Annotated in this window: 51 protein-coding genes and 2 tRNA genes (1 of these 53 running past the window's edge); 34 read left to right on the top strand and 19 right to left on the bottom strand. The window is 41.5% G+C overall.

Going from position 1 to position 57,671, the window contains the following annotated elements; genetic code table 11:
• The 5 genes from K2W90_05765 to K2W90_05745 form a co-directional block, all read left to right on the top strand.
• A protein-coding gene (locus tag K2W90_05765) for a hypothetical protein (GenBank protein MBY0353843.1) crosses the window boundary here: on the top strand, nt 1-425 show its 3' portion. The gene continues 232 nt to the left of window position 1, outside the view; 425 of the gene's 657 nt are visible here — the last part of the coding sequence; the start codon falls outside the window, past its left edge; it ends in the stop codon at nt 423-425.
• Nucleotides 422-1,066 (top strand): hypothetical protein, encoded by a 645-nt coding sequence (locus K2W90_05760; protein ID MBY0353842.1) that lies wholly within the window; start codon nt 422-424, stop codon nt 1,064-1,066. The genes K2W90_05765 and K2W90_05760 overlap by 4 nt, the downstream gene beginning before the upstream one ends.
• The gene (locus K2W90_05755; protein ID MBY0353841.1) at nt 1,011-1,709 is read left to right on the top strand and encodes a hypothetical protein; all 699 of its coding nucleotides are present in this window, start codon (nt 1,011-1,013) and stop codon (nt 1,707-1,709) included. The genes K2W90_05760 and K2W90_05755 overlap by 56 nt, the downstream gene beginning before the upstream one ends.
• 118 nt (nt 1,710-1,827) lie before the next feature.
• A complete protein-coding gene (locus tag K2W90_05750) occupies nt 1,828-3,129 on the top strand; it encodes a hypothetical protein (GenBank protein ID MBY0353840.1) in 1,302 nt (433 codons plus the stop codon).
• Nucleotides 3,130-3,212: 83 nt separating this feature from the next.
• Entirely contained in the window at nt 3,213-4,013 is an 801-nt protein-coding gene (locus K2W90_05745) for a hypothetical protein (GenBank protein MBY0353839.1), read from the top strand.
• Nucleotides 4,014-4,070: 57 nt separating this feature from the next.
• On the opposite strand, the gene K2W90_05740 is transcribed toward K2W90_05745, so the two are convergent.
• A complete protein-coding gene (locus K2W90_05740; GenBank protein MBY0353838.1) occupies nt 4,071-6,032 on the bottom strand; it encodes a hypothetical protein in 1,962 nt (653 codons plus the stop codon).
• 208 nt (nt 6,033-6,240) lie between these two features.
• Here K2W90_05740 and K2W90_05735 point away from each other — a divergent pair, with 208 nt between their 5' ends.
• The 7 genes from K2W90_05735 (at nt 6,241) to K2W90_05705 (ending at nt 14,209) form a co-directional block, all read left to right on the top strand.
• Nucleotides 6,241-6,954: a VIT1/CCC1 transporter family protein gene (locus K2W90_05735; GenBank protein ID MBY0353837.1), complete on the top strand. Its 714-nt coding sequence runs from the start codon at nt 6,241-6,243 to the stop codon at nt 6,952-6,954.
• Nucleotides 6,955-7,275: 321 nt separating this feature from the next.
• The gene (locus K2W90_05730) at nt 7,276-7,809 is read left to right on the top strand and encodes a hypothetical protein (GenBank protein MBY0353836.1); all 534 of its coding nucleotides are present in this window, start codon (nt 7,276-7,278) and stop codon (nt 7,807-7,809) included.
• A gap of 84 nt (nt 7,810-7,893) precedes the next feature.
• On the top strand, nt 7,894-8,244 hold the full coding sequence (locus tag K2W90_05725; GenBank protein ID MBY0353835.1) for a hypothetical protein: 351 nt from the start codon (nt 7,894-7,896) through the stop codon (nt 8,242-8,244).
• Nucleotides 8,245-8,632: 388 nt separating this feature from the next.
• Nucleotides 8,633-11,104 carry an AMP-binding protein gene (locus tag K2W90_05720; GenBank protein MBY0353834.1) on the top strand — a complete coding sequence of 824 codons (2,472 nt, stop codon included), beginning with the start codon at nt 8,633-8,635 and terminating at the stop codon, nt 11,102-11,104.
• 26 nt (nt 11,105-11,130) lie between these two features.
• Nucleotides 11,131-11,991 carry a hypothetical protein gene (locus K2W90_05715; protein MBY0353833.1) on the top strand — a complete coding sequence of 287 codons (861 nt, stop codon included), beginning with the start codon at nt 11,131-11,133 and terminating at the stop codon, nt 11,989-11,991.
• 20 nt (nt 11,992-12,011) lie between these two features.
• Nucleotides 12,012-12,878 carry a hypothetical protein gene (locus tag K2W90_05710; GenBank protein ID MBY0353832.1) on the top strand — a complete coding sequence of 289 codons (867 nt, stop codon included), beginning with the start codon at nt 12,012-12,014 and terminating at the stop codon, nt 12,876-12,878.
• A 47-nt stretch (nt 12,879-12,925) separates the two neighbouring features.
• The gene (locus K2W90_05705; GenBank protein MBY0353831.1) at nt 12,926-14,209 is read left to right on the top strand and encodes a hypothetical protein; all 1,284 of its coding nucleotides are present in this window, start codon (nt 12,926-12,928) and stop codon (nt 14,207-14,209) included.
• A gap of 73 nt (nt 14,210-14,282) precedes the next feature.
• Here K2W90_05705 and K2W90_05700 read toward each other — a convergent pair whose 3' ends face one another.
• Nucleotides 14,283-15,923 carry a hypothetical protein gene (locus tag K2W90_05700; GenBank protein ID MBY0353830.1) on the bottom strand — a complete coding sequence of 547 codons (1,641 nt, stop codon included), beginning with the start codon at nt 15,921-15,923 and terminating at the stop codon, nt 14,283-14,285.
• A 113-nt stretch (nt 15,924-16,036) separates the two neighbouring features.
• Entirely contained in the window at nt 16,037-16,819 is a 783-nt protein-coding gene (locus tag K2W90_05695) for a methyltransferase domain-containing protein (GenBank protein MBY0353829.1), read from the bottom strand.
• A 164-nt stretch (nt 16,820-16,983) separates the two neighbouring features.
• On the opposite strand from K2W90_05695, the gene K2W90_05690 reads away from it, so the two are divergent.
• Nucleotides 16,984-17,235, top strand: coding sequence for a DUF1653 domain-containing protein (locus K2W90_05690; protein MBY0353828.1), 252 nt, complete (start codon nt 16,984-16,986; stop codon nt 17,233-17,235).
• Between the two features lie 66 nt (nt 17,236-17,301).
• Here the strand turns inward: K2W90_05690 and asnS are convergent, their stop codons facing one another.
• Nucleotides 17,302-18,687, bottom strand: a complete 1,386-nt coding sequence (gene asnS, locus K2W90_05685) for an asparagine--tRNA ligase (GenBank protein ID MBY0353827.1) — start codon at nt 18,685-18,687, stop codon at nt 17,302-17,304.
• 179 nt (nt 18,688-18,866) lie between these two features.
• On the opposite strand from asnS, the gene K2W90_05680 reads away from it, so the two are divergent.
• From K2W90_05680 to K2W90_05645, 8 genes are all read left to right on the top strand, one after another.
• Nucleotides 18,867-19,640, top strand: coding sequence for an ankyrin repeat domain-containing protein (locus K2W90_05680; protein MBY0353826.1), 774 nt, complete (start codon nt 18,867-18,869; stop codon nt 19,638-19,640).
• A gap of 47 nt (nt 19,641-19,687) precedes the next feature.
• Complete coding sequence (locus tag K2W90_05675; GenBank protein MBY0353825.1) at nt 19,688-20,140, top strand: NUDIX domain-containing protein; 453 nt, start codon at nt 19,688-19,690, stop codon at nt 20,138-20,140.
• A gap of 193 nt (nt 20,141-20,333) precedes the next feature.
• Nucleotides 20,334-21,299: a hypothetical protein gene (locus K2W90_05670; protein ID MBY0353824.1), complete on the top strand. Its 966-nt coding sequence runs from the start codon at nt 20,334-20,336 to the stop codon at nt 21,297-21,299.
• Nucleotides 21,300-21,624: 325 nt separating this feature from the next.
• Complete coding sequence (locus K2W90_05665) at nt 21,625-25,083, top strand: hypothetical protein (GenBank protein ID MBY0353823.1); 3,459 nt, start codon at nt 21,625-21,627, stop codon at nt 25,081-25,083.
• Nucleotides 25,084-25,126: 43 nt separating this feature from the next.
• On the top strand, nt 25,127-26,638 hold the full coding sequence (locus tag K2W90_05660; protein ID MBY0353822.1) for a hypothetical protein: 1,512 nt from the start codon (nt 25,127-25,129) through the stop codon (nt 26,636-26,638).
• Between the two features lie 124 nt (nt 26,639-26,762).
• Nucleotides 26,763-27,347 carry a nitroreductase family protein gene (locus tag K2W90_05655; GenBank protein ID MBY0353821.1) on the top strand — a complete coding sequence of 195 codons (585 nt, stop codon included), beginning with the start codon at nt 26,763-26,765 and terminating at the stop codon, nt 27,345-27,347.
• A complete protein-coding gene (locus K2W90_05650) occupies nt 27,340-27,921 on the top strand; it encodes a nitroreductase family protein (protein MBY0353820.1) in 582 nt (193 codons plus the stop codon). The genes K2W90_05655 and K2W90_05650 overlap by 8 nt, the downstream gene beginning before the upstream one ends.
• Nucleotides 27,918-29,297, top strand: coding sequence for a DNA photolyase family protein (locus tag K2W90_05645; protein MBY0353819.1), 1,380 nt, complete (start codon nt 27,918-27,920; stop codon nt 29,295-29,297). Before K2W90_05650 ends, K2W90_05645 begins: the two co-directional genes overlap by 4 nt.
• On the opposite strand, the gene K2W90_05640 is transcribed toward K2W90_05645, so the two are convergent.
• The 3 genes from K2W90_05640 to K2W90_05630 all read right to left on the bottom strand — a co-directional run bounded on the left by K2W90_05640 (nt 29,278) and on the right by K2W90_05630 (nt 31,567).
• The gene (locus K2W90_05640; protein MBY0353818.1) at nt 29,278-29,940 is read right to left on the bottom strand and encodes a hypothetical protein; all 663 of its coding nucleotides are present in this window, start codon (nt 29,938-29,940) and stop codon (nt 29,278-29,280) included. The genes K2W90_05645 and K2W90_05640 overlap by 20 nt on opposite strands.
• Nucleotides 29,941-30,178: 238 nt before the next feature.
• Nucleotides 30,179-30,856 carry a hypothetical protein gene (locus tag K2W90_05635; GenBank protein ID MBY0353817.1) on the bottom strand — a complete coding sequence of 226 codons (678 nt, stop codon included), beginning with the start codon at nt 30,854-30,856 and terminating at the stop codon, nt 30,179-30,181.
• Between the two features lie 27 nt (nt 30,857-30,883).
• Nucleotides 30,884-31,567, bottom strand: coding sequence for a hypothetical protein (locus tag K2W90_05630; protein ID MBY0353816.1), 684 nt, complete (start codon nt 31,565-31,567; stop codon nt 30,884-30,886).
• Nucleotides 31,568-31,735: 168 nt separating this feature from the next.
• On the opposite strand from K2W90_05630, the gene thyX reads away from it, so the two are divergent.
• On the top strand, nt 31,736-32,446 hold the full coding sequence (thyX, locus tag K2W90_05625; protein MBY0353815.1) for an FAD-dependent thymidylate synthase: 711 nt from the start codon (nt 31,736-31,738) through the stop codon (nt 32,444-32,446).
• Between the two features lie 13 nt (nt 32,447-32,459).
• Complete coding sequence (gene dcd / locus K2W90_05620; GenBank protein ID MBY0353814.1) at nt 32,460-33,026, top strand: dCTP deaminase; 567 nt, start codon at nt 32,460-32,462, stop codon at nt 33,024-33,026.
• Nucleotides 33,027-33,028: 2 nt separating this feature from the next.
• Here dcd and K2W90_05615 read toward each other — a convergent pair whose 3' ends face one another.
• From K2W90_05615 to K2W90_05605, 3 genes are all read right to left on the bottom strand, one after another.
• Complete coding sequence (locus K2W90_05615) at nt 33,029-33,976, bottom strand: DMT family transporter (GenBank protein ID MBY0353813.1); 948 nt, start codon at nt 33,974-33,976, stop codon at nt 33,029-33,031.
• 117 nt (nt 33,977-34,093) lie between these two features.
• On the bottom strand, nt 34,094-35,413 hold the full coding sequence (locus K2W90_05610; GenBank protein ID MBY0353812.1) for a TolC family protein: 1,320 nt from the start codon (nt 35,411-35,413) through the stop codon (nt 34,094-34,096).
• 31 nt (nt 35,414-35,444) lie between these two features.
• Entirely contained in the window at nt 35,445-36,518 is a 1,074-nt protein-coding gene (locus K2W90_05605) for a glycosyltransferase family 9 protein (protein ID MBY0353811.1), read from the bottom strand.
• Nucleotides 36,519-36,650: 132 nt separating this feature from the next.
• Between K2W90_05605 and K2W90_05600 the strand changes: the two genes are divergently transcribed.
• A complete protein-coding gene (locus K2W90_05600) occupies nt 36,651-39,422 on the top strand; it encodes an insulinase family protein (protein ID MBY0353810.1) in 2,772 nt (923 codons plus the stop codon).
• A gap of 24 nt (nt 39,423-39,446) precedes the next feature.
• Here the strand turns inward: K2W90_05600 and K2W90_05595 are convergent, their stop codons facing one another.
• The 8 genes from K2W90_05595 to K2W90_05560 form a co-directional block, all read right to left on the bottom strand.
• Nucleotides 39,447-41,831 (bottom strand): hypothetical protein, encoded by a 2,385-nt coding sequence (locus K2W90_05595; protein MBY0353809.1) that lies wholly within the window; start codon nt 41,829-41,831, stop codon nt 39,447-39,449.
• A 223-nt stretch (nt 41,832-42,054) separates the two neighbouring features.
• Nucleotides 42,055-42,279 (bottom strand): membrane protein insertion efficiency factor YidD, encoded by a 225-nt coding sequence (yidD, locus tag K2W90_05590; protein ID MBY0353808.1) that lies wholly within the window; start codon nt 42,277-42,279, stop codon nt 42,055-42,057.
• The gene (locus tag K2W90_05585; GenBank protein MBY0353807.1) at nt 42,276-42,623 is read right to left on the bottom strand and encodes a ribonuclease P protein component; all 348 of its coding nucleotides are present in this window, start codon (nt 42,621-42,623) and stop codon (nt 42,276-42,278) included. The genes yidD and K2W90_05585 overlap by 4 nt, the downstream gene beginning before the upstream one ends.
• A gap of 30 nt (nt 42,624-42,653) precedes the next feature.
• Nucleotides 42,654-42,788, bottom strand: coding sequence for a 50S ribosomal protein L34 (gene rpmH, locus K2W90_05580; protein ID MBY0353806.1), 135 nt, complete (start codon nt 42,786-42,788; stop codon nt 42,654-42,656).
• 142 nt (nt 42,789-42,930) lie between these two features.
• Nucleotides 42,931-44,289, bottom strand: coding sequence for a hypothetical protein (locus K2W90_05575; GenBank protein MBY0353805.1), 1,359 nt, complete (start codon nt 44,287-44,289; stop codon nt 42,931-42,933).
• Nucleotides 44,290-44,538: 249 nt separating this feature from the next.
• A tRNA-Leu gene (locus K2W90_05570) sits at nt 44,539-44,622 on the bottom strand.
• An 84-nt stretch (nt 44,623-44,706) separates the two neighbouring features.
• A tRNA-Lys gene (locus K2W90_05565) sits at nt 44,707-44,778 on the bottom strand.
• Nucleotides 44,779-44,825: 47 nt separating this feature from the next.
• Nucleotides 44,826-47,036 (bottom strand): dipeptidyl peptidase 3, encoded by a 2,211-nt coding sequence (locus tag K2W90_05560; GenBank protein MBY0353804.1) that lies wholly within the window; start codon nt 47,034-47,036, stop codon nt 44,826-44,828.
• Between the two features lie 129 nt (nt 47,037-47,165).
• Here K2W90_05560 and ruvB point away from each other — a divergent pair, with 129 nt between their 5' ends.
• The 9 genes from ruvB to K2W90_05515 all read left to right on the top strand — a co-directional run bounded on the left by ruvB (nt 47,166) and on the right by K2W90_05515 (nt 55,722).
• A complete protein-coding gene (ruvB, locus tag K2W90_05555) occupies nt 47,166-48,203 on the top strand; it encodes a Holliday junction branch migration DNA helicase RuvB (protein MBY0353803.1) in 1,038 nt (345 codons plus the stop codon).
• A 148-nt stretch (nt 48,204-48,351) separates the two neighbouring features.
• Nucleotides 48,352-48,912 (top strand): hypothetical protein, encoded by a 561-nt coding sequence (locus K2W90_05550; protein MBY0353802.1) that lies wholly within the window; start codon nt 48,352-48,354, stop codon nt 48,910-48,912.
• 114 nt (nt 48,913-49,026) lie between these two features.
• Nucleotides 49,027-49,716, top strand: a complete 690-nt coding sequence (locus K2W90_05545) for a hypothetical protein (protein ID MBY0353801.1) — start codon at nt 49,027-49,029, stop codon at nt 49,714-49,716.
• A gap of 75 nt (nt 49,717-49,791) precedes the next feature.
• Nucleotides 49,792-50,823, top strand: coding sequence for a hypothetical protein (locus tag K2W90_05540; GenBank protein ID MBY0353800.1), 1,032 nt, complete (start codon nt 49,792-49,794; stop codon nt 50,821-50,823).
• Between the two features lie 36 nt (nt 50,824-50,859).
• Nucleotides 50,860-51,837, top strand: coding sequence for a hypothetical protein (locus K2W90_05535; protein ID MBY0353799.1), 978 nt, complete (start codon nt 50,860-50,862; stop codon nt 51,835-51,837).
• Nucleotides 51,837-52,508, top strand: a complete 672-nt coding sequence (locus tag K2W90_05530; protein ID MBY0353798.1) for a hypothetical protein — start codon at nt 51,837-51,839, stop codon at nt 52,506-52,508. Before K2W90_05535 ends, K2W90_05530 begins: the two co-directional genes overlap by 1 nt.
• Before the next feature lie 243 nt (nt 52,509-52,751).
• Complete coding sequence (locus tag K2W90_05525; GenBank protein MBY0353797.1) at nt 52,752-54,059, top strand: hypothetical protein; 1,308 nt, start codon at nt 52,752-52,754, stop codon at nt 54,057-54,059.
• Nucleotides 54,060-54,268: 209 nt separating this feature from the next.
• Complete coding sequence (locus K2W90_05520) at nt 54,269-54,466, top strand: hypothetical protein (GenBank protein MBY0353796.1); 198 nt, start codon at nt 54,269-54,271, stop codon at nt 54,464-54,466.
• A 74-nt stretch (nt 54,467-54,540) separates the two neighbouring features.
• Nucleotides 54,541-55,722, top strand: coding sequence for a branched-chain amino acid transport system II carrier protein (locus K2W90_05515; protein ID MBY0353795.1), 1,182 nt, complete (start codon nt 54,541-54,543; stop codon nt 55,720-55,722).
• A 71-nt stretch (nt 55,723-55,793) separates the two neighbouring features.
• On the opposite strand, the gene K2W90_05510 is transcribed toward K2W90_05515, so the two are convergent.
• Nucleotides 55,794-56,414 (bottom strand): aquaporin, encoded by a 621-nt coding sequence (locus tag K2W90_05510; protein ID MBY0353794.1) that lies wholly within the window; start codon nt 56,412-56,414, stop codon nt 55,794-55,796.
• 191 nt (nt 56,415-56,605) lie between these two features.
• Between K2W90_05510 and K2W90_05505 the strand changes: the two genes are divergently transcribed.
• A complete protein-coding gene (locus K2W90_05505; GenBank protein ID MBY0353793.1) occupies nt 56,606-57,502 on the top strand; it encodes an Rpn family recombination-promoting nuclease/putative transposase in 897 nt (298 codons plus the stop codon).
• Nucleotides 57,503-57,671: the final 169 nt, after the last annotated feature.

The raw sequence follows: 57,671 nt of genomic DNA, 5'->3' as shown, positions 1-57,671 counted from the left end.
GAGAAGAAGCAGGATTCCAGCAAGAAGTACTTGGTTATTCTCATGAAGAACTCTTGGCAGAGCGGCGTAAGATTGCTGAAGAATTTCAAGAAGAGCATACACCCGTTAAACTTGAGCATTTTTATCGATTGTACCAAAATTTCAAAAATATTATCAAAACTGATCATTTTAGAGGTTTTGCTCCTGAAGCAAAAATTGCGATATGTAATAATATGCTTGATTTGCTTGATGCGATGCATCAAAAATATGCTATTGAACGCAAGGCAAAAGAACCAATGAATGTTGATATTATTGACAATGAACAAGAAGAGAGTCTTTGCCAAGCGGTACAAGGATATCTTGAAGAAGAAGGTTGTGTTGATATTGCTCGTTGTTTTAAAGCAATGCGTAATCGTTCTTATGTAAGACTGGAGCACGTGGTATGAAGATTTTGTGGATTGTTTGTGTCCTTGTTTTTTATGCGCAGTGTTCAGGTGCCGTGGTTGATTACCAGTTACTTAAGAAACAAGTTGATCAATGCGGGAGTGTTGTTGGTTTGCTTAAGAGTAATGCTTACTATACGTATCTTGATGTTGATCGTATGACGCACGGGTTGAGTAGTCTTGATAAGATTGTATTTTTTGTAGAGATTGCTGATACTTTGCTTCCTTCTGAGCAAAAAGCGAGTTTGTGCAATGCTTGTTGTGCTGCAATTTTTTCTATTTTTTCTTACTTAACAAATAGTGATAAATTGATTGTCCAAAATTTTGTTGAAGCAAAAAAAGTATTTGAACGTGCGCTTAGAATTTTTGCAACAGCTCATGTAAATCTTTTAGAAAATCAAAAAATTCTTCCTGTCGAATCGCCCAAGCGCAAACGTTCTAACAGCGATATGGGTTGGGCTGCGCCTGATGTTATGGCAACTATGCAAAAGGTTATAACGGACCTGCTTGCTGGGCATACGTTTGAAGTCAAAATTTTTTTTGATGAGGTTGTAGCGTTGGTTCAAAAAAAGTATGAAGGAGAAGATGATGAAGAAGATTATAAAATTGATGGTTCTGTTGGGCTTTGGCTTGACAGCGACTGACGTTTTTAGTGCTGGCAGTAGAGAAGGTTTGCACACTAATATCGAACAAAGTGTGGCGGCATTGCATGCTCAGTACCATTTTTTGCAAACACTGCACAGCGATCTTGAAGCACTCAAGAATCAACAACAAACACCGAGGGTTAGAGCGCGTATTGAAAGCCTGAATAACATATGTAGAGATTTTGAACAAGTAGTATTTAAGGACTTGCAGTCCTGGCACGCTGATGCTGATGGATACATACAAAAATTATTACAAGAAGAAGTTGATGAATCTGACACTGAATTGACGGGTCATTTGAGTGAGTTGGATGAAAATTATCGTCAGTTTACTGCCATTATTCAAGGAACAAGTCGTTCAACAGCGCTGGATGTTGCCAAAGTTTTGGGTGAAGTTTTTCAGGTTTTAATGATTGTTAAAACAAAAATGGAACAAAATATTGATACCATGAATCAAGCAGCGCCGGGTGTTATTGTTGACTACGTGCGTTTACAAATGTACAAGCGCATTTTGATGTGGTCTCTTGGTGGTCTTGGGGCAGCGCTAAGTGTTATGCTGCTTGGTAATTATATGGAATGGTGGGTTATGGTGATACCAGGGGTGAGTGTGTCCGGCGTTCTTCATTCGTTGCTTAATATTATTTAAACAATTTTTTCAACATCTTAAACTATGATAACCTTGATTATTTTATTGAATATTGGTAATCATTACGTCTAGTGAGCGTTGTCGTGAAAATAGTCAAGGTAGTTTTAAGAGGATAAGAATGAAAAAATTATTAGGCATTACTTTTGTCTTTATGCTGTTGAGTTGCTCGGTACAAGCAGCAGCCTCTCAAGAAAAGACTGAAGAGTTTGATTTTAATTTTGTTGAAGTAACAAGAACTGAGCGAGGGCGTGTTTATACTGGCATGGTTTCGCGTGAAGATTTTGAGAGGTATCAAAAAGCTGGTGCAAAAAAACGTTCAATAGAGCGTTCGTGGATTGGCAAGGAATTGCAGTATGTTGCTAATGTTGCTCCATCAACAAAAAAACGTACAAAAAAAACCTCAGTACCAGCTTTTGTTGGCATTCCGGTTGAAACGCCGCTAGAAGTGCAACCAGTAAGTGAGCCAGTAGTCTTGCCAAGAACACGTAATAGTTTTGATACGGGTGAAGTTTTTGCTGATGCGAATGATTCTGATATTTTTGGTAAAAGCCCTGAAAGAAGGACGCCGCCAGCTTCGCCAAAAAGAACTGATGTGGTGATATTGAGCACTCCTGAAAGCAGCCCTGAACGAGTTACTGGTTCTCCTGCTTGGCATGAAGATACCAATAGTGTTTCTAGTTCAAGTTATCAAGATCAAGATTTTTCAGCTGGTAACAGCGTTACCCATGAAGCATTACCATCGCTTGAGCTGCAAGATACTGATTTCAATTCTCGCGATAACGTAGCTGGGCAAGGTACTCTTGTGCAAGGTTCTAGTAGTGATGACGAAGAGCCGGTTGGTGGTCATGATGATGTTGATGGTGATGAAGATGAAAATCAGGAAGAGGTTGCTCTAGAAATTCGTCAGTTGTTGGCGCGAGCATTTATTTTGAGTCGTAATTTGGAAGCAAATGTTTTTGTTGAAAACAAAGATATTTATCAATTGGCTGATGGCTTAGAAAATGCTGCACGTCGGGAGTTGCAAACATTGGGGCACATGGCGGAAGATCAAGCTGAACCATTGGTTGTAGAAGAAGTAACCAACTTGCTGGAAGCGGTACAGAAAAGTATAGAATCTCGTCTTGATCCAGCGCAAACTGCCAACATGCTTAAAAAAATGTTGAGCATTGCTGTGGCATTGCGTGCAGCTGCGGTGCAACTGCAAAAGGCGCAAGAAGAGCCAGAACAAGCAACTGGTTGGGCAAAAACTGCTTCTCGTTTTGTTCCAGCTTCAAAGCTTGGCAAAGCAACAGCAGGGTTGTCTGTTTTGGTTGTGCTTGCTGCAGGTTCCTTGATAACGGTTTATGGCGGTTGCCAGATGGGATTGTGGGATTTGTGCCAAGGTTTTAGCATAACGGATTTAAGTTCATATTTTTCCTAGGTGCTGATTTATAAGAATATTATGGTCCTTCAATTGTCACGTGACAGTTGAAGGACTTTTTTTTAAAACGAGAAGGAGTTGGTATGAAGTTTACGCATGTGCGTGCCTTTGCATTAGCATTGAGCCTTGTAGTAGTAAGTCCTTCTTTTTTATATGGGGCTTCAGGAATTTTTTATTATCCAAATCCAGGACCGTGGGATGCCAAGGCTATGCAATTGATTAGTGCGTGGATTGCGGGCCAAAACTATGAAAATGTGATGCCGTATCTTTATTACTATACAGAAACTGATCCAAAAGAAGCAGTTGTCCAGCTTATTTTAAAGAACGCACGTGAGTGGCAACAAGTGCCTATGATGTATATGATGGTGCGCCACTACGTGCGCAGACTTGATCGAGGGAGCATGCTTTCGCAAGAAGAATTTTTAGAAATGTTTGTATATTTATTGCTTTCGTTGGTGCGGACACAAGAAGACTATTTGGGTTGTGTTACTGTTGAAAAACCACATGAAGGAGCGCCTAAAGTCTATGCGTTATTGAAGTGGAAGTATTGGTATTGGTTAAGCAGTTATTTGGACAAAACAAGCATAACGTATCAACAAGCATTTCAAAGAATGAGAGAGATTTTGCAACGAACTGATTATGATCGTATTCCAAATCTTGCTTGGATATTGCATTGCTATGGCAAGTTTAAGAGTACCATTATTTTCGGGTCTCCAACTGAGCTTGAGCAAAGAAAATTTCAAGATAATGCAGAATCGGTTAAAGCTGCGCGTTTAGCAAAGCAAGGAATGGTGCTTCAAGATTTTGCTATATATTCTGAATGGAAGAATTTTTTTGCTGATGTAAGAACGTTGTCATGGTCTGAATGGTTTTTTAGTAGCTAGGTTGTATGAAAAAAGAGGTGGATTTTCCACCTCTTTTTTCATGAAAAGATTTGACGTTTATTCTTCAGGGCAAATAGTTAAAATACTTTGTCCGCGTGTAAACTGCCCATCAGGGTTGGTAACGGTAACTGTTTTTGAACCAACAGGTGCATTGATGGTGGAAATGTTAAGCAGAAGGGTATTTTTATCAATAACTTCTACGCTGTTCACTTGAACACCGCCAGAAATTTCTACTTGAAGCCTGCAATCAAAGCCTTCGCCAGAATCAAAAAATCCGGAACCTCGTTGATCAAGGCCTTGAATTCTCACGCTAACTGATTCTTGATTCGTTGGGATTCTGACTGGCGATGTTTCTACTGGTCGTGCTGGAGGGAGTGCGCCAAGTTTTTGTACAATAACGCCCCATGAATTTTGGTCATTGCAATATTCTTGAATAGTCCACAAGGTCATGTCGTCACACGGATCAACTGATGTGTAAGAATAAGCTCCCCATGCGCGGCCATAATAACTACCTGGGTCAGCTGGTGGGTTGTAGGCAAATTCTGTTTGAGTGATGCGGCGGAGTTCTTGTGTGGTGCTCAGGGGATCAGTTGCAAGACGGCCAACGGTGGTGGCATCGGCATGGCGGTAGCGCCCGGCAACGTTGCAACCAATTGCCATGTGTCCTTGTCCTGACGTCATGATCGAAGGCGTCCAATATGATTTGTCGGTAGTTTCATTGAGTGCTGTTGCATCAAAAAGAGTTCCCGCTTGTATAAGTTCTGGTGTGCCAAAGCCACTAACATCAAATTCATACCATCTGCTTGCAGTGCGGGTTAGGTCTACAGAATAAGAGCTAACGCCCTCGTTGTTTGTTGCGATATTGTGAATTGTCCACAATCTATTATTTCTAATGTGTGCGCAGGTTAAGCGATCGTCCAGACTGTCGAGTCTGCCAAAATAGCCGTTATCATTGCCAAGATGGCGTACCAGAAGAGGGTAGGTTGTTGATGGAACACTGATAAGAATATTTCCTGAAATTGTTGGTGTGCCGCCTGGGTTTGAAACACGGCGCATTGCCAGCATACCAAAGCTTGCGTTATCAACGCCAATAAAATATCCGTATTCTGAGTTGGCATCAAAGTTGTCAACGCCTTGTGGTACGAATGGTCCATGAAAGGTTTCAAGATCAATTAAGTTATTAAAGCGTGTATAAACGATTGAGCCTCCGCTCAGCACAGAACTCTTGCGTACAACAAAAGCAATCCCGCTGTTAGTGCCGCTGTAAGTATGTCCGCCAATGTAGAGAGCATGCGCGTCAACGCCAAGTGTTGGGAAAGCAAAGAAGATTCCTGGGCCAACGTTAATTGAATAAAAATACCAGTACGTGTAGGGCGTTATGGTGCTTTCGTTGCTGACTGCTAGTAAAATTTTATTGTTGTCGTAGGAATTGTCATAATCTATCGCTAGTAAAATCCATCGTCCGGTTACGCGGTCGTAGCGAATACGTGGGCCGCTAATTGGGTTTGACGTAAGATCGCCAAAAAATGCGCTTGGGTTGGTGTCAATGCCGCCATCGGCTTGGCCAGTTGATTTGTTAAAACTTTTAATAATGTTGTTGCCAAAAATAACAAATTGATCAAGCCCTGCAACGCCGGTACAATCTGGTGGAAAGGTGTTCACTTCATCAAGTGAATTAACGTCAAAATGTAAGCCAAAAACTTGTGGGCTGCGAAATAACATATCTTCTTCATTTTCTGTCACGTGAGTCATGTCTAATGTTTTTAGTTCAGGATAACGGGCAATTGCGGGCGAGTTTGTGTTTGCTGTCCGCGTGGTGCGTCCAAGTGAACGGCGTGGTATGTTGTTTGATAAGCGTTGCGAAGGTAGGCTTTTATTTTTTGTTAATTCTAGAGTAGTTTTTGCCGTTACCATGTTTGTTTTTTGTGTGATTCCTTTGAATTCTTCTGCTGCAGTTGCGAGTAATGATGACGTCTGCATAAGTAGGATAGCGAAGGCTAGTTGCCTAAAAAAAACCATAAAAACTCCTCAAAATTGGTGAATGAGTTACGAAATTGTGTTGTACTATCAATTGTTAGTCACTACCATAAAATGGATAATTTTCTTAACACAAGATTTTTCTTATTTTGATTGAGAAATGAATTTTTCTTGCAGCATTCTTGCAAACATTTTATAGTTGGTGCGTTAATGGGGCGGTAAAAAAAAATAAAAACAACAGAGGATAGTCATGAGTACTTTTAAGCATGTGGTAACATCATTTCATGGTAAGTACATTAAAAGTATCGTTTATGGTGGCCTTGATGGTATTGTAACAACATTTGCCGTTGTTGCTGGTGCTTCAGGTGCATCATTAAATCCAGGGGTGATTCTTATTTTGGGCTTTGCCAATTTGATTGGTGATGGCATTTCTATGGCGTTTGGTGATTATGTGAGTTCTCGGTCAGAAAATGAATATAAAGAGCGAGAAAAAGCACATGCCGAAAGTATTTTTGATAATGATTTGGGCCAAGAGAAACAATGCCTTATTAATTCATATGTAGCAAAAGGCTTTGTTGAGCAAGATGCCCAAGTTATGGTTACTCTTCTTGCTGGTAATAAAGATTCGTTTATTGCTATGACGTTGCTTGAACGAGGGATTGGAACGGTAAATAGATCGCCCTTTGCTAAGGCTTTGTATACATTTTTCTCCTTCATTATTTTTGGTTTTGTGCCATTATTGGTTTATCTGGTTGCCTTTGCGTTTCCATGTGTTATGCAGTATGCATTTGTTTTGGCGTGCGCTTTGACTGGTTTTACTTTATTTTTTTTGGGGGCCATGAAAGTAAAAGTTACCGGTAAAGATTGGTTTAGATCGGGGTTGGAGATGCTTGGCATTGGTAGTTTTGCTTCTTTGGCAGCGTATGCTGTTGGTCATTTGCTCGCAGGTTTTGCTGGCCAATAACATGGATAATCATAACTTTTGATTTCTTCTGGTATATTTTTAATTAAGATTGACTAATTTTAGTACATTTTTTTAAAAATAATAATTAGCTTCATGGCACTTTTTGTGTAAAAAAATAACGCTAAAATCAGCACTATATTATTTTGTTTAGATAAAATTGCGTATTCGTAGTTGAGTCATTATGCTGAGAAAAGTTGAGGGCAAAAATGGTTTACTAAAATTGCCCAAAAAAGGAGAGCATGAGTGATGGTTTGTTTAGACAAAATATTTCTTAATTCTACGTTAAGTTTGGTATTTTTTTCTTTATTAGGTCTCTGGTTTATGCTGGGGTCATTTGGTTTTCCAACCATGGGAAGCATATGGGTTTGGCTTATGATTCTTGCTGGCATTCATATTATGGTTTATAGCCGATCCAAGTCTCATGAAGAGTTAGTTCAAGCAATGTTTTGGGTGGGTCTTGTTTTAACGGTTGTTGGCAGTTGGTTTTTGTTCGGCAATATTGTTATGTACTTGATGCCGATTTCTTTTTTAAAACATTTTGGAACATCTGGCAGTTGGCTGTTGGCTTTTTTTGGGTTGACTTGCTTAATGTATAAAAAAATGAGTTATTATTCTGCTATTTTTGATTCTATTTTTAATTACCCACTATGGTTTAGTAGCATTTTGAGTGTTGTTGGCGCATGGTTTGTTGTTGGCGATGCTGGTTGGTTACCAACGTTTGACATGAGCCTTGCTCATGTGGTAATTTTTTTAATACCAATTGGTTTACTAATTCGAGACCGCGCTGTTCCAAAAAACGGGACTGAGCATTTTTCTTCAGCAACACAAAGTCATTTTTCTGATGATATCAATTGAAATAAAAATTATATGATGAAGAGATACATTGTTGTATAAGTGTGTGTTTTTTTTGTATGTCGTACAAAAGAAGGAGAGTATGTCATGGAACATCGTAATTGGCCTACGTTAGGCCTTGCACTTTTCGCTGCCCTTGGTCTTTGGTTCATGTTAGACAATCTTGGTATGGCTTCTGCTAAAGGCATGTTCTGGAGCTGGTTTGTGTTGTTTTTGGGTATTAGCAAACTTAGTTGTCACATGGAATGTTCGAAGAAAGAAAAATGCGGACCATGGAATCCTAAAATTTTGTGTGGTGCTGTGTTGACCGTTGTTGGTGCATGGTTCCTTCTTGGTGACCTTGGCCACGTTCCTACCTATGGCTTGAATCTTCTTTTTGTTCTTACCTTTGCTGTTCCTGCAGCAGCATTGGCAGAAAGATTTTTGTGGACCAAATAAGCTAATAGTATTCTCCACAATTATTGGCTTGAGCGTGTTGCCAGATGAAAAATTTTTAGTCGTAGAGGTTAGCTGGCAACGCGCTCAGTGCATTTTGGGGAGAATGCCCGGGGGTTTTAGGGGAGGATTTCTTTATGCATGTTTTGCAAGTGCTCGCTTTGTTGCGAGCTATTTTTTTTCCTGCAAAATTTTTTCGTAAAAAAGTTGCTACAAAAAAATTAAAACAAGACAACTACGACTTCTGATCAGAGATCCAGACGTTAGCGTATGGGTTTTGTTCGTAGTACGCAGTATTTTTGAGCTAGTTTTTTGATCGTTGACTCTTGGTTTGTCGCTGTGATAGCGTTCAGCTTAATAAAGATTTTAACATCGAAACTGGTGCCCACTCATGGTTTTAACCTCTATTCTTAAGCATAATGCTCAAAAATTTCCTCATCAGACAGCACTGACAATGCGCATGGGGTATCGCACGGTATCGCTTACCTTTCTACAAGTGTATGAGCTTTCGCGTAAAGTTGCGGTTTTTTTGGCGCAACTTGGTATTAAACCGGGCGATCGTGTTGTTATTGTTGCACCAAACTCGCCGTATTGGATTTGTTTGATGTGGGGATGTTTGTTGCGTGGCGTGGTTATCGTGCCGCTTACTATTCAAAGTTTGGGCAAAATGGTCCAAAAGATTATTCAACAAACTGATGCGCAATTACTTTTTAAATATACTTTTTTTCGTCAAGATTGCGGGCCAATTAAAACCTTTGATATTGAACTTTTGCCAGAACTTGTTGGTTTTTTAGATCCTGCCGCTATGCAAGAATATCAAGCAACCGAAGATGATCTCATGCAAATACTGTACACATCTGGCACCACTGGTGACCCAAAAGGGGTTATGCTAACGCATAATAATATTTATTCAAATATGATTGCGGTGGCAAAAATTTTTCCCTTTCATGGCAAGGAGCGAGTTCTTTCTTTATTGCCGCTGAGTCATATTTTAGAACAGACTATCGGATTCTTTTTGCCGTTTTATTTGCATGCGCAGATTATCTATGCCCACTCGCACACGGCCATACGTTCGTTGTTGCAAGAATATCGCATTACCAAATTAATAACCGTCCCCGAATTTTTAAAAGTTTTTATGGCAAAAATTGAAGATGATGTTGAGGTGCGTGGCAAGAAAAAACTTTTCGAATCTATGCAAAAAATTTCAAAAGCGGTTGCAAGCAAGTGGCTTTCTCGTTTAATGTTTCGGCCTATTTTAAAGTCAATGGGAGGAAAGCTAGACATTATTGCTTGTGGAGGGGCGGCTTTAGATCCACTTTTGGAAGAGAAATGGCAAGCTTTAGGAATTAAAATATTACAAGGTTACGGTTTAACAGAAACGTCTCCCGTGTTGACGTATAACTCACTTAAAGCTCATCGCGTTGGCTCAGTGGGTAAGGTTTTGCCGGGGGTGCAACTTTCCATCGCGGACGATGGAGAAATTTTAGTTAAGGGTCCCAATATATTTAAAGGATATTATAACAATGAAGAAAAAACGCGTGCAGCATTCTCAAGCGAGGGTTGGTTTAGAACAGGGGATATAGGGAGTCTTGATAGTGATGGATTTTTGTATCTGAAGGGTAGACAAAAATACATGATCCTTGGCCCCGGCGGGCAAAACGTTTTTCCCGAAGACATTGAAGGGGAGTTAAATGAGCTGCCTGGGGTTAAGGATAGTTGTGTTCTTGGGCTTGAGCAACCGGGGGGGCAGATACAGATCCATGCAGTTTTGTTACTTGACGATGGTGCAGGGCCGCCTGACCAGATTGTTGCGCATGCCAACAATCAACTTACTTCGTACCAACAAATTGGCGGGTGGTCGGTGTGGCAAGATATCGATTTTCCACGAACGGCTACGCGGAAGATAAAAAAAGAAGAAGTGAAGAAATTTATTGCCTCAGCTGGTAAGCAGACAGTTGATCAGTCTGCTACGTTTAAATCTCCACTCATGCGTATCATTGCGCAAATGAGTGGGCGAGATCTTGAAACTATTAATGCGCATACTACGTTGGGTCAGTTGCAATTTGATTCACTACTCACCGTTGAGCTGATTATGCGCATTGAGCAAAATTTTGCAGCGGCAATTGACGAGACGTTAATAACACCAAAAACGAGCGTTGCCGATCTTGAAGAAATGATTGCAAAAAAAGAACCGGTCAAGCTGAGTGCTCCGCTAAAAAAATGGCCTGCATGGTTTTTAGTGCGAGGCATGCGCATATTTTTTCAAAGTTTTTTCTTGTTGTTTGCACGCTTATTTATGAAGGTGCGTGTGCATGGCAAAAATCACTTAAAAAATTTCAAGGGCCCAGTAATTTTTATGCCCAATCACACAAGCTATATCGATCCGTTGGCGCTCATTGCAGCCCTGCCATGGCGTATTCGTTGGCGTTTGGCTTTTGCAGCAGCAAACGATATGTTGTACGGAACGTTTTCGTGGGCAGCAATTCCGGGTGAGTTTTTGATGCATGCCTTTCCGTTTCCTCGTCACGAAAGTGAAAATATTCAGCAGGGGTTAGACACGGTTGGCCGCTTGCTTGATAAAAAAATATCAGTTGTTTTGTTTCCTGAAGGCATGATTAGTGAAACTGGTGACTTATTGCCGCTCAAGGGTGGAGCGGGGCTGTTGGCAATAGAAATGGGTGTGCCAATAATTCCGGTGAGCATAATTGGTTCGCAAACTATTTGTCCTTATGATACGATGATGCCACGTTCGCGTGGAGCAGTTGACATAGTTTTTGGTGAACCTTTATTGTTTAGTCGCAAAGAATCCTACGTTCAAGCAACTGAGCGAATTGCTGATGCCTTAAAAAATTGTAAACCTTGAACTGCAGGAAGATAGGATGATGCACCATGATCTTCTTTCTTGTATTCTTTCTTGCGCTGTTTGTATGCCAGATGCCGTGTTCTGCTGCATCAACCTACCAATCTTTTTCTGACGATATTTTTTTTGATGAATTCAAAGCTGAGCAGTTGCTTAAGAGCCAAAATTATGGCGAGCTTATGGTTCATCTTTCTGGCTGCCATGCCGATAAAGATGCTCAAGAGTTTATAGAAAAGCATGCTGACCAAGGTAATGTTATAGCACTCTACGTTTCCGTATGCTCAAGTATTGAACAGTCAGATTTTATTAGACTTGAGCAAGATGAATGCGAGTTAGTTTCTTCTCGACTTTTGGTTTGTCTCATTCGTATAGCTTTGGATTGTGTTTTATTTCATTACGCTTATGGGCCTTTCTTGCCTACCCGCAAAAAAAATGCTCGTTCTTGTTATTCATTTTTTAAAAGGTCTTTAGTAAAAATTGCTACAACTGCCCAGTTGTGTAATTTTCGAACAGCGCTTGAACGAGCAAACCAATGGTTTAGTGAACGTGCTGAAATGTTTTTTGAGCCGTATAATTGGATTGGTTATTGTTATGTTCGTGAAGAGTCGCTGATTGAAAAATTTTCTGCCATGTGCCTGACAGATCCTGCAGACCGTTTACCTTTGATTGATTTTGATGCGGTTGACCGGTCGATTGAAAAATTTAATATTTTTGATAAAGAAATTGCATGTTCTTTGCGTATAAACATTCTTTCAAATATCTTTACTTTGTTTAGGCGCTGCGGTGACTGGGCTTCTTTTTTTAGTGTGCCAGACGATCTCGGTTTTTTAGAGCTTGAAAAAATTTCTAAACAGTTAGATGCTCAAGGGTCGTGGTGCTCATTGCTATAAATAATGCTTCGGGAGATCGTATGAAGAACTATACTATAATTTTTTTTCTTTTTCTTGTTGCTACTTCTTCTTCGCTTTATTCAGCATCATCATCATCTTCATTGTCAGTAACATCTTCGTGGTTTGGGTGGGGCAGCAGCGCGACGTCAGAATCTTTTGATAAAGCTTTTGCTGGTCAATTGCTGCGTAAGCAGGACTATGCTGAATTTACCAAATATATGTACAAGATGCTTGATTCTAAATTGCCAGAGCTTGCTAATCCTGCAATGGACTGGCTTTATAGTAATTTTTTCTATGATTCGGTGTGTGCCTATTTGTATGTTCGTAACGCCATGAAATATGATTATGAAGGAATATTTTCAAGTGAGATAGAAAGTCATAATTTTTTTGTTCTGCTCTTGCTTTCGCTTATGCGCGTTGCCGTTGATATGCGTGTGTATGAAAATATGATGAATGATTATAAAACAGATGCCGATAAAATTTCTTTGCAAACACTTACTACATTTAGCAAAAAGATACATCATTTTAAAGGAACTCTTGATGCTGCGTCACATAATAAAAAGTGGCCGAGTTTCCAAAGTATTTGTGCCGCTGCTGGTAAGAAACTTACTGATTATTTTCTAAGTGAGCGAGCTGGTTATAGCTCGTGTGTTTGGGTAACCCATTGTTCTTTTTGGGGGCCTGGTTGGGGTTTTTGGTTTACGCCAATAAAGTCAGAAGACAGATCGATTGAGGCTAGAGTAGCAATCTTTTCTTATCAATCTGCTGCTTCTTCTGTAGTCAAAACATTTAAAATTTTTGATAGTTGGGAAAGTTTTTTTGCATGCAAAGAGTGGAGAACTTTGTTTGAAGTAGGAGAAAAGCAGAGTGATCATAATTATTTTTAACATTGTGTGTTGTTGTGTTTAATAGTTTTTTATGAGGGAGTTTTTGCATGAAAAAAATGACAAAACAAGTTGCTGGACTTTTCTTTGGTTTTGCCTGTTTTACTTCAGTTTCGTTGTTCAGTGCTGCGTCTAAAGAATTTAATGAATCTATAATGAATGGCTTGCTAGGATTTGGTGATTATGAAACGCTCGATAAAGATCTGCGTGTTTTTGTTGAGATAAAACCAACCAATGAAGAAGAAAAAAAGGCTCAAGCAGATGCTCTTGCCTGGGTAAGTAAAAATGCGCAGCAGGGCGATGCATTGTGTTTGTATTTTGATGCGCGCAATGCCGTACAGCAAATGACGTATCCGGTTGCAGGATTTGATCAAAACAAGTTTGCGCCAATTCTTATGGAAAAAGTTATGCGGTTTTTAGTGCGTGTTTGTCTTGATGCAACGGCTTATGTTCAGCTTTTTGGGAGCGATCTTTTTAGTAAGATTGTTCCGGTGTATCATTACTATTTTAAAGACAAAGTTAATCGTGTGTGGTTTGCTCCAGTTTGGCGCAAAGACGTTTTGACGAGTGTTTACTTTGAAGAAATAGTTCAAAAAGTTGAAAAATGGTTTTTCTCGCTTAATTCTAAGAACTTTCTTCCGTGTGTGTGGGTAAGCTCGGTAAGATATGGTGCTGGGTGGCAGTGGGGTGTGTGGGGGTACACTATTGATACAATTGACAAAAAAACATATGATAATTGCTTGAGCGATGAAAAGCAAATAGTTATGAATATGTTCACACCAAATGCTGCACGAGCATTTTTTCAACATTGTCGTAATTGTCATGGTTGGGAAAAATTCTTTGCTGATACTGACGATTGTATTAACGTTTTGAAAACATGGACAACGTACGCAGCTAAAGAACAAGATTATACTTCTGATATTGCTGATTTGGGTCAAGGCGTTGGAGCGTTGTCACTTGTTGAAGATTCTCAAGGCGGCAATCCATCAGCGCTTCCAACTAGCTTGCGACCTCTTTCGTTTGTTCCGGCAGGTCGGCCAATTACTCCAGCGACGCAAGCATTTTCTGCTGCGCAGCCATTTCCCTCTACTTTCGATTTTCCATCATCATCATTGCCATTACTAATGAGCCCTTCAGATTTGACGGAACAGCCAAAAATACCGTCGGTGCATTTGTCATCAGAAGAAGCAGCAGCATTGCGAATAGGCCAATTAACAGAACCAACCGATATGACAGGAAGTTTTGTGATCAACCCTGACGATCTTAGCAAGCTACTTCCGGTTTCCAATCCTTCAAATCCTGGTTTTGATCAGGTTACTGACTCGCAGCTATAATATTTTTTTGAACTAAATAAAAAAGGGCTACCAAATCGGCAGCCCTTTTTTATTTGAAAAGATCTTGTATCAATTAATAACTGCAGCCCAAAATATCAATCAAGAAATTTAACCACAAACTTTCTTGTGCAAAGCGTGTGTAGGGATAAGAACTTTCTACGTGATTGTAGGGGAAATAAATTGAAAGACCGCGAGCGCGTGAAATGCTGCTGCCGGTGACGTTGGCAATAACGGCATTGTTAATGGCTGCAATTACCTGTCGTCCTTGTTCAATCAGGTTGTTGCGGGCCCATGCTAGGTTAATTTCTTCAAAGTCGCATGGTTGGAAAAAGCTTTCAATCATTTCTTGAATAATAATTTCAATGGTTTCACTATCAAGTTGATAGAACAGATTTTCAAGGTCTTCTTCTTCAGCGCAGCATTCTTCGTCTTGCCAACAATTTCCATCAATGATTACATGAAGTTCTTGTGCGCAATCAAAAGCTGCTTGTTCCAATTCAACAAGAGATTCAACGGTTATTTCTTCGTTTTGTTGGCTTATTTCTTGTTCGGTTTCTGTTGAAGTAGTTTCTGTTGCTTCGCTTGTTTCGTGCTCTGCTTGCTCTTGGCTTTCTTTGCTTGTTGGGTTGCTGGTGCGGTCAGTAGTAAGCTCTTGCACAAGCATTTCAAAAAAAGAAGATAAGTCGGTGTAAAATGGTGCGGTACAAATGTTGACGGCGCGTTGGCGGGCGCGGTACACCAAGTTTTGGAATGCTTGTGGATTATAGTAAGCGTAGTTTTGTGCGCTCATAACAAATGAATTGATTGCATCGCGTACATTTTCTACGAGTGAAAGATCGATTGCTGATTGTGTATAAAGACCTTTTTGTGCATGTGTTTGATAGTAGTTTTCAAATTCTTGCACAATAACCTGCGCAAACTCTTGTGGTTCAAGACTGTTTTTGCCAAGTTGTTCAAAAATAGCATGGTACGGCCAGCCGTCTACCAGCTCGCAGTTTTGTGCGCCAACAAAATAATCGGCATAATCTTTAATTTGATAACAAATTTCTGCCATGGCCATCTTGCATGCATCAGCGCCTACTAGGCCCAGCTTTTTGCCCAAAACATCTTGTGAAATAGTGCGCAGTGTTTCAACCATAATGTCGTTGGTCATGTAGCTGCGTTCGTTGTTAGCATCAAGCATGATACCGCGGTGGTAGGTGGCATGATCGGGATATTCAGTGAGCAATGGCTTGCGTAAGAAGCAAAAATTATCAAAGCATGCTGCCATGTTGCTGTCTGGTTCTGCTTGCCAATCAAATTTTCCTGTTTCTGGTTTTTGAAAAACGTCGGTGTCTAGGGCGCCAAAACCATGGTTCCATAAAATAAGTGCGTAGTTTTTTGCTGGATATTCTTTGGCTGCCCAGCGCATGCCTTCAACAATATCGTTGCCGCAATGCTCTTGAATGAGTACGTGATCTTTTTGTTTTATTTTTTTGTCATCAACTTTGTAGCGCCACAAATAATCGCCTTGCGCGTGCAGTTGTACCAAGATATTGAGTTTCTTCTTTTGCGATCCTGCCTGTGCCATAGCGTTTAAATTTTCCAATGCCCACTGGCTTAAACTAGCATCCGTTTCCATGTGTATCAGCACGGTCCACGTGGTATCTTTGGCGTGCACAAGCGAGATTGCAAAAAATGAATAAAAAACGAACAAGCGATAAATTTTGTTCATAGATTTCTCCCCGATTTTTCCCCCTAAAAATAAAGAACCCTACTTTTTTTATTGTGTCAAAAAGTAGGGTTTAAAAAAAGAGTATGGTGTATCTGCTGAGTTTTTAACCGAGCTTAAGCATTTTTTGTTAAATGATATGCGTAAGCAGAGGTGAGGTTAAGCCAAATGCGTACCGGGGTTTCTTGAGTAAAGTTTTCACGTTTCCAAGAATCAAGAAGGTTTATTTTTTCAGCATACGTTCTTCTCTTTTCTCTGTCCCATGAACAATAGCCCAATGTTCGAGAGCCCATGAGTGCAATGCAGCTGAGCTTGCCATTTGGCTTGAGGAGCTTAAGTATTTTTTCGAGAATGCCTTTTACAACTTCGAAGGGTAGTTTAGTAAAGGGTACGGTTGTGATGATAACGTCATATTGTTCATATGTTGGTTTCCACGTTACAAAGTCACCACAAACAAGATTTACCTTTTCGTATTCGGTTTTAGGAAAACGTCTCTCGGCGTACTTGTAAAGATCTTCCATAATTTCAACGCCATCAAGTGTTGATTTGGGGTGCATTTTTTTAATAATGTATTTGGTAACGCTGCCAGGTCCAAAACCAATCTCTAAAATTCTTTGTTCTTTTCTTTTTGTTATGTCGCGTGCAACTTCTTTTGCAAGCCAGGGAGAGCTTGGTGTTAATGCTGAAACGGTTGTCGCGTCTTGCCACATGCCGCGTGCAATTTCTACGCATTCTGTTCCGTAGTCAGCAAGGTCGTCAAAAAATTGGCTACAGGTTGGGGTTTCAATTTCGTCTTCATCATTGCCAATTGCTTCAAAATCTCCTGCTGCATGTACTGATAATGACAACAAAAAAACAAAGCCAAAGCCAAGAAGGCGATTGTTATTGCCGGTAAACATTTTTCTCCTTTTTTTCTATCCGTGGTGGTTATGATACAATGAGAGAAAGAATAACAATAATGAACAAAAGCACAATATTTTTGCTTTCAAAAATGATTCGGTTACTCTTTATTTTTTAGTAAAATTATAAAAAATAATTTTTTATTAACGAAGGAGATACTTTTATGATTCTAAAACCTGGTATTTATCAACATTACAAAGGCAAGCAATATCAAGTTCTTGGTATTGTAAACCATTCAGAAACGCTTGAAAAAATGGTGTTGTACCAAGCGCTGTACGAGAGCGAAGGGTTTGAGAAAGACGCTTTGTGGGTTCGTCCACTCGAAATGTTTCTTGAAGATGTTGAAATTAATGGTATGCGTATGCCGCGGTTTCAATTAGTTGGTGGCTGTTCGTCTTCAGGCTCTTGCTGCTAGTTTTTGTTCAGATTTCTTTTGTGGGGCAACAACGTAATTGCTGTTGCCCCTTTTTGTTTTGCAGATTTAGAACAAAAGATTTTTTGGAGAGCGAGGGAACGGAATAACGTCTCTGATATTTTCCATGCCGGTGGTAAACTGTACTAAGCGCTCAAAACCAAGTCCAAAGCCCGCATGCGGAATGCTGCCAAAGGTGCGCAGTTCCATGTACCACCAATAATCATCAGCGTTAATGTTGCATTCGACCATGCGTTGTTTTAAGACATCAAGTCGCTCTTCACGCTGACTGCCACCAATCAGCTCGCCAACGCCGGGCACCAAAACGTCCATGGCGGCAACGGTTTTGTTATCGTCATTCAAGCGCATATAAAAAGATTTAATATCTTTTGGATAGTCGGTTACTATGACCGGCTTTTTGCAATATTCTTCTGCCAGATAGCGCTCATGCTCGGTTTGCAGATCTGAGCCCCACGTTACTTGATAATCAAATTTCTTGTTTGCTTTTTGAACCAGCTCAATTGCTTGTGTGTACGGAATATGTTCAAACGAACTGTTAACCACGTGTTCAAGGCGCTCAAGAAGACCTTTGTCGATAAAACTGTTAAAGAATTCTAAATCTTCTTGGCAGTTATCAAGCGCGTAGCGCAGGCAATATTTAATATAATTTTGCGCACATGCCATATCATCTTTGAGTGTGGCAAAAGCCATCTCGGGCTCAATCATCCAAAATTCGGCCAAGTGTCTGCTGGTGTTAGAATTTTCAGCACGAAAGGTTGGGCCAAAGGTATAAATATCTGAAAGTGAACAGGCATACGCCTCGCCGTTAAGTTGGCCCGAAACGGTTAAATACGCTTGGCGGCCAAAGAAATCTTGTGAAAAGTCTGGTGTGCCTTTATCATTTTTTGGTAGCTTGTTTAAATCAAGTGTGGTCACTTGAAACATTTGCCCAGCGCCTTCACAATCAGATTGCGTGATAATGGGCGTGTGAACGTACAAAAAACCCTGTTCTTGAAAAAATTTATGTGTAGCAAACGATAGTGCATTGCGCACGCGAGCTACCGCGCCAATGGTGTTGGTGCGTGGGCGCAAATGTGCAATAGTGCGTAAAAATTCGAAGGTGTGTTGCTTTTTTTGCAGCGGGTAGGTTTCTGGGTCACATTCGCCAATTAGCTCGAGTGTGGTTGCTTTAAGCTCGTAAGCCTGCTTGCCACCTTGGCTGGCAACGAGTGTGCCTTCAACCATAAGAGCAGCACCAACTGAAAGTTTGCTGAGCAAAGCATCGTAATTTTTTGTTGACGAATCTGCAATAACTTGTAGCGGGGCAAGGGTTGAGCCGTCGTTAACGGCAATAAAAGAGAAAGTCTTTTGGGCGCGGGTGGTGCGGATCCAACCTTTGACCACAAGAGTGGTGCCAATGTTTTTTTCTGATATATTTTTTATTTTGGTGCGCATTGTCATAAATGACTCCAGGCTTTTTTAAACATAAAAGATGCCTTATTTATAGTTTTAGTTTTAGCAGATTTATGAAGAAAAAACAATGTAAAAACCTTGCGAAAATTATGTGGTTATGGTACTTTTTGTGACCCGCTCGATCTTGGTTATAACACACAGATATATTTAAGGAATTATGTATGGATAGTAGGTATAAAAAAAGTAGTACTTTTCTTTTTGCTTTTTCTCTGAGTTCTTGCCTTGTTGTTGCGCAGGCTGATGGGCTTGGCGGGGCTCCTACCGCGGCGCATGTTTATGCAACGCCTAACGACGAATTTAGTTTGCCGTTAGCGATTAGGCTTGTTATGAAAGATGATTTGAAGGGTGTTGAAGAGCTTGCTCAATTGGGGATTCTTACTGAATCTAAAGATTGGCGCTGGGGGCGTACGGCCATGCATTGGGCACAAACAAAAGCAATGGTAGAGTTGCTTAAATCCAAAGGCTTGTCGGTTGATGATCAAGATCGCGATGGTAAAACACCGTTAATGCTGGCTGCTGAATTTGGTGATTATCAAAAAGTTAATCTCTTTATTGCTTCGGGTGCCAAGGTAAATCTTGTTGATTGTGCCAAAAGAGCTGCCTTACATTATGCTGCGCATAAAAATGATGACCGTTCGGTAATTGCCTTGTTGTTGGCGGGTGCTGATCGCCAGGCAGTTGATGTTTTTGGGCAGTTGCCTGTTGCCTTTACCTCTAACGAGTACATTAAAAATTTTCTTGAAAATTGGGAAGAATTGTTTGAAAGAGCAATAGAAACTGTTGCCGATGATTTGATTGAAGAAGTAGTTAAAGAAGAAACTGAGAAAATTATTGCTGAAGTTCTTGAAGAACTTGCTCAAGCAATTGCCAATGAAAAGTTCGAGGATTTTTTGAGCGTTATGTTTGATAGTCTTTTATTAAAAGATGAAAAATAAGAAGATATTAGTCTGAAAAAGGGTGAGTAGACAAGAGAAAGCTAAAAATGATGAAAAATGAATTTGTAGCGACAGGTCTTGTTCTGAACGAACAAAAAGATAAAATTCTACTGATCTTTCATCGTAAATTTGGTAAATGGATGCCCCCTGGTGGGCATCTTGAGCCAAACGAGTTGCCACACGAAGCGGTGGCTCGTGAGGTTTTTGAAGAGACTGGCGTGAAAGCTGCCGTTCTGTGTAGTGGCAGGCCGCTGGTGCTGGCAAGTCAGGGCGAGCAACCCTTGCCGGTACCGTACTGTATTTTGCATGAGCGGATTCCTGCTTCGCCCAAACAAGACGAACATATGCACGTAGACTTCATTTATCTGATGCAAGCAGCCGAACAAAATCTTGTTCCGGCCTTGCAAGAAGTCCGTGAGGCCCGCTGGTTTAGTAAAAGCGAGGCGCTTGTTTGCCAAACGTTTGAGAGTGTAAAGGCTTTGTGTCAACAAATTTTCTAGTTTTTTCCCCGAGCTAATGATCCAAAATAGGCTGATTTTTCTATAAAAACGGTCATATTTCGAATAAAATGTATCGTTTCCACACTTGAAACATTTTCTACTTGAAAACAATTATAGAAAAATGTTACGCTTTGTGTAAGTAGGTTTTCTATTTGAATTGTTTGAAAAGTAGGTTAACAAAAGGGGAGTTCTTATGAATATAATGAAGAGATCTAAAAACTGGGGGCTTTTTTTAAGCTTCCTTATTCTTTTGGCAGGTTTTGGGGCTGGTCTTAATGCAGCTGCCGATGATGCTTTTGTCGATGAAGAAGAGGTGAGTCTTGATGTTAGCGATGATAGTGCCAGTGATGATAGCGCTGATGTGGCTCCGGTTAGTCACGTTGCCTCGGTCCCTGTTGCTACCGTTGCAAAAAGGTCATCAGCAAGTGTGAAGCCTGCTCATCAGCAAAAAAGAACAAAAAGAGTATCCGCCGAAAAGCATCCAAAAAAGCATAAGAAACATCATGGCAAGGCGCATCATCCTAAAAAGCCTAGACATGCCAGCGAAAAAAAGCTTCAAAGAGAAGAAGCCGCGCGTAAGGCTCAAGGTCTTAGGTACCAGGGAAAAGGGCACCTTCAAACCCATTGGGGTCAAGGTAAGCACGAAGAAAAAGGCCATGAAGGTCGAGATAGACATGTTGGGCCAGAGAAAGATTTTGAAGAAGAAGATTTTGGAGAAGATAGGCATGGTCGTGAAGAGGGACACAATGTTGCTCATGTAGGTTTTGGTCATGAAGATAAAGTTCATGAGCATATGGGCCTTGAGCATGAGCATGGATCTTTTGGTCATGGCCCAGAACATGAAGAATGGCATCATGAAGATAAGGCTCATGAGCATATGGGCCTTGAGCATGAACATGACAGAGGTCGTGAGCATGTGATGCCTGCAAAGCCAGAAACACAAGAAGAAAGAGAACGACGCGAAACGCGGGAAAGAGATGAACGAGAAGCGCGTGAGAGACATGAGCAATTAAAAAGAGAAGAGATTGAAAGAAGAGAAGTAGCACAAAGAGATGCTCGAGAAGCTCGAGAAAGAAAAGAACAACTCGCACGAGAACGACAAGAAGCTCGTGTTGGTGCGCATCATGTAGATAAACTTCCTGAAAGTGAGCTTGAGTAGCTCTTCGCGTTAAAACTTTAGATTTATAAAAGAAGGGCCCGCTTCGCATAATTTGCGAAGCGGGCCCTTCTTGGTTTTTCCCCAGTTGGTTTGTTGTCAACTCATTGAGTTTTATTTCTATTTATATTTTTAAATTTTCTATAAAAAGAGAGCATTTTTTGCAAGAAATGGCCGTAATTTTAGATAGGGAAGCATTTTTTTGCTGATAAAAATTTTTTTTGTTGACTCGGCAAATAGGAAAAATGTTACACTAAACATAGGAAAAATATTTTCTTGCTGAAATTAATACGGCAAAAAGTGTGTTAACTAAAAACAAGGAGTTCTTATGAGTATGATGAAGAGAAATAAAGGATGGGGGCTTTTTCTAGGCCTTCTCATTCTTTTAGCAGGCCTTGGCGTTACTAATGTTAGTGCTGCTGGTAGTGGCAACGATACAAAGTCAACCAAAGAGCAGAAGAAGGAAGAGCAAGCGCGCAAGAAAGAAGAACAAAAGCGTCAAAAAGAAGAAGAACAAGCTCGGAAGAAAGAAGAACAAGCCCGCAAAAAAGAAGAGCAAGAAAAGAAAAAAGAAGAACAAAAGCGTCAAAAAGAAGAAGAACAGGCTCGTAAGAAAGAAGAGCAAGAAAAGAAGAAGCAAGAAAAAGAAGATAAAAAAGCAGATAAAGACAAAGACAAAGATAATAAAGACGACAAAAATAAAGACGACAAAAATAAAGATAAAGATAAAGATAAAGACAATAAAGACGACAAAAATAAAGATGACAAGGATAAAGATAAAGACAATAAAGATGATAAAAAAGACAACGGTAAGGGATCGATCCTAGGTGACCTGAAAGATAAAGTAAAAGGTTTCTGGTCCGGCACCATGGTAAACCTGGAAAAAGAACGAGCTAAGCGTGAAGCTGAATGGGCTCGCAACAGGGATATCTTGAATGCACTTCCTGAAGGTACTGTCATTGCTATAAAAACAAACAAAAAGGGTCCTGGTAAAGGGAAGTTTATAGCCGTTGTTGATGGCAAATATCTTAAGCCAGTTCACGATAGTATTAAAAAAGTTAAAGCTGATGAAAATGCGCAGTTTAAAGTATTGCGTTCAGGCCACTTCTTTGGTTTACAGCAAGTTGCTGCGCCACAAAATAACTTGCAAAGTGTAAAAGATACATTTGAAGTTAGTTTTGAAAATAAGAATTTTGACGATGCACAAGCAAATCCTGCTCATTGGATGATTGAAGTAACCGGTAGCTTGAAAAAACAAGTTTGGTTTAAGAATTTAGAAACTGGCGGCTACTTGAGCGTGCGCGATCCTAAGAGCGATAAGTGGTCTAACGATGGACGCTTGTTTACGCGCGATCAACGTGTAATGGGCGAAGGCAAAGCACAGCCGGCTCAAAAAATGGGTTGGGAAACGTTTAGTATTGAAATTATAAAATCGGTTGCGGCACAGGCAACGGAGCAAGCTCAAACAATAGATACTGACGCATATCCGTTTAAAGAAGGCAACATTGTTGCCCTCAGATCGCATCCAAAAGGTTCAGGAAAAGGCAGATATCTCAATATTGTTGATGGCAAATATTTGTCTTCAAATGTTCAAGATTCAGGAGATCAAAACTCTCGCTTTAAAGTTTTACGTAAGGGTTATTGGGTTGGTTTCCAACGCTTAACGGATCCAAAATTTAACTTGCAAAGTAGTCCAGTTGTTCAGGCTGGTGACAATAATCCAGAATATTCGGTTCAATTCCAAAATGCAAACTTCCTTCAATGGGAATATTGGCAACCGGTTCAAGATGGTGAATATTGGACATTTAAAAACGAAGCAACCGACGGTTTCTTAACTATTCCTGGTGAAAAAACAAGTTGGGCAAAAGGCCGTGTTTGGACACGTGGTAAGAAAAATAGTCCTGCGCAAAATCGAACCAACAATGAGAAGTTTATTGTAGAAGTTATTGAAGACACGGGTATTGTTCGTGAAGAACCAAAACCTGCAGTGGTGCCAGTGGTTCCTGCAACACCGGGAGCAACTACTCCTCCAGTGCCAGTGGTGACTCCGCCAGTGCTGAGCGAAGAAGATAAGGAAAAACAACGCCTTCAACTTGAAAAGGATATTGCTGGTGTTGTCCCTACTCCGCGCGACACAGCTGCATTACAAAGCTTGAAAGCTGGTACGGTTGTAGCAATTAAAGTTGCCGGTTCTGCACATGCTGGCAGATACCTTCGCTTAGAAGATGGACAACATTTAATGCCAACCGGCTTAAATGCAAAAGATCCAAAGAGTCAGTTTGTAGTAATGCGTCTTGGCAATTGGATTGGCTTTAAGTCATACCAAGCAGCTGGTGGCATTTTGCAAGCAACGCCAAAGACTCACGAAGTTTCGTTTACTGGCGATGAATTCCAAAAAGATGAAAGCACCGATGTTCATTGGGCGCTTGTTCCAGAGCAAGATGGTAGTCTTGGGGTTGTGCAGTTGCATAATCAAGCTTCTGGTGGTTTCTTGAACGTTCTTTCTCCGGCTGCTCTTATGTCAGGAATTGCCATGACTGCAGACTTGAGTGGTGTTATAGCTGGGTTGTCTGATATTGAGCGTTTGGCAACGAGTAAAGATCTCAAAGGTCGCGCAGCAACACAAGACTTAGCTACAACTAAGTTTGCTATCGAAATTATTCAATCAGTTGGTGCTGAAACAACTGCTGGTGCACAAGCCTTTACCTACATTCCAGAGCTGTATCAACAAAGAACGCCTGCTTACCATGAAAATTGGAAGTTTGCCGAAGCTGGTTATGGCTGGGTTAAGTTCCAAGCGCGAGCTCTTGAAGGCATAGCAATTGCCCTTTCGGCTGCCATGAATCCTGCTAATGGTCCTACGTATGAAGTTCAAATAGGTCTTGCTGGTAATACTAAGTCTGCAATTATGGACGCTGGTAAATCAGTATTTGAAGTATCGTCTGACGTAGCCGGTAACCAAGATGCCGACGTTAGCGGTGGGCTTCCTCTTGAAGGCCAAGCGTGGGATGATTATTGGGTTATGTTTGATGAGCAAGGTAAAGTTTCTGCCGGTAAAGGTACAGAAGTTGGTAAGCGTTCTTTTATAGAATGGAAAGATGCTACGCCAGCAACCGATGTTCGTTATGTTGGTTTCAGCGACCTTGCAAGCCGTGCCGAATTTAAGAATATAACCTTTAGTCCTGCTCGACCAGTTGCTCCAAAATTGATTGTTCCTGCTGGATTTACCAAAGAAGAATCGGAACCATTTGTTAAGGTTACAATTGGTAGCTATCAAGACCAACTTGATGCATGGGCTCTTGATAAAGACGGTAAGCTTTATCATCGCGAAGCTGGTAGCTTGAGTGGCGACAATTGGGTTGCGGCTCCTGCTAAAGGTCAAGATGGTAAAGACCTTGGTAAAATAAAAGACGTTGAAGTTGGTGATGATGGTGTAGTACATCTTATTGCTGATTCAGGTCAAGTATATACTTTCATTCGCAGTGGTCAAAAGATGTTACCTGCTCCACGAGAAAACAGAGGGCCGGTAGTTCCAGTACCTGCTACTGTGGTAGTAAAACCGGCACTTGATGTTAAAGCTCTTGAAGAAAAGGTTGTACAAAAAGAAGAAGCACGCGGAAAAGTAAAGAACAAAAAAGAAGCAAAAAAGAAAAAAGATAAGCTTGCGCGCAAAAAGCCAGGGAAAAAAGGACATGCAGCTAAAGGTCATGCACTTCCAAAACGTAAGCCACTTAAAAAAGCAAAATCATTAAAAGAACAAAGAAATAAAAATAAGACTCAAAAGTAACACGGGCATTAGGGATACTGATTAAAAATATGAAAGGACTAAAATGAATAAGAAACAGATGGGACGGTGGTCTCTAAGCCTCTTGGTCATGCTCGCTATGACGCAGGCCATTTGGTCGGCGGCTGCGGTTGAAGATACTGCCGACGCGACTGTGGTAGATGCCGGTACAACAGAGCAGGCAGCGCCGAGCGAAAAGCCTAAAGTAGTAAAAAAACGAAGAGCTCAAGGTAGAAAGTTGCCAGAGAGTTTACGTAAAAAACGTGAAGTAAAGGCAAAGACAGCGCATTCACAGTCTCAAGATAGTCTGCGTGCAAAGAGAGAACGCAGAAGATCTCAGGCTGGTAAGCAAGCGCCTGTTCACCGACGCGTAGGCAAGAAAAAAGTAGTTAAGAAAAAGAAACAAACTCCTGCCAAAGCAGCAGTTGCAGCAGTTAGTGATGAGCAAGATGCAACGCCTGCAGCAACAACTACGGCAGTGACTCCAGCTGTTGTTACGGCAACACCTGCGGCAACAACAACTACTTCTGCACCATCTGCTACAACAGACTTAAAGGCTGGTATGTGGGCTAGTGTAGATTTAGGAGCTGCCAACCAAGGGCTTAAGTTAGATCATATTGCCGTTGGCGACCGTGATAACGTGTGGGCTTCTGTTGATAGTACCAAGGCTCTTTATCAGTTACAATCTGATGGTGGTTTTGAGTTGCAATCTACCGGTGATTCATTACTGGTAAGCGCTGGTAGTGATAACACTGTTGCGGTAGTAAATGCGTTGCATGATGTTTATGTGCTTGACAATGGTAAGTGGGACAAGATTTTAAGTGGTAAAAAGATTACCAGTCTTGCTGTTATTGATAAAGATAGCATGTGGGCAATTGAAGAGCGCGAAGGTATGAACTACCTGTGGCGTTATGAAAATGCAAAATGGGAACAAGCGAAGAGCAGTGATGGTAAGGAAGTTGTTGGGTTTAGCCAAGTTGCTACCAATGCTTCTGGCACCGTGTTTCTGCTAACACCAGAAGGTGAGCTTTATCATATGGGCCTTGCAGGTCTTACTGAAAAAGATGAAGAAGCGGTAGTTGAAGTAGTGAAAAAACCAGCAGCTCAAGTAGCGGCTGAAGAGCCAGCAGTAACAACGGGAACAGCAGTAGCTAGTACTGCGGCCGAGACAAAGGCTTTGGCTCTTGTCCATACGAAAATAAAAGATACAAGAAAGCAAATAACAGATTTGGGTGGAACAGTTGACCAAGCCAAAGAGCTTGCTAGTCAAAAACACGCCATTCAAGAGCGCAAAGATATTTTCAACACCAAGAAAGAAATTAGCGTTTTACAGACCAAATTCAAAAAACAAACTAATAAGAGCATGAAGAAGCAAACAATGACACGCATTGCTAGTGCTAAGAAAAAATTGGCAGCGTTGCAACAAGCAAGAAGCACACGCCTTGCAACTAAACTAAAAGATTATCAGGCTCAATTAGCTAGTTTGCAGGCAAGCAAGGCTGCACCAGCGCCTGTGGTTACGCCAGCGCCAATAGCAGTTGACGCATCGCTTGAATAAAAAGTTCTATAAAAATTGCAGTAAAAACTTAAAGGGTCGGCTTATCCGACCCTTTTTGCATTAAGGCCTTGCAAACGAAAATGTTCAACTTTAAACTTGGACTTTAACTATTCAAGGGCTTTTAATGAAAACAAGAAAAAATGAATATCCAGTAGACCATCACATTATAAACCGTTGGTCGCCGCGTGCTATTTCTAGCGACCCAATTTCTGACGAGCAGCTGATGTCTCTCTTTCAGGCGGCGCAGCAAGCGCAGGGTCTTGCACAGCGCAATCCGTGGCGTTTTGTTTATGCTAAAAAGGGTTCAGTTGAGTGGCAGCAGTTTTTTGATATCTTGGATCCGTTTAATAAAATGTGGGCCGAGCCGGCACATATTTTGTTGTTGGTGCTTTCTGAGCGGGGCTCTTCTGAGCAAGAAGAGCTTAATAACTCATTATTGACTGGTGCTGCATGCCAGTTTCTTGCTCTGCAGGGCTCGTGCTTGGGTTTGGTGGTGCATGCCATTGAAGGTTTTGATTATGAGCAGACATATCAAATTTTGGATGCAAAAAATTATACCGTTGAAGTGATGTTTGCGCTTGGTCAACCGGGTAATAAAGAACAACTACCAGATTTTATGCAGCTGCGCGAATATCCTTCGGGCCGTAAAGCCCTTAACGAATTAGTTTTTAAAGGTGAGTATAATAAAAAAGGGGAAGAAGATGAGTAAGCGTGTTTCAGAATATTCGATTAATAATTTGTTTCTTAATCGCTGGTCGCCTCGTGCTATGTCGGGTGAGGTGCTAACGCACAATGAGTTAATGTCGCTTTTTGAAGCGGCAAAGTGGGCGCCATCGTCGTACAACAATCAGCCGTGGCGCTTTATTTATGCAACAAGAGATTCTCAACATTGGCAAAAGTTTTTCGATTTGCTCGTGCCGTTTAATCAATCGTGGTGCAATAACGCAGCTGCTTTGGTTGTTGTTGCTGGGCATAAGTTATTTGAGTTTAACGGCAAACCATCGCGCACGTTTGCTTTTGATGCTGGCGCTGCCTGGGCAAATCTTGCACTGCAAGCAAGCTTAAGCGGTTTGATAGCGCACGGTATGGAAGGCTTTGATTACGCGCGTGCGCAGCAAGAGCTTGGCATTCCTGCCGATTATGAAGTGTTGGCAATGATTGCGCTTGGCAAGCCGGGCAGAAAAGAAGATTTGCCTGCTGAGTTGCAAGAGCGTGAAGAACCTTCTGATCGCAAGCCATTAGCTGATATTGTTTTTGAGGGTTCATTGGGCGGTAAAAAATGAGCAAGCAGTATGAGCGCTCGCTTTTTATTTTTCGGCGAGATTTGCGCTTAAACGATAATACCGGTTTATTAGCAGCGCTGGAACAATCTGAAGAGGTTGTTCCGTGTTTTATTTTTGATCCGCGCCAAGTTGACGATAACGAGTACAAAAGCGACAATGCTATTCGTTTTATGGTTGAGTCGCTCAAAGAATTAGCAGATCAACTAAAAAGCAAGCATGGTCGAATGTACTTTTTTTATGGGCACGCTGAAGATGTTGTTAAAAAATTATGCGTGCAGCTTAAGCTTAATGCAGTGTTTGTAAATCAAGATTATACGCCGTTTAGCATTAAGCGTGATCACGCTCTTGAGCGTGTGTGCAAAGATCATGATGTTGCGTTTCATAGCTTTGCCGATCTTTTGTTGCATGCGCCAGAAAAAAGTTTAAAAAAAGATGGTAAGCCCTACACGGTCTTTACGCCGTTTTACAAACGTATGTCGGTAGTTAAAGTTGAAGCGCCACGCAGCAATACCTTTAAAAATTACTTTACCGGCGCCATTGCAACTAGTTTCAAAAACCCTGAAGACAAGATCTCAATAAAATCGAGCAAGCAGGTGATTGTGCATGGTGGGCGGGGTGCTTGTTTAAAAATTTTGCGTACATTTGATGAGTTTAAAAATTATGCTAAAACGCGTGATATTCCGGTTATTTCTACAACACATTTGTCGGCTCATTTAAAATTTGGTACTTGCTCGGCACGCGAGGTTTTTTATGCCATTGCCAGTACGCTTGGGCGTTCGTCGCTCTTGCTCAAACAGCTTTATTGGCGAGATTTTTTTACCACCATTGCTTTTTACTTTCCGCGCGTTTTTGGACAGGCGTTTCGTGAAAAGTATAATCATATTGCTTGGTCAAAAAGCAAAAAAAACTTTGAAGCTTGGTGTAACGGCATGACCGGTTTTCCGCTGGTTGATGCCGGCATGCGTGAGTTGAACCAGACCGGATTTATGCACAACCGCGTGCGCATGGTGGTAGCATCATTTTTGGTAAAAGATTTGCATTTAGATTGGCGTTGGGGAGAAAAGTATTTTGCGCAAAAACTTGTTGATTATGATCCAGCAGTTAACAATGGCAATTGGCAGTGGTCAGCTTCAACCGGTTGCGATGCCCAGCCCTATTTTAGAATTTTTAACCCGTGGCTGCAGCAAAAGAAATATGATCCGCAGGTTGAATATATTAAGCAGTGGGTGCCTGAGCTTAAAAATTTGACTGCCAAACAAATTCATGCCTGGTACAAATATGAAAAGGAGCTGGATATAAAATACCCAGCTCCTTTAATTGATCATAGCGAAATGGCCGCGCAGGCTAAAAAGATGTTTAGCTCTGTACGACAATGATTTCGGTATTGTTAGTTTTTGGAAAAAGACTGCCACTAACAATATTGGACTGAAACATTGGTAAGCTGAGAGAAAAGATTGGAATGCTTACCATCATTATACCGCCCAGCATGTTTAAAAAGGGTGCATAGGTCATGTTAATGCCTGGAAGGAAAGTAGTTCCGTTGTTTGCGCCGAAATTAAGGCCTAAATCTAATGGCAATTCTTTATTAGAGTCGTAAAAATTTGTATCGGTGTTTACAAAGAAAATGAAATCAAGATTGTAGGAAATTTCACATTTCAAGCCCAAAGATGGTATAACTGATGTGTAGCTTCGTTTGAGAAGTGATCCTTCGTTGTTTTTATAGAGCATGTCGAATGTTGTTTTCTTTAGGCCAAGCCCTAGTCCGCAGCTGAATCCGGTGCCAACGGCACATCCAGTAATCTTGTAATCGCGCAATTGTGAAGCCGTAAGTTCACTAATTTTTTGAGCAGCGTCGTCGCTTGTTTGTGGTTTAACTGGGTTGTATTTAGATTGTGCTACTTCGTTAATCGTTTGTTTAACAATGTTCTTAATTTCATCTTCAGTAAATGATTGGTCTGCCAAGCACAAGCTTGCCTGCAATGAATAGAAAATCGCAAGAACGATTGTTCTTTTGTTCATAAAAAATCCCCTAAATGATTCTGCCAAACAACTATTATCTAAAAGCAGAAAAGCCCCCACAGCCCCAAGCTTCATAGCTTTATCACAGCTTTTATTATGAATGATGCAGGAGCTGCCGTCAAAGGCCTAAAAGGTGCCCAATTAGAAATATTTTTAAAAGGGAAATAAAAAAGAGCCGGACCGTTTAATCCAGCTCTTTTAGGTGATTTTATGCGTTTTTTGGCTTAACGAGGCTAAATTATGCAGGGGTCAGGCTGCCACCTGAAACGTAGCTTAAGCTTGGGCCTGCAAGTAAGAGTGGGATACTCAAGATCAGCATGCCGCCAGCCATGTTGGCAAAGCTGGCATACGTTATGCCAACACCAAGGCCAAGAGAAAGGTTGGCATCAATACCGTTGCCAATGATAATTGCTTTGTTTGAATCGTAAAAATTCATGTCAGTATTTACAAATAAAATAAGATCAAGCTTTATTGAAGCCTCAATTTTGAAACCAATTGTGTTAATTTTTGCTTGGTAATTACGCATTTTTATTTCGCCCGATTGGTTTTTGTACTGCACGGTGAACTCTGGGTTTTGTGTTTCTACAAAGAAAGCAAAGTTTGGATCAATACAAAATGAGAAGCCGGTTACTTTGTAGCTGCGTAATTTGGTAAGAAGTACTTCTTGGGCCTTTTCAAGTTCTTGAGCACTTTCGCTGGTATTTGGAACAAAGTTAAATACTTCGCCAATCAATGAAACAAGTTCTTCTTCGTGAAATGTTGCGGCTTGGTCAATTTTGTTATTGAGACTGTAAGGCAGGTTAGCGGTGCTTGCAACAGTTTGTAATGCATTTATAGCATCTTGAGATTCGCTCGCATAACAAAGACCGGTTTGTAGAGCCAATACCAACAAAGCTCTCGCGATATATCTTTTCATAAAACTCTCTTTCCTAAATAAAGTAACCTAGATATTTTCTCTGCTTTTGACAATTAATGCGTTCAAGTAGCTGCTGGCAGTTTTTATTGCTACAAACAGGAGGGTACTTGCTGCTGCCATGGTCAGTCGTTCTGCCAACGTTACCGGAATAAGCGTAATCCATTGTTCTGCAGTCATGGGTACCATATAAATCCACAGGATTGTGCCAATAGCGTGCGCAATAAACGTGCTACTCAGTGCGGTAAAAAAGACATTGCGAATAGTTAATTTTTCCAGCGTGTAAAGAGCTACTGGAACAAGCCAGAACCATGAATACACAAATGCTTGGCGGCCAACAGGATGTGCTACAAAAAGCGCCATGCAGATCATGGGGACTACCACTTGCAAAAATAAACGTGCCAGTGTTATGGTGCGTGAATTATTGGTAAGTGCTTGTGTTTGAATATTCCAGTTCATAGTTGCAAAAAAGAGTGGAATGCCGGTTGTGGTAATAGTTACGGTGGTGAACCATTTAAACAGGCCGTACGTTATGATAAACAGTGCTGCGCATGGCATGCTTGCAAGACCGCCAATGAGTGGGAAAACAGTGCTTACGCCCGTTAACGTAAATTTAAATGAACCCAAAATAGGGCTGATTGGCACAAAAAAACTGATAAGAGCAAGGATACCAAAAAGAACGAGTGATGTGTTTTTAACTCTCGAAGTCTTCATAAAAAACCCTCTCCAAAAAAAGTTATTATTTTTACCAAAGTTTAACGAAGTATACAAAGGGCGGGGGTTAAAATCAATGAGCGAAAGAGCTTGAACAGAAATTGTTTTTTGATAAGGTGTGAGTGCCCAGGTAACAAAAGATTCTTTTAACCACAGGATGGTATATTCATGAGTAATAAGTTAATGTTTGAAGATGGAATAGGCTTTGTTGAGTTGCTCGATGTTTTTGGCGACGATGTTTTAGTGGCCAACGGCGCGCGCGTTTCGTTTAACAAAGAATCGTGCAAAGAGCCTATTCTTGACCAAGAAGGTGAAATTATTGCGTACAAAGTTTCTGAACGTGATGAAAAGCTGATTAATTTTTTGGCAGAGCACAAGCACGTAACACCATTTTTTCATCCCATCATTCGGTTGCGCCTTTCTATGCCTCTTTTTGTAGCGCGGCAATGGTTTAAGCATGTGGTTGGCTTTGCGCGAAATGAAGTTTCGCGGCGCTATGTTGCGTACGAGCCAAAAGCTTTTATTCCCAATGTTTTGCGAAAAGCCGACAAAAATATTAAGCAAGGTTCTAGCAGCGAGCCAATTGAAAACAATGATGCTGTAGTTGCCGGCATGCATGAACATGTAGCAAAAGCTGTTGAGTACTACAATCATTTGCTTTCGATTGGTGTGTGCCCCGAGCAAGCACGTATCATTTTGCCGCAGTCAACGTATACAGAATTTATTGAAACAGGAAGCCTGGCTGCCTACGCGCGTTTGGTAAAGTTGCGCGATGAAGCGACTGCACAAAAAGAGATTCAAGACTACGCGCGGCGTGTTTCTGAGTTAATAGAGCCGCATTTTAAAGTTTCATGGAAAGCATTAATGCAATATCAGTAAAAAAAGGAGTGCTATGAGCATCAAGCCAGATTATTGGATTCGCAAGATGGCCATTGAAAAGAGAATGATAGAGCCTTTTGCCGAAGCGCAAGTGCGTGGGCAGGGTGAGAAAAAAGTAGTAAGTTACGGCGTGTCAAGTTACGGCTACGACGTACGTGTTGCTGATGAATTTAAAATTTTTACCAACGTTCACAACTCGATTATTGATCCAAAAAATTTTACCGAAGATTCATTTGTTGCGGTAAAGCGCGATGTTTGCATTATTCCGCCAAATTCGTTTGCGTTGGCCCGTACCGTAGAATATTTTCGCATCCCGCGCAATGTTCTTACTATTTGTTTAGGAAAATCGACGTACGCGCGCTGTGGCATTATTGTTAATGTAACCCCATTTGAGCCTGAGTGGGAAGGGCATGTGACTATAGAAATTTCCAATACCACGCCGCTTCCGGCCATGATTTATGCTTTTGAAGGTATTGCGCAAGTAATATTTTTTGAAGCTGAGCAGCCGTGCGATGTTTCGTATGCCGACCGAAAAGGAAAATATATGAAGCAACAAGGCATTACGTTGCCGTGCGTATAAAATTAATCTTCTGATATTTCTTGAAATTCTTTGGTTTCTTCGTCTTTTTGTTGCTGTTGAGAACGAGCGATCTTTAACTCTTCAGAATAGAAGACTAAGAAACCAATCATTACCAAAAAGCCTGAAAGATAAGCATCCCACGTAATTGCTTCGTTAAAGTAAATCCAGCTGGTAACTGCAGCTGAAACAGGCGCAAGAAGGCCGGCAAGCGAAAGCAAAGTTGCTGAATAGCGCTTGAGTAAGTATGCGTACAAATTGTAGCAAATAAAATTGGTGACCAAGATAATGAGCCCGAGCCATAAAAAGAACGTTGAAGGTTCGTTGATGTGCATTGGTGCACCAATAAAATGAGCAGTCCCCATGGCGCAGGTTCCACCAATCAGCATGTTTAGCCCGTTAAATTGTGGTGCAGGAATCTCGGTGTGCATGACTAGTTTTTTCATAACTACCCAGCAATAACTAAAGCACGAGACTGAAACGAGCATGGCAATTTCTGGCCACGACAAAAAGCCAATGCCTGCTGCTTGTTCAACCTGACTGCGAGCAACTAAAACCGGAATAATAGCGACAAAGCCAATCAGCAGGCCGCACCATTTTCTTGTGGTCGCTTTTTCTTTGAAAAATAAATACGAAAAAAAATACGAGACAAATGGCGCAAGATTATAAATTAATGCGGCTTTAATAACTGGCAGGTAGCTGAGCGCCCAGTAGCGCAGTACGTAGGGCAGGTAAATGCCAATTACACCAATTTGTGCGATATAAAAGAGCGACATGGCGTCGATGGTCACTTTATTTTTGCGGCCAACAAATGTTGCGTAAGCCGTTAAGAGTGCGCCGGCAATGAGCATGCGGATGGCTATAACAAAAATAGGGTTGGCAAAGCCGATTAAAATTTTGCTGATAGTCAGCGTGCAACCATACAAAAGCTGCATAAAAACAACTAAAAACATACCCACTCCCCCACATAGCTAGCGGCTTGTTGTACTTATTGACTGAAAAAACGGTAGGAAACAAAACAGAAAAAAGCATAACCCATTAATAAAAGCAGCTCTTTTTGGTAGGGATTATTATACTACTATTTTTTCAGAATAGCCACATTTATGCAACAATTCTTGCCTTCTCACTTCAGTGATAACTTTTTGGTTAATAAGTGCTATTTGGGCATTTTCCCAGGTGGTTTTGGCTGTGCTTAACTCGACTGTCGAAATAAGTCCGGTATCCATTTCTTGTTTGCGCAGCGTAAATTCGTTGCGAGCCCGAGCATAGTGAAACTTTTCTGCCCGCAGCCTGCTGGCTTCAAGGGCAAGGGTGTAATAGGCCGTTTCAACATCAGAACGGACCCGATTTTCAATTTCTTGTTTGAGCAGAGTGGCTTCAAGTTTTCTAGCGCGGGCTTGTTTTGCTTGATAGTCAATGATGGGAAGGTTAAAAATATCCCAGTCCATTCGTAAACCAAAGCTGTGAAAGTTACGAAAGCCGGTGATGTCTTTGCGTGTGGCGCCTGTTTGTCCGTGCAAGAAAAACCTTGGCAAATGTTGGTTGAGTGCAATTTTTTCATCTTCTTGCTGAAATTCGATATTCTTTTGTTGTTCTTTAATTTCAGGATGATTTTCAATAGCCAATGCATGATACACATTTACCGGTTCAAGTTTTATTTCGTGATCATCATTCCATACAAGTTTGGTAGTGGGTACCAAAGAACTTTTTGTTTTTTCTGACGGTAAGATGTTGAGGTTAATTACTTGTCCCATCAAAAATTCAAGACGGCGTTGAAAAATTTCTAGATTGTCGTGATAAACGTGTACGGTGGCAATATCGTTTGCATAATCTTCCGCATTTTTTAAAAAAACGTTTTTGTCGAGCAGATTGACTTTATTTTGATGGCTTGCTTGATCAAACACCGCTTGAGAAGAGGTGTTGAGAGCTCGAATAGCTTCGTTTTGTTGCTGAATTCGCCAGCATTCTAAAAAAGTTCGCGCAACATCGAGACGAACATCGTTATAACTTTGTTGGGTAAAATAGCGTTGTGCTTCGGTATTTTTTTGAGCTCGCTTTGCTTGTGCTTGTGGGCCAGAAAAATCATAAACCAACTGTTGGCCTTGTACAATTGCTGTTGTTTGTAAAACTTGTTGGCCGCTTTGTTGTGCAAGGTCGCCTAAAAAATTGGCAGTTGGGTAGTAGCCGGCCCAGGCTTTACGTTCTTCAACTTTGTTGACATAAATACGTTGTTCTAGAGCCTGCAGGCTGGGTTTATTTTTGTGCGCAATTTCTATTGCTTCTTCCAAGCTCAGCGTTGCCAGTGTCGTGCTTTCTGCTGGGGCATAAGCACGAGCCGGTTGCGTGTACGATGTTAAAAAAATTAACAATAAAAGAATGATATGCTTCATAGTTACTTCCTTTGCAAAAAAATTCAAAGTGCTAAAGGTTTGCATGTACTCGTTCCAGTATTTGGTCTGGTGTTAGTTTATACATGCAGTCTTGCACATTGCTATCTTTTTGTTCAGCACCATGAGTTTTTTGGTAAAAATGCGCACAAGGAACTTGAATTGCGTTTTTCTGATTTTGGCTCATAAGAAATGGCCCGTGCTTTTGTGCGTTGGTTGGTCCAAAAATGCCAATAGACTTTGTGCCAAAAAAGTCGGCAATGTGCAGCAAGCCGGTGTCTGGCGCAATAAGCAGCTGTGCCTTTTCAATCAGGTAGCTAGTGGTAATTAAATCCCATTTCGGTGCAAGTGCAATGGTTAAATTACGTTCTTTGCAAAATGCTGCCAGCATTTCGGCTTGGTCGCCAAAATCTTTGCCCAGCAAAATAACGGTGTGGTTGCGATACGTTGTTGCCTGCTCATGTGAAAAGATTTCAAGAAGCCTTTGCCATTGATCAAGCGGCCAGTGTTTTGAAGCCCAGGTAGTGTTGGGAGCCACAAGAATATATTTTTGTATGGTATTTTTGGCCAGCCACTCATCAACCACGTTTTGTTGCTCTGCTTTGATAGTCAGCGAGCAGTGCTGATGCAGCTGGTCAACGGTTGGGCAGCTGGTTGCCTGGCTCAAGTCGGCAACAACTGACGATGCTAATGCCAAATTTTTTTGAATAATATTCTGATAAACCGGGGCTGTGTGTTTATTGGTAAAAAACGACGTCATGCCACTGCGGGCGTTTTGGTAGTCAAAGCCGTACTTAGTGCCTTTTAGGCCCAGCATTAAGATAGTCGTTTTTAAAATACCTTGAAAGTCAATAATAGCGTCCCAGTTTGTCTGACGCATTTCGTGTACAATTTTTTTAGTTGCTTGCCAGTTACGTGGTGCCAAAAACTTGTCTGGCAGTACCCAGAGCTTGTCTAAAAAAGGTTGGTCGCGCAACAAGCTAACCGCTTTGTTTTGCACAACCCAACTGATTTGTGCTTCTGGAAGGCAGGTTTTTAAGAGAAAAAATGCAGGCAGTGTGTGTACCACATCGCCAATTGCCGAAACGCGGACAATAAGAATTTTCATGATTTTTGCAAAGCCGTTAAGGTTTTAAACTACCATTTGCATCTTAATTGATGAATTTAGTATACTCTTGATTCGTTCGCTTGTCATGATCTTTTAAAACAAGAAAAAAACGTTCAGTTGCCAAGGAGTTTCATGGAATTTTTTGCAAAGTATAAAATGCTGTTTGGGTTTACTTTTATGCTGGTGTGCGTTGCTGGCTTTTTGTTCGTTTGGCTGCGCATGTATCGTTCGCGCGGCATGAGCCAATCATTTTTTCGCACGCGCCCCAATTTTTTAATTTCGACCGAGGGTGTTACCAAGCACACGCTAGAAAACGGCATGACGTTGCTTATTTTCAAAAATAATTCAATTCCAAAAGTGCTCATGCAAATTGCTTACAACGTGGGTTCATACGTTGAAGAGGGCGGCGAGCGTGGCCTGGCGCATTTAATTGAGCATATGATTTTTAAAGGCACGCAAAAAATGTCAGAAACTGATATCGACGAAATTGCCCGTAAGTACGGTGTTTCACACAATGCGTTTACTTCAAAAGATGTGACCAGTTATTATTTTGAATCGAACAAAAATAACTGGAAGCCGTTTATGAGCGTTTTGGCAGACTGTATGCAAAATGCACGTTTTGACGACCAGCACCTTGCTTCAGAGCTTAAAGCAGTGGTGCAAGAATTAAAAATGTATAAAGATGATTACTGGTCAATGATGTTTGAAAAAATTAACAGCGTGCTCTTTCCAGCCAATCATCCGTACCACTATCCAATTATCGGCTACAAAGACGATTTAATGAATTTGTCGTCCGACACACTTAAAGCCTTTTACAAAAAATACTACACGCCAGACCGTGCAACGCTGTTTGTGATTGGTGATGTTAACCCTGACGAAGTAATTCAAGAAGTTAATGAGCAGTTTGGTTCGCTTACCGCAGACCACGAAGCGCAGATTCATTCGTTTCCGCGCCTGCCAATCGATTTGAGCACGCAGCACACAACGCTGTTTGAAGATATTGCCACTGAGCAGCTTGGTTTTTATTGGCGTATTCCGGGTCTAAAAGATGAGCACGAAATGTTGTCGAGCATGGCGGCGTATTTGTTGGGCGGCGGTGAGGGCAGCCGCATGCACCGTGCGTTGGTGGACGAGCACAAAGTTGCTTCATCAATTGGTGTTTATGCTGAAAAATATATGGAAGAGGGTGTCTTTGCTATTTTGCTCGAGCCGGTTAACGGCAAGCGTGAAGAGTGCTTGCGCATTGTTCGTGAAGAGCTTAAAAAAGCAGTAGATAAAGGTTTTAACGACAAAGAGCTTGAGCATGTTACCAAAACGCAAGCGAAACGCTTTTTCCAACGTATGCAACAATTTAAAAACTTTACCTACGAATGGTTGACCTCATTTTTTGCCACCGGCGATGAATTTGCCGTGTTTAAGCGCGTAAACAAATTTGTTGAAATTGAATCGGCTGACGTTCAAAAGTTTATTGCGCAGTATTTAGATCCAATTTTGGTTAATCAAATTGAAGTGATCCCAATGCCGGACGCGTGCAAAAAATTGAGTGAGCGTGCTAAAAAAGAGTCTGACCAGCAGGACGAAGATTTATTGGCAAAGTATGAGCGCACGCTGCCTATTGAAGGGCCAAAACTGGCCGAAACGTTTGCTCAGCCAAGCATGCTCGACTTTACCTTTCCAAAGCCGCACAAAACGTTGGTGCTCAATAATGGTCTTAAAGTTTTGTTGCATCAAAACCATTACTTGCCACTCTTGAGTGTTAACTGCAAGTTCAAAGAATCTTTCTATCTTTCCAACTCCCGCGAGGGCGTGGTGCTTGATTTGATGATGGAAATGTTGATGGAAGGCAGCAAAGGTTTTGCCAAAAAAGACAACGTCGACTTCTTTGAGTTTCATGGTGCGGGCTACAGCTTTGGCGCCACCGGCGCAGGACTTTCTATGCTCAATGCCGATGCCGACATAATTTTTGAACGCTTTGTGCATGTGCTTACGCATCCAACGTTTCCCAGCGAAGCGCTAGAAAAACTAAAAAATATTGCGGTTGATGCATTTTTGCGCAGCAAAGATGAAATTACCGATCGTGGTATTCGCGAACTTAAAAGTATGATTTACAAAAATCATCCATTTGGTTGGCAGATTGATGAAGCGATTGAAATGGCTAAAGCAATGACCGTTGCCGACGCTGCGCGCTTGCACAAAGAATATCTGTCGCCAGAAAATATGATTTTAACGGTGGTTGGTGATTTTGATATGCAAGCAATGGAAGCCACCATCCGTTCAGTATTTGAAAAAATGCCTGCCGGAAAAGAAGTTACGGTGCAGCGCCCAACGCTTGATTTTACACCAAACCAAGTTTCCGATATCCGCATGGTGCGCGATCAAGTGGTGTTGCTCTTTGGCCGACCATCGCCGGTAACTATTTACCACCCCGACCTTATTCCGCTCAAGATTTTGAACTACATTGGTTTTTATTCGCTTGGTTCGCGCTTGTTCAAATTGCGTGAACAATCTGGGTTGTTTTATACCGCTTTTGGCGGTTGGGCGTCTAACGCCAGCAAAGACACCGGCTTTGATTATGTTGGTGCTATTTTAAGTCCGGACAAACTTGAAGTGGCAGAAAAAGGTATTCGTTCATTGATTGAAGAAATGGGCCACCATGGCATTACGCAGGTAGAGCTTGATGGTGCGCGCCAGCTGTATTTGAAATCATTGATTGATGCGGTTTCAAACAACGCTGCGGTTGCTGAGCTGCTTGGTTCGTTAGAAGCTTTTGGTCTTGGCTTTGATTATTACGACAAAGCGCTTAAGCAAGTACAAACAATTGAGCTTGACCAGCTTAACAAGCTGTGTGCTCAGTATTTTACTATGAATGATATGGATCGAGTTCGTGTTGGTAGGGTAGGCTGAAGGCCTACCCTCGATTCAATTATGTCAACTTGTAGCAAAATCGATCCAATCATCTGTCCAATCTTTGTCAGGAGTATTGCCGCTGTCAATTCTATCTTGCCAATCACTTTTGAATTGCGGTTCATCGAAAATTTTTCCCTTATCTTCAATTTCTTGTTTTGCTCGAGCGATTTCATCTTCTAGCTTGAGACCAGAGGTTGGTCCAGAGCTAGAGCTAGTTCCGGTTGATCCGGAACCCCCACCAAGACCAATGCGTCCCAAAAGACCTCCCCAAAATCCAGTACTTCCGCTTCCGCCTCCGGTAGGTGTGCCGCCTACTGGTGTTGTGGTTGGTGGTGTTGATGTGATTTCATTAATGATGGTATTTATCGCTGTAGTTTGCATGAGAGGTGCCGTTGCTGGTGGTACGATGTCTGTTATTCTGGTATTTGTTTTTGCTGCGTTTAATTTTTGAATCAGCCAGGTTTCTCCTGTTGGTAAGGCAGGTGTTGCAACTACAGGCGGCGGTGGAGGAATTGCTCCTGGTGCAAGGGGTATTCCGCCTCCTGCCACTGGAGCAAGTACTACTGCTGGTGGGTTGTAATCTGCTGCAACGGGTGGGTTATCAATGAGATGCAAATTTATAATATTTAAGGTATCGGTTGCTCGAGGAATACTGTTTTGAATTAACTTTTTTGTTGATTCAAATAGGAGTGGCCATTTACAGAGATCTTGTGAAACTGGTGCAGTAGAAGATGGGTAATCTATTGTTTTGACAAGACTAGTTTTTGGCATGACGAAGCCAAATGTATCACTGATTATTTGGTTAAGGATTGGTTTACTTGCATCAAAGTGTGGGATTGGTGTCAAAAAGTTTTGAAAGACTGCATCAAGAAAAACATCTTTAGAAAAGGTCTTAGTGCCGATAGTTAATGGGTTTTTTAGTTGCGTTGTAACAAATTTATTAACTCTAAAAACTTGGACAATGTCTGCAACTTGTTGATTAAACAGTGCTTGTTGTGTAGCAAAATCAGGAATATTAAGGAATCGTGAAGTGTCAGTACTTTGCATGAGGTACGCTGGGTTAGAAAAATCAGCGATTCTTTTTGCACGGTGTTTAATTGGTTCAAAGAAGTAGGTGAAGTGAGTTTTTTCTGATAGTGCGGGAATTTTTTTGTTTAAAAAATCAAAAATCTTTTTAAGTACATGTGACATTATTTTTTTACGAAAATCTTCATAAGTTCTTCCACCAGTTTTTCCACCTTCAATTACCCATGTTCCTCGAAAATCTTTATAATTTGCGATGTCTGTTGTAAGCCCAGTTATAGATGAAGCCTCTGATAATTTATTAAGTTCATTTGCCGAAGCTTCTATTTCCAAATTTGCTTTCTTGTTGCTGATTTGGAGATTATCTATAATGCCCATATTTTTTAAACGCGGGTAAGTATTTACAATGCGAGTTAGCTCTGTATTGATTTGGTCTATATTGAGGTACAACTTAAACTTTGTGCCTTCTTTTTTACATTCGATAAAGGTATTTTTAAAAGCTTGATTAATCGCATTTCCGTGCTGTGCTAGCGATGGAGTAGTTATTTTGGCTTGATTTTCTTTGTGTATGAGTGCTTTAACCAGAACAATAAAAATGTTTCGAACTAAGCCATCTTTTTTTACTTGAATTTTTGCATAACCAGCCTCAGTATGAATAACCTTTAAAAGCGCAAAAAGAGCGGTTATTGTTTTTACTCGTTCTTTTGCCAAACTTGATTTGATTGCATCATTAATTAAGTGTTCTCGTTGTTTAAAAAATCTTTCTACTAGCTTGTTTTGGTCTGTCGGTTTTATTTCTCTTAACATGTCATTTGAAAATGCTGACCAACTTGTTACGTTGCTTCGGTTTATAGTGAGGTATTTGTCGAAAGTAGAAAGACTTAAAAGATTGTTGGTTAAAACTGTTTTTATGCTGTTATCGCAAGCAGGTTCAAATATAGTGTTGCGTCGATTTTCTAAAGCTGTTTTAAGGAGAGAATATGTGATTTTATTTAATCCATCAGCACTGATTCGTACCTCTTCATCATGACTATATGTTCGGCTACTAATTATAGTATTTACTACTGCAGGATTTGATGTCATGTAATCAATCATACCTTGCAGTAGGTAGAAAGTTCGAAAGTCTTCTTTGCCATACGATGATAGAGCATCTGCAAAATCAAGCGTATCAACAAATTCTTGTAAGCGATCTTGTTCAGATTTTTGTGCAAAGGCATTGACTATTACGTTGTTTAAAGCAGCTTCAGCTGCAATTCTATTGGTTTCTTCGGTTGCAGCAGCGGTGAGAATTGCGTCTGCAGCAGCAGCTGTTTCTGCAATTCTAGCTGCTTCTTCTGCTTTTGCCGCAGCATGAAGAGCTGATTTTTTGGCCAGCTTTGCCAAACTACCCCCCAATTGCCCCAACTTACTTTTAAGTGCAGTTAAGCCACTTTTAAGCTGATCGAGTGGGTTGGTGGCAGCGCCGTGCGCTGCTGGCCCCCAGGAAATGATCGATGCTTGAAAACACAACAAAAAAAGTATTAAGCGTTTCATGCGCACACTCCTTTGGTAACAAAATTTAATTTACCTCAAGGATAGGCGTTTGTGCTTTTGCGCAGCAATAGTTTTAGTTAAAGCGACTGAAAAGGCGCAATGCCAGTGCCGTCAGCGGATTGCAGCTGAGCACGCGCAGGGTAATTTTGATTAGTGCGATAGGAAAGAATGTTTCTTGGAGCGTGAGTTTGGCATAGTCTGAGCACGAAAAGGGATAAATGCAGCAGACGTTCATGTACCCAAAAAAAGGGCGGATTAGATCGAAAAAGGCAATAATAAAACGATGGTGCAGCTTCATGAATAGCATTTCACCAAGAAATCTTTGAGCTGGTCAAAGCTGAGGTCCAACGCTGGCTTGTAAACCAATAAAATTCCGTGGACTGGCTTTTGGTACAGACCTTCTTCATAAAAGATACTTTTAAGGCGCCGGCGGACCAGGTTGCGGTCGTGTGCTTTGCCAGTTTTTCCCGGCACAATAATTAAGAGCTTGCCGCTGCCTGGTTCAATTGGCATGGCGGTTTGCAAAAGTTTGAGTCCGTTGCATCTACCCGCGATTCGGGCTTTTGCAAAGGCAGCATCAATTTCTTTTTTTTGAAACGAGAACATTTTGTGGGGAATCTTCATAATTTTGAAAACAGTCATGAAAAAAGGGCCTTGCGGCCCTTAAAATCTTTAAACGGCAAGGCGTTTGCGCCCTTTAGCTCGGCGACGGTTCAAAACATCGCGGCCTTTGGAAGTTGCCATACGCTTACGAAAGCCATGCTTTCTTTTACGTTTTTTGTTGCTTGGTCTATAAGTTATTGACACGATTGCTCCTAGCGATGATCATTTTTTTGTTACGATTGTTACAATGTGAAAATATTGCTTCAATCACCTGTCTCATTGTAGCTGATAAATGCATGAAGTGCAAGCTAGGAATAATCTTGAAAATCAGGGCATTTTATGCCTGTCAGTGGGTGAGGACATGAATAATGTGGTTGAGCGTTTTTTCGCGCATAACCGTTTGGGCTAGCAGACCCGTATTTATGGGAGTGTTTACAATATCAATTTTCTCGATTAGTGGCTTAAAATAGACAAATTCGCGTAGTCGTTTTGAGTTAAAAAGGTGGAGGTAGTGTTGCATATCTTTCAGTTCAATTTTAATGTTTTCATTGTAGGCAATTTGGTCGACCAAAATCTCTTCTTTGAGCTGTTTTTCGGCTAGCTGTTCAATATGGTCACCAAAGTCTTTTTGGGCTTTATAGACCTGATAGTCGGGCTGTTGGGTAAGCGAGAGCAAGATATCTTCTTGTCGGCGCAAAATGAGATGCTTAGGAATTTCAAAACGATGTTTGGTCAAAAAGAGATGGAAAATTTCTTCAATAATCGATTTGCGTTGTGACTGGTCGTTGCGGTACGAAAAGACTTCCATCAATTTATTGTGAATTTCCGTTTTGTTTTTAAGCTTGAAAGCGCTTTTAAAACAATCTAGCGAAAGATTGGTGCCTTTGATAATTGAATTGATTTTGACTAAAAAGTCATAGCGGTAGTTTTCATAATCGTTAATTGAATCGTCAATTTCTAGATGGTTGGTTATAAAAGAATCGTTGATGTTTTTACCTAAAAAGAGGGTACCCAGTGGATCGCACACTTCATGGGTTTTTATTTTTATCCAAAAAGTACTGACTAAGTTTTTAGAAACTTGCTCATTTTTTTTGTTAAAAAGTGTTGTCTGAAAACAAACCCAATCTCCTTCTTCAATTAACGAATGATTTTGTTTGCGCTCAGATATAGTTTCTTTGTCCATAAATTGTACGACTTGCTTGTCCAAATCTTTGTATTTTTTGCGTTTGGGCGATTTGAATGAAAAGTGTTTCCATTCTTTAAAAGGTATGGGGTCGGCAATTGAAATATCAAAAACAAATGAGATTGAATGGTCTGGGTTGAAGGTTATTTTGTTGAGGCGCGGATAGTTGGCCATTAAAATTTTGCGTGCCAAAATTTCAGTCATTAAGTGATCAATAATGAGATGTTTAAAGAGATAGTTCTTTATCTTTTTGTTAATCTCGTTTTTGAATGACTCTTCAACGTAGGCCGATGGAATCTCTGCTTTGTCGAAACCGTCCAAATTTTTCCCTTTGAACAGTTCTATAGTTTGGTCATAAAGACATTCGGTAACCTGCGGATGAACGTCAATGGTGAGTTTGAGCAAATGTGACGAAATTTGATGCGCAGAAAAATTTAAACTCGGCAAAGGTTTCTTTTTTAAAGATTCCTTAAGTGGGTCTAATTTCTGGTCGAAACTATTTTTTATCGTGCTACTATCCATGCTTTCTCCTTTTTAACAAGATAGGCGCAGAAAAACTACTTAATGTTTTTCAGTATAGCGCACGATTCCACAAAGTGGTCAAGTGTTAAATATAATATGATGAGAAAGTTGCCCCTTCGACAGGCTTGCACCGTTGCCAAGTCTATGGTGCACAGGCAGGGCGAACGGGAAAGTGTTCTTCGAGACATTCGACGGATGAGCTGGAGGGCGTAGGGTGCCTGTCCCGTCGTAGCCTTGGCGAAGACGGAGTGCAAGAGGGGGGACTCGAACCCCCACCCTCTCTCGAGGACTGGCTCCTAAGGCCAGCGCGTCTACCAGTTTCGCCACTCTTGCAGGGGTTTCTAGGCAGTTCTTTTTATATATAAATCATTTAAGAAGGATGCCTGTCTGCCGTAGCCACGAAGGGCGTAGGCAGAGTGGGTCGCCAGGGACTCGAACCCTGAACCTGCAGATTAAGAGTCTGTTGCTCTACCATTGAGCTAGCAACCCACCAAAATTGTACCTGATTTTTGCAAAATGACAAGAAAAATCAGAACTTAAACCGTTGAAAGCTCAAGCTGTGCGTAGTGTTTAATTTGTTCAAACGCATTGTTTGGCCATTCGGCTTTAATATCAATAACCGTGTTGTTATCATCAAAAACTGGGCTCAAGTGTGGAGAGAGGACAGCAGTAGCTTTTAAGTGCCCCACAATTGCTTGCTTGTTTTCTTTTAATGCTTTCAGATATTCAGGATGGCGTAGCGGACGGCCATACGTTTCAACCAAATCGCGTGCAGCCAAGCCGTCGCCGGTTGATTTAATATGTTGCACCAGCTGCATGAGCTGGGTAATTTTGGCATACGTTTTTGCCAAGTCGGCAACGCGCAAGCCCACCACCGTGTGCTGTTTGCCGTTAACCTCAACCTTTTCTTCAACCAGTTCAAGTGCGCCGGCATCAATTAAATAGTACATGATTGTGCAGTTGGCGCGCGCATGGTCGCCAGAAATTTCAGTTGCCGTTTCGTTTTGTTGCAAATAGCGGCGCAGGCCCGTTTTAGCCATGCCTAAAATAAGTTGGTTAATCATTTCGTCGTTGGTCAATTTGCCTTCCCACGCGGTCAGCAAGCCAGCGGCTTTAAGTGCTGGTAAATGATTGATACTGATGTAAAGCGCGTTAATTTCTGCGCGCAGCTCTTCAATAGTGCTTTCGTAGCCCGACAAAAATTCACTGACGTTTTTGTTGGTGACCGCAATGGTGTCGCCAACATTATAGGTTTGCCCGCCAATTAAAAGTTTTTCACCATCAACAAAAGTATGCGTTGCAAGCCTACCGCTACCGTGGCCAATTGTTTCGTGCAAAATGCATTGCACATTCCAAATATCTTGTGCCAACTCATTGTTGGGGTCGTGCTTTGCTAGCCAGTCGGCTTCGTCTTTCAGGTTAAAAAGTCGACGAGAAAGGTCTGCGTTGAGCATTGTTTCTAGCCCTTTTTCTGCCGGGTAAATAATTTGTTTAGAGCCGTACGTTGAGCGAATATCTTCATCGTTGGGTAGGCAATAAGCAGCGGTGATAAACATTGGCCCAAGCCCGCCGGTGCCAAATACTTTATTGTTGATTGAAGCATTAGGAATGCAGGCAGCACCTTTGTCCAGTACATCACGCTTAAAGGTTGGTGGAAGCGGCATGTCGCGTTCAATGCTGGGCAAGATAGCATTAAGTTTTTTTATGTCGACCGCTTTAATAGTTGCTTCTGCCTGAAAATGCCCGCGTTGCGATTTGGGGTCGTTATAGGTTTCAATGAAACCAAAGTTGTAGTCCAGTGCGCTGTTGCTTTTGAGCCATTCTATTGAATGGAGCTTGAAGAGCTCTTCGTCGCCTTCTTCCAGGTGCCCCACCAAATATTCCAAACTTTTTGCAAAGTGGTTATCAAAATGAGTAGGGTTTTTGAGTGCGTGCTCATGAGCCAGTTTGAGCCAGTGCTGCGCAACGCCCAGCTCTTTGCCATACCGGCCTTGCACGGCGTAGGGCGTCATGCGCGGCGTGCGTACATTGTTGCTGGTGTCGCAATCAAAATAGGCATTAAGTTTATTACGTTCGTGTGCGGTGAGTTGTTGGTAGTCTTGCTCGGTAAAGTTTGGCGCGTACATATTGACCGCACTTTGTTCAATGCTGTTGGGAATGGTACAGGTTGGTTCAAAACTGGCATCAAAGAGTGTTTGTTGTAGCTCAGTAATTTTTGTTTGAGCATTTTCAATGCCGATAAGGCTGAGTGCGTTGGTAAGTGTTTCTGGTGTGAGTGTTGCAAGGCCGATTGTTTGTGGTGTGCGCTTTTCGTCCCGATGCTCGCGTAAAAAATATTGGCCGTGGTTGCTCCACAAATAAATGAGATACGTTTGAGCATCTTTAATAAATTGGTCCGGATCGCAGCCTAAATCTTGGGCCGAAGCTTGAGCAAGCTTTGTGCGATTATTTTCGATTGTTTTAAATAGATCCATAATCTGAATGCCGTGTCGGTGCAGTTGGTCGGTGGCTATGCGGTTGCCTGGTAGGCTTGCTCGCCACAAATAATACAACATAATGCGTTCAGGTGTTGCCAGGTTGTTGTACAAATCAACAAGATTCTCATTAAACTTTACGGCAATTTCGTGAAACTGTTCAATTGATGCTGGTGGATTGTTTAAGCGCATAAAAACTCCTTGTGGTGCTGTTGCGTGTAAAGAAAAATGGCAGAGTGTTCCTGCCATAATATTCTTTATTATTATATTCACTTTTTAGCTCCTTTTTGAGTGATACGTTTCGGCCGCAAAAAATTTTTTTCAAAAACTTTCTTGATTGTAATAATTTTGCTACCATCTTAAATTATTTTGGACAATCTGTTAAGAAGCGGATGGAGAGCCATGAGTCTTGAAGCGCCAGTAGAATTACTCAGTTTACAAGAAATAGCTGAAGATAAGCTATTTACTTTTGAGCCGTCAACATTTGACGACTATCTTGGTCAGTCAGTAATTAAAGAAAAGTTAAATGTGTATGTCAAAGCGGCAAAGATGCGTAACGAGCATTTGGACCATCTTCTTATTTTTGGCCCTCCCGGTTTGGGTAAAACAACCTTGGCGCGCGTTATTGCCAAAGAACTTGATGTTGATTTTAGAGTTACTAGTGCGCCCGTGATTGAACGAACGGGCGATTTAGTGGCTATTATTTCAAGCCTTGAACCAAAGGCCGTTCTTTTTATTGATGAAATTCATCGCCTGCCAAAAAATGTGGAAGAAATTTTGTATAGCGCCATGGAAAACTTTTGTGTTGATGTGATTATTGGCCAAGGTGCCGGTGCTAAATCAATTCGTTTACCGATTAATCCTTTTACGCTGATTGGCGCTACAACCAAGACTGGTGCGCTTTCTGGCCCGTTGCAAACGCGCTTTGGTATTGTAGAGCGTATCGATTTTTACGAGCCAGCAGAGTTGGCAGCTATTGTAGACAAGAATGCTACGTTTTTGGGCATGCCTATTGAAGCGGCAGCGGCGTTGACTATTGGCCAGCGCGGGCGAGGTACGCCGCGGGTGGTAAAAAGAATTTTGCGCCGCGTGCGTGATTTTGCACAAGTGCATAATTATAAAATTATCGATACCGCGGTAGTAAACCAAGCGTTACAATTTTTAGATATTGATGAAGATGGTTTAACAAAACTTGATCGTAAAGTTTTGATTCATATTATTAAAGATTTCGAAGGAGGGCCGGTTGGTATTGAGACATTAGCTGCAATTACGGGAGAGGACAAAGACACACTCGAAGATTTTTGTGAACCATACTTGATTCGCTTGGGTTTATTGCAAAAAACCTCTCGTGGACGACAAATTGCTTCACGAAAAATTATTTCGCTCAAACGAAAATTGTTTGGCGAGACATTTGAAGAGCAAAAAAGTTTAACAGAATAAGCTTTTTCTTGTTTTTTTGTTGACTTGTGCTTTGTTTTTTACTACATTCTCTCCACTCATGAGGTATAAGGCGTTGTACGTAACGTTTCTTGAAATAGATGTTTTGGTGTTTAAGTATAATCTCTTTTTTTCCGAAGGAATGATCACTATGATGAAGAAAGCATTGGTTCTTTCATTGTCCCTTGGTCTTGTTGGTAATGTTTCAGCAACTAACGTTGATGCTCTTGTAAAACTTGCACAAGCAGAAGGCGTTTCAGCTGTTGAACTTCTTATTGCAGAAGCTGCTTTGAATGATGAAGCAGTAGTTAATACCAAAGTACGTAACAAGTACCTTGCTATTGGCGCAGGCGCTACCTTGGCAACAGTTGTTGTTGCTGGTTTGATCGCTAAAGGTTACAGCGTGTACAAAAAAGACGCGACTGTAAAATTGGCTGAAAAAGTTGCATCTGCAGCTAAAGGCGCAAAAGACGCTGAAGCTCTTGACAAAGAAATTGAAAAAATCTTGAAAGATGTTAAAGAAGACAGCCAAAAAGCTGCGATCAATGAAATCGTTAAAGGTTTGAGAGAAGAAGCTGCTGACAAAAATGTTGATGCAAACAAGTTCGTTGCTGCATTTGTTGTTAAGAATCTTCAAGCAAATGCTTTCGCAAAAGCTCAAGAAAAAGCTGTTGCTGACTTCGTAAAAGCAAATGCTAAAAAAGCTGAATAAGCTGATTTTAAAACTAAGTAAGTATTACTCTTACTCTTAAGTTTTAGTAAAAAGGGGCGTTCTTAGGAATGCCCCTTTTTTTATTGGGAAAATTAAACAAGCGAAAGTGAAATCATGAAAAAATTATTGCTGACATCTGTTTTAGTGTTTGGCTTGGGCGTGCAGCACGCAGCATGCACAACGGCAACCAACTATGTTCAAGCTGACGTTGAAGCGCTTATTGCGTATGCGCAACAAAACAATCTTTCTGCTGCTCAAACACTGAAATTGGCTCAAGAGTCTATCGACCAAGCAGCGCACTTTGATGATTTTAATGTTGAGGTCAAGCAAGACAATAAACAAAAGATGCTGATTATTGCCGGCGTAGTTGTTGTAGTGGTAGTTGTTGCTGGCGTTGCTTATTATTATTACAACAAGAACAAAAAAATTACGACAGCGCGGCAAGCTGCCGAAGAAATGTTGAAGAAGCTTGATTCTATGGATCTTGATTCTATGGATAGTGTTGAAGAATTTGAGAAAGAACTTGAAACACTGCAAAAAAGAGAAGACTTGAGCGATGAAGAAGTTGCTCATTTTTTGAGAGCGTGTGAGAAAGTAGTAGGAGATTGTCAGGGCGCTGTTTTGAGAGCTGGACTGAGTGGAAAACTTCGTACGCCAAGAGATGCAAAAGAATTTGTTAAACAATACTTCCGAGAAAGCTTGTTAAAAGGGATTGATGAATCTTACAAAAAAGGTTTTACTCCTGAAGAGCTTGCTGAAATAAAAGAACAAGCTGCGCGCGGAAGAGCGAAACAATCGCGATAGTTTCTTGCACTGTTAATAATGTTGTGGGGCCTGATTACAAAATCAGGCCCTTAGCCAACTAGAGAAAGCACGATAATGAAAAAATTAGTACTCTGTTTAGTTTTGCTACTTGGCTTTGGCATGCAGTCAGCAAAATGTCTGACTGTTGATCAGCAATCTTTAGATGTTCAAACGGATGTTGAAACGCTTATTGCGTACGCGCAGCGAAATAATCTTTCTGCTGAACAAACCTTGAAGTTAGCTCAAGAGTCTATCCACCAGGCGGCACACATAGAAAGTGCTGAGCTTGAAGTTGAGGGCAGCAACAAAAGAACCTTGTTGATTGTGGCCGGCGTAGTTGTTGTAGTGATTGTTGTAGCTGGTGTTGCTTATTATTTTTACAAGCAACAGTCTAAAAATGAGCAGGGTGGGGGTGAAGAATCTGAAAAAGGCGATAAGTCTGCCACGCTTAAAGCAGCGCACGATATTATTTTTGTGATGCCCGATGAGATTGAACGTGCGATACCAGAAGAAAATTTTGATATTATTGTTGGGCATTATACTGAACAATTGTCTGAGTTTGACCGGGCTCATTTTATGAGAGCTTTGGACCAGAGTAATCATGATGCTCACGTGTCACAAAAATTGACAGAAGAAAATAGGCCACTTGCTTGTCAGCGCCATTTTGTGCAAAACATAGTGCAGCTTGTAGAGCAGTCGTACAAACAACCAATGAGCAAGGCTGACCTGCAGCACTCGTTGCGCCATGTTGGTAAGAGTAGCAAGCATGCGCCAGCCCGCGACCTTGCGCTCGAGGCATTTACCAAGCTTGAGGGAGTTGCATCAGAACAAGAGTCTGAGGCAATTATAGAAGATTTACGAAGAAAGCCTGGTGTTAACGCTGAGCAAACAGCCTATTTTTTGAGAGGTTTTTACCAAGCGCGTCGTCAAGCCGCTGCGGCAACGTATGCAGCCCGTAATCTTGATGAAAAAAATTTGCCAAATGCTTATTGGTCTCAACAAGAAATACAAGAACGACGAAGACTTTTGCGAGAAGAAGTTGAAAAGTCATGCGTTGAGCCTTTAACATTGGCACAAATGAATGAAATTTTGGCAAACCATTACTGAGTGTTTGTATAAGTTTTAAACCAAGAAAGTTACATTATGCAAAAGTTATTGATCGCGTCTGTTTTGGCGTTTGGCTTGGGAATGCAGCAAGCAGCGTGCGCGTTCGCAACTCAGCCAGCTTTAAATGTTCAAGCGGACGTTGAAACGCTTATTGCGCACGCGCAGCGAAATAATCTTTCTGCCGAGCAAACGTTAAAATTGGCCAAAGAGTCTATTGATCAAGCAGCACACGTCGAAAGCGCTGAGCTTGAGGTTGAGCAGAGCAACAAAAGAACTTTGTTGATTGTTGCTGGCGTAGTTGTTGTAGTGGTGGTTGTTGCTGGTGTTGCGTATCATTTTTATAAGAAAAAGAAAGCAGATGAGCAGGGCGGGGGTGGCCAAGGCGGTGGCACTAACGAAGATCTTGCTACAGCAGAAGAGGTAGCAAGAGAATTGCACAAGCGTTTGAATGTTCCATCACATTCTGTTTTGACCGTAGATAAACTTGATGAGTTAGAAGAGATTATTGCCGATCCTGTACTTACGCTTCATCTGAGCAAACAAGACTGTGCATATTTAGGATTTGGCTTGCGACAAATGCGTGCAGAACTATTGGCAAAAGGAAGAGCGTCTGCTCCATTTGAAGGATTTGTGCTTGAGGCGCGTCATGAGTCTTTGACACCAAAAGCGGTTGATTTTTATGCTGATGAGCTTTTACGGTTTGCGCCTTCTGCTCCAATTACTACGGCGCTACAAGCTGCCAGATTAGTGCGGTGGTATGCCGGTAGAGCGCCCGGTTCAAGTGCTGAGCGAGAAGAGCTTTTTCTTGCTGAGTTGCGACGAAGAGATAAAATGCCACAAGAAGAAAGGGCGCTTTTTGATAGGACATGGGCTCGATTGGAAGAAGAAGCAAGGGGCCGTCTGCGCAACCCGGATTTGTTGGAACAGGTGGCGAGTGGTAGTTTAAATATTTCTGACTGGGTCAGGGAATACCGAGACGCGGATATGGTTTCTGAAATTGAGAAAGCAAAATAATGAAAAAATTATTATTTAGTTCAGTTTTGGTGCTTGGTTGGGGAATGCAGCAAGCGGTTTGCAATGCTACAACTCAATCAGTTTTAGTCGTGCAAAAAGATATTGAAACGCTTATTGCACATGCGCAGCGAAATAACTTGTCTGATCTAGAAATACTAGACTTGGCACAGCGAGCTGTTGACCAGGCTGCGCGTGTTGAAAGTGCTGAGCTTGAAGTTGAGCAGAGCAACAAAAGAACGTTGCTGATTGTTGCCGGCGTGGTTGTTGTAGTGGTGGTTGCTGGCGGTTTGATTTATTATTTTTATAATAAAAAAGACGAAGAAGCGCAAGAAATTACCACAGCGCGCCAAGTTTGCCAAGAAATACTTAAGAAAATGGCTGCTGATTTGCCGCCCGACGAACTAAGAGAAGAATTGAATCGAATGGGTAAAGAATTGACCGTTGAAGAAAGAGCATATTTGAGGAGGGCATGGGAGGTGCATGGTCGTAGGTTAGAGCACGCTGGCAAAATGGCTGGCTTTATTAGCGAGGACCAGCTCTTTAATTCAAGAGAGGGTATACGGTTTTGCTATGAATATATCCGTAAAAATCTTTTAAATACGGTGGACGAATTGTACGAGCGACCATTGACTCTGGCTGATCTTGAAAAAGCACGGAAGTTTGATTGGTAGTTCCTTGCAAAATTATGTGAACATGGTACGTTTAAAAGCAGTACCATGTTCCAAACCAAGAAAGATATCGAGTTCAGTAAATCAGCTATTCTTGCCACAACTTATTCTCATCCATTCTTTCTCACAGCATTCTTTGCTATGATCATGATGCCTCGCTTTGGGGCATAACTTTTTTTATTCGCACAAAACAATTCTTTTTTCGTAATTTTTTAATAACTCCTTAAATATAAATAAGGACTCTTTATGAATGCAAAGACTGTTCAACGCGGTTGGTTTCAGCTAACGCCATTTATGGTGTTTGTTGGTCTTTTCTTACTCTCAACTTTTTGTTTCTCGCTGCAACTTTCGCCGATCTTTTCGTGCGCGGTTGCCCTGATTTACTCGTTTTGTATCTTTCCACAAAAAAAGAGCTTGAACGAAAAAATTCAGCTGTTTGTGGAAGGCAGTGCTCGGCCGACCGTGGTAACCATGTGCTACATTTATATCTTTACCTCGATCTTTTCGTACATTTTAAAAGATATCGGCGGTATTGACGCAGCAGTGCGCATTGGACTATTTTTAATTCCGAGTGGCTTTTTGCTGCCTGGTTTGTTTGTAACCGTCAGCCTGTTTGCTGTTGCAATTGGTACGTCGATGGGCACTATTGCTGCTTTCTTGCCAATTGGTATTGGCATTGCGCAAACGGTTGGCGTGGAGCCAGCGCTCATGGCTGGCCTGGTGGTTGGTGGCGCAATGTTGGGTGATAATTTGTCCATTATTTCAGATACCACCATTGCCGCAACGCAAACAACCGGCGCGCGCATGATCGATAAATTTAAAGAAAATGTTTGGTTGGTACTGCCTGCTGCAGCGCTGACGCTGGTAGTCTTAACATTTATCAACAGCTCGAGTGTGCATGTTGCCGCTGCATTTGCGCAGCACAGTTTGCAGATGATTGACTTTGTAAAAGTCCTGCCGTACGTGATTATTTTTGCTTTGGCACTGGCCGGCATTGATGTGTTGGCGGTGCTGGTGGGCGGGATTATTGCTGCACTGGGCATTGGCTGGTGGCTTGGTGCCTTTTCATTTTTGCGCGGTAGTGCGTTGCTGGTGGAAGGCTTTTCTAAAGACCAGGGCGGGATTCACGAAGTGCTTATTTTGTCGCTGCTGGTTGCCGGGCTTTCGCACATTGTTGAGCACAACGGCGGTATTGCGTATTTGCTCGAACGTTTTAGCAAGCACATAAAAAGTTCTCGCGGTGCAGAGTTTGCCATGGCCATGTTGGTCTTTTTGGTCAACGCGGCCGTTGCTATTAACACCGTTGCTATTTTGGTTACCGGCCCAGTTGCCAAACGCATTGCACATCAATTTGGTGTGACGGCCAAACGCACCGCCTGCTTGATTGATATTTTTTCATGCATCTGCCAGGGCATATTACCGTACGCGCCCCAGCTTTTGCTGGCAAGCTCGCTGGCCGGTGTTTCCAGCATTGCTATTATGCCGCATTTGCATTATCAAGGCTTTATTTTTGTGGTCGTGGTGCTGACCATGATTTGGCCTAAAAAACGCTAGTTTTTTTCCAAAGAAAGAGAGTCAATCAACCAGTCGTCGACTCTCTTTCTTTGCCTGTAGGCTGCCATAAGCGCGTGCCAGAAATTCTATAGTTGCAAATAATAGCCTGTTGCGGTACAATAAAACAGTTTATTTTTCGCTGGAAAGGTCCAGCGGCGCCCAACATGCGTTGGTTTTATTATTCATCGAGGTTTTTGTGAGGAGGAAGCATGAATGCTTTTTGCCCGGAGGTTATTGGAAGCGCTTTGCCGAGTCAGTTGAATAACGGACAAACCTTTATTCACGTCAATTCCATTATTACCACTATTGCCGACATTATGGCCATCATTGCCATTGTCGCCTCGTGTACCTCGACGATTGTGCTGCGCGCCCACGCGTATATTTCGTATCTGGGCCTTGCGGCCTAACACAAATTCGACCATAAATTTCCTCATTTTTGTTATCATATTTTTTTTTGAAGAAAGCACATTAAGGATGCGCTATGAATTTTTCTAACATAATTTCTGTTGGCTTTGCCATATTCGCTATGTTGTTTGGTGCAGGAAACGTTATTTATCCGTTGGTTCTTGGCCGAGACTTTGGTAGCAATGTTTGGTTTGCGTTGGCCGGCTTTGTAGTAACTGCGGTATTTGTTCCACTCATTGGCTTGGTTGCCACCATGTTGTGCGACGGGCAGTATAAAAAATTATTGGGCAGCTTGGGTAGAATTCCAGCTTCGCTCATCGCGTTAGTGTGCATGGTTTTGATTGGACCTTTTGCATTAACACCACGGACCATTACCGTTGCCCATGCGGCGGTTAAGTTGTACTTACCATGGTTCAGCATTTTTTATTTTTCACTTGTTTCAGGTGCATTGATCTTTTGCGCAACGGTAAAGCAAAGCAAGGTTATCGACATTCTTGGTACCTTTTTGGGACCGATTAAAGTTGGTTTGTTGTTGATTGTAATTATCAAAGGCTTGCTTAACCCGCACGAGTTGCTTCCTGCTACCGCACCAATTTTAGACAGCTTCTTTACTGGCTTGACCACTGGCTATGCAACGGGCGACTTGTTGGCCGTTATTTTCTTTTCAGGCTTAATATTGTCGGGCTTGCGCAAAGGTATTGATGGCGCGCTTGATTACAAAAAGCTTGCAATTATGGGCTTGCTTTCAGGCTTGGTAGGTGCATTTTTGATTGGCTTGGTGTATACCGGTTTTTGTTTGGTTGCAGCATTTAACGGCGCTCAAATTGCCAACGTTGCCGACGGCGACATTTTTAGTGAATTGTCTCGCATCATTTTGGGTAATGTTGGTGGTGTGTTGCCAAATATTACTGTTGCAATTTCGTGCTTTGCTACCGCGGTTGCGCTTACCGTTGTGTTTGCAACCTACTTACAAAAAGAGGTGTTTGCAGGCAAGCTCAGTTATCGTGTTGCATTGATTACCACCATTACTATTTCAACAATTATGTCCAACTTGGGCTTTAGCGGCATTATGAAAGTTACCATGCCGGTCATTTCGTTGATTTACCCAGCGTTGCTTGTGTTGGCGCTTGTTCAAAGTGCGCATGTGTTGTTTGGGTTTAAATGGATTAAAGTGCCGGTGTTTGCTACTTTTGCAGTTACGGTAGTTATGTATTACTGGTCATACATAACGCCATTTTTACCTGCAGTACTTGTTTAGAATATTTTTTTGTGAAAAAACAAAAGGGTCGCTTTTTTACAAGCGACCCTTTTGTTTTTTGAAATGTTTTTTTAGCTAATTTTTTTTTGAAAGAGTGTGGCAAGAAGTGCGCCAAGAAGTGGACCAACCAAATACGTAACCAGATGCATGAGTGAGCTTGGGCCTGTTTTTATAAGAGTAAGCAGCAATGCGCCAACGCCTGTTGCAGGGTTAAAGGTGCTGCCGGTCAGTTCGCCAGCGCAGAAAAGAATAGCGGTAAGCGTTAAGCCAATAATAAGGCCGTCGGTGTTGCCGCCTTTTGTTTTGTCGGCATCGAGTGTGAGCCACACGCTGACTAAAATAAATGAAAAGAGTGCTTCAATTAAAAGAGCTTCCCAGAGTTTTATAGTGTCGAGCGGGTGTGGGGAGTAGGTATTGTGTGACAAAACAAAAAAGAGCACGCAAGCAAGAAACGCGCCAATGGTTTGTGAGGCTAGGTACCAGCAAAGATCTTCATTTTTGAATTTGCCTTTAAACCACGCAGCCAAGGTAATTGCAGGGTTAAAGTGTGCGCCGGAGGCGTTTTTGCCAATGTAAATCATGGCGGTTAAGATAAGACCAATTGCCAGAGGGTTGCCGGTGAGGCACACGGCAAAGGTCAGAAAAAATGTGCCAACGAGTTCGGCCAGATAGGTTTTTTTGAGCATCATCATAATAAAAATTCTCCTTTTTTATGCTATGAAATTGCCGGTATTTTGAAAAAACTACGATCAATTATTTATGAGAGGCCTCCTTTCGTAAAAGCTTTTTTAAAAGTATTTTTCAATTTTATTGCCATTTGTACTATTTTGCAACTTTTGTCAAAATGCTATAAAATGAAAGAAAATTGTTATAAGGAAAAAGCATGAAATTTCTTGATCCCAAAATTGATCTAGCGTTTAAACGGTTGTTTGGTTCGGAAGATCACAAGGGGGTGACTATTTCGTTTCTTAATGCGATGTTGGAATACACCGGTGATCGGTGTATTGAAACCATTCAATTTTTGAATAATGAACAAACTCCCGCAAACCTTGATAAAAAAGAAAATATTCTGGACGTTTTTTGTACAGACAAGGCAGGTCGCAAATTTATCATTGAAATGCAAAATGCCTGGATGAGGTCGTTTAGTAAACGCATTGTGTACTACGGTGCAAAAACATATGCGAGTCAGTTGGGCAGAGCGATGCCTTACGATGACTTGGACCCGGTCACTGTGGTTGCTATAACCAAACAATTTGAAGTATTCCCCGAAAAAATTGGTTACAAATCTATTCATCATCTTACTGATGCAAAGACTTTTGAGCATGATCTTGATGATTTGTCATTTGTCTTTGTTGAGCTTCCCAAGTTTGTCAAAGCAGAGCATGAGCTGGTAACTCACGAAGACAGATGGTTATTTCTGCTCAAGAAAATTGGTTCCTATGATCACATTCCAGAGCCGCTTAAACAAGGCGAATTTGAGGAAGCCTGTCAGCTTCTTAATCACATGACATTGTCTGCTTACGAACAAGCACTGTATGAAAAGAGGCTTCTCGATACCCAGGCAGCAGAAATTAATGCCGACCTTGCCATGAATGCAGCAGAGTACGCAAAAAAAGCTGAGTACAAAGGACGTGCAGAAGCTCAGCGAGAAATAGCAAAACGGCTACTTGACCAGGGTCTTGATACTGAAATAGTGGCCAAGGCAACAGCACTTTCGCTTGATGAGATTGACTCATTAAAAAAACCAGAAAAGCATTACGGAGCCGGGATCCTTTCCTAATTTTGTTGAGTGTAATCGACAAATAAACGCAAAAAAGCTACATTAAGTAGCTCGTTTTTACATTATTTTTTGAACTAGAGTAAGGCATGTACGCCATAATTTGTTGAGGAGTGAGTATGTCTGGACATTCTAAATGGTCGACGATAAAACACAAAAAAGCAAAACTTGA

This window comes from Candidatus Babeliales bacterium (assembly GCA_019749895.1).
In the GTDB taxonomy this organism is placed as follows: Bacteria; Babelota; Babeliae; order Babelales; family RVW-14; genus AaIE-18.
The sequence above is the reverse complement of the archived record's forward strand: the minus strand, read 5'-3'. Positions and strand labels throughout refer to the sequence as shown.

Coding starts and splice junctions, on each gene's coding strand:
- K2W90_05760 (MBY0353842.1), top strand. CDS start 422: ATGAAGATTTTGTGGATTGTTTGTGTCCTTGTTTTTTATGCGCAGTGT.
- K2W90_05755 (MBY0353841.1), top strand. CDS start 1,011: ATGAAGAAGATTATAAAATTGATGGTTCTGTTGGGCTTTGGCTTGACA.
- K2W90_05750 (MBY0353840.1), top strand. CDS start 1,828: ATGAAAAAATTATTAGGCATTACTTTTGTCTTTATGCTGTTGAGTTGC.
- K2W90_05745 (MBY0353839.1), top strand. CDS start 3,213: ATGAAGTTTACGCATGTGCGTGCCTTTGCATTAGCATTGAGCCTTGTA.
- K2W90_05740 (MBY0353838.1), bottom strand. CDS start 6,032: ATGGTTTTTTTTAGGCAACTAGCCTTCGCTATCCTACTTATGCAGACG.
- K2W90_05735 (MBY0353837.1), top strand. CDS start 6,241: ATGAGTACTTTTAAGCATGTGGTAACATCATTTCATGGTAAGTACATT.
- K2W90_05730 (MBY0353836.1), top strand. CDS start 7,276: ATGCTGGGGTCATTTGGTTTTCCAACCATGGGAAGCATATGGGTTTGG.
- K2W90_05725 (MBY0353835.1), top strand. CDS start 7,894: ATGGAACATCGTAATTGGCCTACGTTAGGCCTTGCACTTTTCGCTGCC.
- K2W90_05720 (MBY0353834.1), top strand. CDS start 8,633: ATGGTTTTAACCTCTATTCTTAAGCATAATGCTCAAAAATTTCCTCAT.
- K2W90_05715 (MBY0353833.1), top strand. CDS start 11,131: ATGATCTTCTTTCTTGTATTCTTTCTTGCGCTGTTTGTATGCCAGATG.
- K2W90_05710 (MBY0353832.1), top strand. CDS start 12,012: ATGAAGAACTATACTATAATTTTTTTTCTTTTTCTTGTTGCTACTTCT.
- K2W90_05705 (MBY0353831.1), top strand. CDS start 12,926: ATGAAAAAAATGACAAAACAAGTTGCTGGACTTTTCTTTGGTTTTGCC.
- K2W90_05700 (MBY0353830.1), bottom strand. CDS start 15,923: ATGAACAAAATTTATCGCTTGTTCGTTTTTTATTCATTTTTTGCAATC.
- K2W90_05695 (MBY0353829.1), bottom strand. CDS start 16,819: ATGTTTACCGGCAATAACAATCGCCTTCTTGGCTTTGGCTTTGTTTTT.
- K2W90_05690 (MBY0353828.1), top strand. CDS start 16,984: ATGATTCTAAAACCTGGTATTTATCAACATTACAAAGGCAAGCAATAT.
- asnS (MBY0353827.1), bottom strand. CDS start 18,687: ATGCGCACCAAAATAAAAAATATATCAGAAAAAAACATTGGCACCACT.
- K2W90_05680 (MBY0353826.1), top strand. CDS start 18,867: ATGGATAGTAGGTATAAAAAAAGTAGTACTTTTCTTTTTGCTTTTTCT.
- K2W90_05675 (MBY0353825.1), top strand. CDS start 19,688: ATGATGAAAAATGAATTTGTAGCGACAGGTCTTGTTCTGAACGAACAA.
- K2W90_05670 (MBY0353824.1), top strand. CDS start 20,334: ATGAATATAATGAAGAGATCTAAAAACTGGGGGCTTTTTTTAAGCTTC.
- K2W90_05665 (MBY0353823.1), top strand. CDS start 21,625: ATGAGTATGATGAAGAGAAATAAAGGATGGGGGCTTTTTCTAGGCCTT.
- K2W90_05660 (MBY0353822.1), top strand. CDS start 25,127: ATGAATAAGAAACAGATGGGACGGTGGTCTCTAAGCCTCTTGGTCATG.
- K2W90_05655 (MBY0353821.1), top strand. CDS start 26,763: ATGAAAACAAGAAAAAATGAATATCCAGTAGACCATCACATTATAAAC.
- K2W90_05650 (MBY0353820.1), top strand. CDS start 27,340: ATGAGTAAGCGTGTTTCAGAATATTCGATTAATAATTTGTTTCTTAAT.
- K2W90_05645 (MBY0353819.1), top strand. CDS start 27,918: ATGAGCAAGCAGTATGAGCGCTCGCTTTTTATTTTTCGGCGAGATTTG.
- K2W90_05640 (MBY0353818.1), bottom strand. CDS start 29,940: ATGAACAAAAGAACAATCGTTCTTGCGATTTTCTATTCATTGCAGGCA.
- K2W90_05635 (MBY0353817.1), bottom strand. CDS start 30,856: ATGAAAAGATATATCGCGAGAGCTTTGTTGGTATTGGCTCTACAAACC.
- K2W90_05630 (MBY0353816.1), bottom strand. CDS start 31,567: ATGAAGACTTCGAGAGTTAAAAACACATCACTCGTTCTTTTTGGTATC.
- thyX (MBY0353815.1), top strand. CDS start 31,736: ATGAGTAATAAGTTAATGTTTGAAGATGGAATAGGCTTTGTTGAGTTG.
- dcd (MBY0353814.1), top strand. CDS start 32,460: ATGAGCATCAAGCCAGATTATTGGATTCGCAAGATGGCCATTGAAAAG.
- K2W90_05615 (MBY0353813.1), bottom strand. CDS start 33,976: ATGTTTTTAGTTGTTTTTATGCAGCTTTTGTATGGTTGCACGCTGACT.
- K2W90_05610 (MBY0353812.1), bottom strand. CDS start 35,413: ATGAAGCATATCATTCTTTTATTGTTAATTTTTTTAACATCGTACACG.
- K2W90_05605 (MBY0353811.1), bottom strand. CDS start 36,518: ATGAAAATTCTTATTGTCCGCGTTTCGGCAATTGGCGATGTGGTACAC.
- K2W90_05600 (MBY0353810.1), top strand. CDS start 36,651: ATGGAATTTTTTGCAAAGTATAAAATGCTGTTTGGGTTTACTTTTATG.
- yidD (MBY0353808.1), bottom strand. CDS start 42,279: ATGAAGCTGCACCATCGTTTTATTATTGCCTTTTTCGATCTAATCCGC.
- K2W90_05585 (MBY0353807.1), bottom strand. CDS start 42,623: ATGACTGTTTTCAAAATTATGAAGATTCCCCACAAAATGTTCTCGTTT.
- K2W90_05575 (MBY0353805.1), bottom strand. CDS start 44,289: ATGGATAGTAGCACGATAAAAAATAGTTTCGACCAGAAATTAGACCCA.
- ruvB (MBY0353803.1), top strand. CDS start 47,166: ATGAGTCTTGAAGCGCCAGTAGAATTACTCAGTTTACAAGAAATAGCT.
- K2W90_05550 (MBY0353802.1), top strand. CDS start 48,352: ATGATGAAGAAAGCATTGGTTCTTTCATTGTCCCTTGGTCTTGTTGGT.
- K2W90_05545 (MBY0353801.1), top strand. CDS start 49,027: ATGAAAAAATTATTGCTGACATCTGTTTTAGTGTTTGGCTTGGGCGTG.
- K2W90_05540 (MBY0353800.1), top strand. CDS start 49,792: ATGAAAAAATTAGTACTCTGTTTAGTTTTGCTACTTGGCTTTGGCATG.
- K2W90_05535 (MBY0353799.1), top strand. CDS start 50,860: ATGCAAAAGTTATTGATCGCGTCTGTTTTGGCGTTTGGCTTGGGAATG.
- K2W90_05530 (MBY0353798.1), top strand. CDS start 51,837: ATGAAAAAATTATTATTTAGTTCAGTTTTGGTGCTTGGTTGGGGAATG.
- K2W90_05525 (MBY0353797.1), top strand. CDS start 52,752: ATGAATGCAAAGACTGTTCAACGCGGTTGGTTTCAGCTAACGCCATTT.
- K2W90_05520 (MBY0353796.1), top strand. CDS start 54,269: ATGAATGCTTTTTGCCCGGAGGTTATTGGAAGCGCTTTGCCGAGTCAG.
- K2W90_05515 (MBY0353795.1), top strand. CDS start 54,541: ATGAATTTTTCTAACATAATTTCTGTTGGCTTTGCCATATTCGCTATG.
- K2W90_05510 (MBY0353794.1), bottom strand. CDS start 56,414: ATGATGATGCTCAAAAAAACCTATCTGGCCGAACTCGTTGGCACATTT.
- K2W90_05505 (MBY0353793.1), top strand. CDS start 56,606: ATGAAATTTCTTGATCCCAAAATTGATCTAGCGTTTAAACGGTTGTTT.